Origin of the sequence: Micromonospora sp. NPDC048898, from assembly GCF_043198035.1 — a bacterium.
In the GTDB taxonomy this organism is placed as follows: domain Bacteria; phylum Actinomycetota; class Actinomycetes; order Mycobacteriales; family Micromonosporaceae; genus Micromonospora.
The window spans coordinates 439790-492910 of sequence record NZ_JBICUF010000004.1 but is presented as its reverse complement, the minus strand read 5'-3'; the positions used below and the strand labels follow the sequence as shown (position 1 = coordinate 492910).

At 69.6% G+C, this 53121-nt stretch carries 57 protein-coding genes, 1 tRNA gene and 1 riboswitch (2 of these 59 only partly in view); of the genes, 35 read left to right on the top strand and 23 right to left on the bottom strand.

Features of this window, described 5'->3' with window-relative positions; translation table 11 throughout:
* The 8 genes in view from ACGFIQ_RS15360 to ACGFIQ_RS15325 are tightly spaced (at most 30 nt apart) and all read left to right on the top strand, a layout consistent with a single transcriptional unit that may run on beyond the window.
* Window positions 1–784, top strand: the 3' portion of a protein-coding gene (locus ACGFIQ_RS15360; protein ID WP_007454122.1) for a DUF3662 and FHA domain-containing protein. 5 nt of this gene lie to the left of the window's left edge; only the last 784 of its 789 coding nucleotides appear in the window; its start codon lies beyond the left edge, outside the window; it ends in the stop codon at window positions 782–784.
* Between the two features lie 6 nt (window positions 785–790).
* Window positions 791–1276 (top strand): FHA domain-containing protein, encoded by a 486-nt coding sequence (locus ACGFIQ_RS15355; protein WP_357066314.1) that lies wholly within the window; start codon window positions 791–793, stop codon window positions 1274–1276.
* Window positions 1273–2760, top strand: coding sequence for a PP2C family protein-serine/threonine phosphatase (locus ACGFIQ_RS15350; protein WP_393243907.1), 1488 nt, complete (start codon window positions 1273–1275; stop codon window positions 2758–2760). Before ACGFIQ_RS15355 ends, ACGFIQ_RS15350 begins: the two co-directional genes overlap by 4 nt.
* Before the next feature lie 30 nt (window positions 2761–2790).
* The gene (locus ACGFIQ_RS15345; protein WP_393243905.1) at window positions 2791–4281 is read left to right on the top strand and encodes an FtsW/RodA/SpoVE family cell cycle protein; all 1491 of its coding nucleotides are present in this window, start codon (window positions 2791–2793) and stop codon (window positions 4279–4281) included.
* Window positions 4278–5783 (top strand): peptidoglycan D,D-transpeptidase FtsI family protein, encoded by a 1506-nt coding sequence (locus ACGFIQ_RS15340; RefSeq protein WP_393243903.1) that lies wholly within the window; start codon window positions 4278–4280, stop codon window positions 5781–5783. The genes ACGFIQ_RS15345 and ACGFIQ_RS15340 overlap by 4 nt, the downstream gene beginning before the upstream one ends.
* 1 nt (window position 5784) lies before the next feature.
* On the top strand, window positions 5785–7218 hold the full coding sequence (locus ACGFIQ_RS15335; RefSeq protein WP_393243901.1) for a protein kinase: 1434 nt from the start codon (window positions 5785–5787) through the stop codon (window positions 7216–7218).
* Complete coding sequence (pknB, locus tag ACGFIQ_RS15330) at window positions 7215–9035, top strand: Stk1 family PASTA domain-containing Ser/Thr kinase (protein ID WP_393243899.1); 1821 nt, start codon at window positions 7215–7217, stop codon at window positions 9033–9035. Before ACGFIQ_RS15335 ends, pknB begins: the two co-directional genes overlap by 4 nt.
* A gap of 18 nt (window positions 9036–9053) precedes the next feature.
* On the top strand, window positions 9054–9749 hold the full coding sequence (locus ACGFIQ_RS15325) for a vancomycin high temperature exclusion protein (protein WP_393243897.1): 696 nt from the start codon (window positions 9054–9056) through the stop codon (window positions 9747–9749).
* 27 nt (window positions 9750–9776) lie between these two features.
* On the opposite strand, the gene ACGFIQ_RS15320 is transcribed toward ACGFIQ_RS15325, so the two are convergent.
* The 4 genes from ACGFIQ_RS15320 to ACGFIQ_RS15305 are packed head-to-tail and all read right to left on the bottom strand — an operon-like array spanning window position 9777 to window position 13240.
* Entirely contained in the window at window positions 9777–10427 is a 651-nt protein-coding gene (locus tag ACGFIQ_RS15320; RefSeq protein WP_393243895.1) for an aminodeoxychorismate/anthranilate synthase component II, read from the bottom strand.
* A gap of 2 nt (window positions 10428–10429) precedes the next feature.
* Window positions 10430–10708, bottom strand: a complete 279-nt coding sequence (locus ACGFIQ_RS15315) for a hypothetical protein (RefSeq protein ID WP_357066338.1) — start codon at window positions 10706–10708, stop codon at window positions 10430–10432.
* A 4-nt stretch (window positions 10709–10712) separates the two neighbouring features.
* Complete coding sequence (locus tag ACGFIQ_RS15310; protein WP_393243893.1) at window positions 10713–12443, bottom strand: class E sortase; 1731 nt, start codon at window positions 12441–12443, stop codon at window positions 10713–10715.
* Entirely contained in the window at window positions 12440–13240 is an 801-nt protein-coding gene (locus tag ACGFIQ_RS15305; protein ID WP_357555082.1) for a DUF881 domain-containing protein, read from the bottom strand. The genes ACGFIQ_RS15310 and ACGFIQ_RS15305 overlap by 4 nt, the downstream gene beginning before the upstream one ends.
* Window positions 13241–13460: 220 nt before the next feature.
* Between ACGFIQ_RS15305 and ACGFIQ_RS15300 the strand changes: the two genes are divergently transcribed.
* From ACGFIQ_RS15300 to ACGFIQ_RS15280, 5 genes are all read left to right on the top strand, one after another.
* Complete coding sequence (locus ACGFIQ_RS15300; protein WP_393243891.1) at window positions 13461–13724, top strand: cell division protein CrgA; 264 nt, start codon at window positions 13461–13463, stop codon at window positions 13722–13724.
* Window positions 13725–13932: 208 nt separating this feature from the next.
* The gene (locus ACGFIQ_RS15295) at window positions 13933–16131 is read left to right on the top strand and encodes a (Fe-S)-binding protein (RefSeq protein ID WP_393244043.1); all 2199 of its coding nucleotides are present in this window, start codon (window positions 13933–13935) and stop codon (window positions 16129–16131) included.
* 110 nt (window positions 16132–16241) lie between these two features.
* A complete protein-coding gene (locus ACGFIQ_RS15290) occupies window positions 16242–17564 on the top strand; it encodes a hemolysin family protein (protein WP_393243889.1) in 1323 nt (440 codons plus the stop codon).
* Window positions 17557–18558 carry a hemolysin family protein gene (locus ACGFIQ_RS15285; RefSeq protein ID WP_357066354.1) on the top strand — a complete coding sequence of 334 codons (1002 nt, stop codon included), beginning with the start codon at window positions 17557–17559 and terminating at the stop codon, window positions 18556–18558. Before ACGFIQ_RS15290 ends, ACGFIQ_RS15285 begins: the two co-directional genes overlap by 8 nt.
* Window positions 18559–18725: 167 nt before the next feature.
* A complete protein-coding gene (locus ACGFIQ_RS15280; RefSeq protein WP_393243887.1) occupies window positions 18726–19739 on the top strand; it encodes an NlpC/P60 family protein in 1014 nt (337 codons plus the stop codon).
* A gap of 58 nt (window positions 19740–19797) precedes the next feature.
* On the opposite strand, the gene ACGFIQ_RS15275 is transcribed toward ACGFIQ_RS15280, so the two are convergent.
* Window positions 19798–21804 (bottom strand): N-acetylmuramoyl-L-alanine amidase, encoded by a 2007-nt coding sequence (locus ACGFIQ_RS15275; RefSeq protein ID WP_393243885.1) that lies wholly within the window; start codon window positions 21802–21804, stop codon window positions 19798–19800.
* Window positions 21805–22038: 234 nt separating this feature from the next.
* Window positions 22039–22174, top strand: a riboswitch (cyclic di-AMP (ydaO/yuaA leader).
* Between the two features lie 66 nt (window positions 22175–22240).
* Between ACGFIQ_RS15275 and ACGFIQ_RS15270 the strand changes: the two genes are divergently transcribed.
* Entirely contained in the window at window positions 22241–23227 is a 987-nt protein-coding gene (locus ACGFIQ_RS15270) for an NlpC/P60 family protein (RefSeq protein ID WP_393243883.1), read from the top strand.
* Window positions 23228–23287: 60 nt separating this feature from the next.
* On the opposite strand, the gene dcd is transcribed toward ACGFIQ_RS15270, so the two are convergent.
* Complete coding sequence (dcd, locus tag ACGFIQ_RS15265; RefSeq protein WP_357066363.1) at window positions 23288–23866, bottom strand: dCTP deaminase; 579 nt, start codon at window positions 23864–23866, stop codon at window positions 23288–23290.
* Between the two features lie 99 nt (window positions 23867–23965).
* Between dcd and ACGFIQ_RS15260 the strand changes: the two genes are divergently transcribed.
* The 5 genes from ACGFIQ_RS15260 to ACGFIQ_RS15240 all read left to right on the top strand — a co-directional run bounded on the left by ACGFIQ_RS15260 (window position 23966) and on the right by ACGFIQ_RS15240 (window position 28215).
* The gene (locus tag ACGFIQ_RS15260; protein ID WP_393243881.1) at window positions 23966–24523 is read left to right on the top strand and encodes a pyridoxamine 5'-phosphate oxidase family protein; all 558 of its coding nucleotides are present in this window, start codon (window positions 23966–23968) and stop codon (window positions 24521–24523) included.
* A gap of 489 nt (window positions 24524–25012) precedes the next feature.
* Window positions 25013–25086 (top strand) — tRNA-Gly (locus ACGFIQ_RS15255).
* A 362-nt stretch (window positions 25087–25448) separates the two neighbouring features.
* Window positions 25449–26639, top strand: a complete 1191-nt coding sequence (locus ACGFIQ_RS15250) for an AAA family ATPase (protein WP_393243879.1) — start codon at window positions 25449–25451, stop codon at window positions 26637–26639.
* Window positions 26617–27603, top strand: coding sequence for a hypothetical protein (locus tag ACGFIQ_RS15245; protein ID WP_393243877.1), 987 nt, complete (start codon window positions 26617–26619; stop codon window positions 27601–27603). Before ACGFIQ_RS15250 ends, ACGFIQ_RS15245 begins: the two co-directional genes overlap by 23 nt.
* A 408-nt stretch (window positions 27604–28011) precedes the next feature.
* Window positions 28012–28215 (top strand): hypothetical protein, encoded by a 204-nt coding sequence (locus ACGFIQ_RS15240; RefSeq protein WP_393243875.1) that lies wholly within the window; start codon window positions 28012–28014, stop codon window positions 28213–28215.
* A gap of 187 nt (window positions 28216–28402) precedes the next feature.
* Here the strand turns inward: ACGFIQ_RS15240 and ACGFIQ_RS15235 are convergent, their stop codons facing one another.
* The 3 genes from ACGFIQ_RS15235 to ACGFIQ_RS15225 form a co-directional block, all read right to left on the bottom strand.
* Window positions 28403–28540, bottom strand: a complete 138-nt coding sequence (locus ACGFIQ_RS15235) for a hypothetical protein (protein ID WP_393243873.1) — start codon at window positions 28538–28540, stop codon at window positions 28403–28405.
* Window positions 28541–28732: 192 nt separating this feature from the next.
* A complete protein-coding gene (locus ACGFIQ_RS15230) occupies window positions 28733–28897 on the bottom strand; it encodes a hypothetical protein (RefSeq protein ID WP_393243872.1) in 165 nt (54 codons plus the stop codon).
* A gap of 82 nt (window positions 28898–28979) precedes the next feature.
* Entirely contained in the window at window positions 28980–29882 is a 903-nt protein-coding gene (locus tag ACGFIQ_RS15225; protein WP_393243870.1) for a hypothetical protein, read from the bottom strand.
* A 620-nt stretch (window positions 29883–30502) separates the two neighbouring features.
* Here ACGFIQ_RS15225 and ACGFIQ_RS15220 point away from each other — a divergent pair.
* On the top strand, window positions 30503–31117 hold the full coding sequence (locus ACGFIQ_RS15220) for a DUF3592 domain-containing protein (RefSeq protein ID WP_393243868.1): 615 nt from the start codon (window positions 30503–30505) through the stop codon (window positions 31115–31117).
* Window positions 31118–31165: 48 nt separating this feature from the next.
* On the opposite strand, the gene ACGFIQ_RS15215 is transcribed toward ACGFIQ_RS15220, so the two are convergent.
* The 3 genes from ACGFIQ_RS15215 to ACGFIQ_RS15205 are packed head-to-tail and all read right to left on the bottom strand — an operon-like array spanning window position 31166 to window position 33298.
* On the bottom strand, window positions 31166–32215 hold the full coding sequence (locus ACGFIQ_RS15215) for an LD-carboxypeptidase (RefSeq protein WP_393243866.1): 1050 nt from the start codon (window positions 32213–32215) through the stop codon (window positions 31166–31168).
* Between the two features lie 37 nt (window positions 32216–32252).
* Window positions 32253–32675, bottom strand: a complete 423-nt coding sequence (locus ACGFIQ_RS15210) for a nitroreductase family deazaflavin-dependent oxidoreductase (protein WP_393243864.1) — start codon at window positions 32673–32675, stop codon at window positions 32253–32255.
* Entirely contained in the window at window positions 32675–33298 is a 624-nt protein-coding gene (locus ACGFIQ_RS15205) for an NAD(P)-dependent oxidoreductase (protein WP_393243863.1), read from the bottom strand. Before ACGFIQ_RS15205 ends, ACGFIQ_RS15210 begins: the two co-directional genes overlap by 1 nt.
* A 102-nt stretch (window positions 33299–33400) precedes the next feature.
* Here ACGFIQ_RS15205 and ACGFIQ_RS15200 point away from each other — a divergent pair, with 102 nt between their 5' ends.
* The 3 genes from ACGFIQ_RS15200 to ACGFIQ_RS15190 all read left to right on the top strand — a co-directional run bounded on the left by ACGFIQ_RS15200 (window position 33401) and on the right by ACGFIQ_RS15190 (window position 35251).
* Window positions 33401–33787, top strand: a complete 387-nt coding sequence (locus ACGFIQ_RS15200; protein ID WP_393243861.1) for a winged helix-turn-helix transcriptional regulator — start codon at window positions 33401–33403, stop codon at window positions 33785–33787.
* Window positions 33788–33857: 70 nt separating this feature from the next.
* Window positions 33858–34445, top strand: a complete 588-nt coding sequence (locus ACGFIQ_RS15195) for an RNA polymerase sigma factor (protein WP_393243860.1) — start codon at window positions 33858–33860, stop codon at window positions 34443–34445.
* Entirely contained in the window at window positions 34442–35251 is an 810-nt protein-coding gene (locus ACGFIQ_RS15190) for a hypothetical protein (RefSeq protein WP_393243858.1), read from the top strand. Before ACGFIQ_RS15195 ends, ACGFIQ_RS15190 begins: the two co-directional genes overlap by 4 nt.
* Window positions 35252–35310: 59 nt before the next feature.
* On the opposite strand, the gene ACGFIQ_RS15185 is transcribed toward ACGFIQ_RS15190, so the two are convergent.
* Both ACGFIQ_RS15185 and ACGFIQ_RS15180 read right to left on the bottom strand, forming a co-directional pair.
* Complete coding sequence (locus ACGFIQ_RS15185; RefSeq protein ID WP_357066410.1) at window positions 35311–35658, bottom strand: transcriptional regulator; 348 nt, start codon at window positions 35656–35658, stop codon at window positions 35311–35313.
* The gene (locus ACGFIQ_RS15180) at window positions 35655–36443 is read right to left on the bottom strand and encodes a hypothetical protein (RefSeq protein WP_393243856.1); all 789 of its coding nucleotides are present in this window, start codon (window positions 36441–36443) and stop codon (window positions 35655–35657) included. The genes ACGFIQ_RS15185 and ACGFIQ_RS15180 overlap by 4 nt, the downstream gene beginning before the upstream one ends.
* A 151-nt stretch (window positions 36444–36594) precedes the next feature.
* Here ACGFIQ_RS15180 and ACGFIQ_RS15175 point away from each other — a divergent pair, with 151 nt between their 5' ends.
* Window positions 36595–36939 carry a VOC family protein gene (locus ACGFIQ_RS15175; RefSeq protein WP_393243854.1) on the top strand — a complete coding sequence of 115 codons (345 nt, stop codon included), beginning with the start codon at window positions 36595–36597 and terminating at the stop codon, window positions 36937–36939.
* 56 nt (window positions 36940–36995) lie between these two features.
* On the opposite strand, the gene ACGFIQ_RS15170 is transcribed toward ACGFIQ_RS15175, so the two are convergent.
* Window positions 36996–37640: a dihydrofolate reductase family protein gene (locus tag ACGFIQ_RS15170; protein WP_393243852.1), complete on the bottom strand. Its 645-nt coding sequence runs from the start codon at window positions 37638–37640 to the stop codon at window positions 36996–36998.
* Window positions 37641–37675: 35 nt separating this feature from the next.
* Window positions 37676–38380 (bottom strand): dihydrofolate reductase family protein, encoded by a 705-nt coding sequence (locus ACGFIQ_RS15165; protein WP_393243850.1) that lies wholly within the window; start codon window positions 38378–38380, stop codon window positions 37676–37678.
* Window positions 38381–38574: 194 nt separating this feature from the next.
* On the opposite strand from ACGFIQ_RS15165, the gene ACGFIQ_RS15160 reads away from it, so the two are divergent.
* Window positions 38575–39456 carry an LLM class flavin-dependent oxidoreductase gene (locus tag ACGFIQ_RS15160; RefSeq protein ID WP_393243848.1) on the top strand — a complete coding sequence of 294 codons (882 nt, stop codon included), beginning with the start codon at window positions 38575–38577 and terminating at the stop codon, window positions 39454–39456.
* Window positions 39457–39468: 12 nt separating this feature from the next.
* Here ACGFIQ_RS15160 and ACGFIQ_RS15155 read toward each other — a convergent pair whose 3' ends face one another.
* Window positions 39469–39900, bottom strand: a complete 432-nt coding sequence (locus ACGFIQ_RS15155; protein WP_393243846.1) for an ASCH domain-containing protein — start codon at window positions 39898–39900, stop codon at window positions 39469–39471.
* Window positions 39901–39949: 49 nt separating this feature from the next.
* On the bottom strand, window positions 39950–40501 hold the full coding sequence (locus ACGFIQ_RS15150; RefSeq protein WP_393243844.1) for a phosphoribosyltransferase family protein: 552 nt from the start codon (window positions 40499–40501) through the stop codon (window positions 39950–39952).
* A 187-nt stretch (window positions 40502–40688) separates the two neighbouring features.
* Here ACGFIQ_RS15150 and ACGFIQ_RS15145 point away from each other — a divergent pair, with 187 nt between their 5' ends.
* From ACGFIQ_RS15145 to ACGFIQ_RS15130, 4 genes are all read left to right on the top strand, one after another.
* Window positions 40689–41321, top strand: coding sequence for a septal ring lytic transglycosylase RlpA family protein (locus ACGFIQ_RS15145; RefSeq protein WP_393243842.1), 633 nt, complete (start codon window positions 40689–40691; stop codon window positions 41319–41321).
* A 104-nt stretch (window positions 41322–41425) separates the two neighbouring features.
* Window positions 41426–42550, top strand: a complete 1125-nt coding sequence (locus tag ACGFIQ_RS15140; protein ID WP_393244041.1) for a PP2C family protein-serine/threonine phosphatase — start codon at window positions 41426–41428, stop codon at window positions 42548–42550.
* A 128-nt stretch (window positions 42551–42678) separates the two neighbouring features.
* Complete coding sequence (locus ACGFIQ_RS15135; protein ID WP_393244039.1) at window positions 42679–44535, top strand: acyl-CoA dehydrogenase; 1857 nt, start codon at window positions 42679–42681, stop codon at window positions 44533–44535.
* A 243-nt stretch (window positions 44536–44778) separates the two neighbouring features.
* Entirely contained in the window at window positions 44779–45048 is a 270-nt protein-coding gene (locus tag ACGFIQ_RS15130; protein WP_030487564.1) for a DUF6458 family protein, read from the top strand.
* Window positions 45049–45091: 43 nt separating this feature from the next.
* On the opposite strand, the gene ACGFIQ_RS15125 is transcribed toward ACGFIQ_RS15130, so the two are convergent.
* The gene (locus ACGFIQ_RS15125; protein ID WP_393243840.1) at window positions 45092–45631 is read right to left on the bottom strand and encodes a SixA phosphatase family protein; all 540 of its coding nucleotides are present in this window, start codon (window positions 45629–45631) and stop codon (window positions 45092–45094) included.
* A gap of 112 nt (window positions 45632–45743) precedes the next feature.
* Here ACGFIQ_RS15125 and ACGFIQ_RS15120 point away from each other — a divergent pair, with 112 nt between their 5' ends.
* On the top strand, window positions 45744–46031 hold the full coding sequence (locus ACGFIQ_RS15120; RefSeq protein ID WP_393243838.1) for a DUF6458 family protein: 288 nt from the start codon (window positions 45744–45746) through the stop codon (window positions 46029–46031).
* A gap of 80 nt (window positions 46032–46111) precedes the next feature.
* Here ACGFIQ_RS15120 and ACGFIQ_RS15115 read toward each other — a convergent pair whose 3' ends face one another.
* The gene (locus ACGFIQ_RS15115) at window positions 46112–46789 is read right to left on the bottom strand and encodes a hemolysin III family protein (RefSeq protein WP_393243836.1); all 678 of its coding nucleotides are present in this window, start codon (window positions 46787–46789) and stop codon (window positions 46112–46114) included.
* Window positions 46790–46896: 107 nt separating this feature from the next.
* Between ACGFIQ_RS15115 and ACGFIQ_RS15110 the strand changes: the two genes are divergently transcribed.
* Genes ACGFIQ_RS15110 through ACGFIQ_RS15100 form a run of 3 tightly spaced genes read left to right on the top strand, consistent with a single transcriptional unit; the run spans window position 46897 to window position 49323 of the window.
* Window positions 46897–47730, top strand: coding sequence for an allophanate hydrolase subunit 1 (locus tag ACGFIQ_RS15110; RefSeq protein ID WP_393243834.1), 834 nt, complete (start codon window positions 46897–46899; stop codon window positions 47728–47730).
* A complete protein-coding gene (locus ACGFIQ_RS15105) occupies window positions 47727–48590 on the top strand; it encodes a biotin-dependent carboxyltransferase family protein (protein WP_393243833.1) in 864 nt (287 codons plus the stop codon). Before ACGFIQ_RS15110 ends, ACGFIQ_RS15105 begins: the two co-directional genes overlap by 4 nt.
* Window positions 48574–49323, top strand: coding sequence for a LamB/YcsF family protein (locus ACGFIQ_RS15100; protein WP_393243831.1), 750 nt, complete (start codon window positions 48574–48576; stop codon window positions 49321–49323). The genes ACGFIQ_RS15105 and ACGFIQ_RS15100 overlap by 17 nt, the downstream gene beginning before the upstream one ends.
* A 35-nt stretch (window positions 49324–49358) precedes the next feature.
* Here the strand turns inward: ACGFIQ_RS15100 and ACGFIQ_RS15095 are convergent, their stop codons facing one another.
* From ACGFIQ_RS15095 to ACGFIQ_RS15085, 3 genes are all read right to left on the bottom strand, one after another.
* Window positions 49359–51197, bottom strand: coding sequence for an NHL domain-containing thioredoxin family protein (locus ACGFIQ_RS15095; protein ID WP_393243829.1), 1839 nt, complete (start codon window positions 51195–51197; stop codon window positions 49359–49361).
* 121 nt (window positions 51198–51318) lie between these two features.
* Window positions 51319–51564 carry a flavin reductase gene (locus tag ACGFIQ_RS15090; protein ID WP_393243827.1) on the bottom strand — a complete coding sequence of 82 codons (246 nt, stop codon included), beginning with the start codon at window positions 51562–51564 and terminating at the stop codon, window positions 51319–51321.
* Entirely contained in the window at window positions 51564–51836 is a 273-nt protein-coding gene (locus ACGFIQ_RS15085; protein WP_393243825.1) for a hypothetical protein, read from the bottom strand. Before ACGFIQ_RS15085 ends, ACGFIQ_RS15090 begins: the two co-directional genes overlap by 1 nt.
* A 377-nt stretch (window positions 51837–52213) precedes the next feature.
* Here ACGFIQ_RS15085 and ACGFIQ_RS15080 point away from each other — a divergent pair, with 377 nt between their 5' ends.
* Together ACGFIQ_RS15080 and ACGFIQ_RS15075 are read left to right on the top strand one after the other, a co-directional pair.
* Complete coding sequence (locus ACGFIQ_RS15080) at window positions 52214–52960, top strand: DUF5753 domain-containing protein (RefSeq protein ID WP_393243823.1); 747 nt, start codon at window positions 52214–52216, stop codon at window positions 52958–52960.
* Window positions 52948–53121, top strand: the 5' portion of a protein-coding gene (locus ACGFIQ_RS15075) for a DUF397 domain-containing protein (protein WP_393243821.1). 33 nt of this gene lie beyond the right edge of the window; only the first 174 of its 207 coding nucleotides appear in the window; its start codon is at window positions 52948–52950; the stop codon falls past the right edge of the window. The genes ACGFIQ_RS15080 and ACGFIQ_RS15075 overlap by 13 nt, the downstream gene beginning before the upstream one ends.

Sequence of the window (53121 nt, the reverse complement as noted above, 5' to 3'; positions counted from 1 at the left end):
CTCGGGACCCGAGGAGGAGCCGGTGAGCGTGCTGCAACGCTTCGAGAAGCGTCTGGAAGGCCTGGTAGAAGGGGCCTTCGCCAAGGTCTTCAAAGGGGTGGTCCACCCCGTGGAGATCCTCAACGCCATGCAGCGGGAGGCCGAGGCGCACAAGGCGATCCTGGCCGGTGGGCGCACGTTGGTGCCCAACCGCTACGTGATCGATCTCTCGCCGTTCGACCACAGTCGGCTGGCGCCGTACGCCGCTGCGCTGGCCCAGGAGTTGGCCCAGTCGCAGGCGGAGTTCATCGGCGAGCAGGCCTGGACGGTCTATGGCGACGTGATCGTCGAGATCGAGCGAGGCGAGGGTCTGGACACGGGCATGTTCCGTGTCACAGCCGAGGTCTACACCGGCGGCGAGGTCGCCCCGGTGTCGGCACCCGGCTACGACGCCGGGCCGCCCGCCTACCCCGCGTACGACCAGGGTGGTGGCTACGGCCCTCCGCCCGGGCACGGTGGCGGTCGCAACGTGCGGCTGGTCTCCGGCGACGGTCGCACCTACCCCCTTCAGATGGGGTCGACGGTGATCGGTCGCGGCGACCAGGCCAACCTGCGTCTGCCCGACGTCGGCATCTCCCGGCGACACGCCCGGTTGGATTTCGACGGGGGCCAGGTCGTGCTGACCGATCTGGGGTCGACCAACGGCACCATGGTCAACGGGCAGCGGGTCTCCGCTGTCGCACTCAACCCCGGTGACATGGTCCAGCTCGGCACGACGACGCTGACCTTCCGCGTGGACGGCTGACCCGCCTTGCCGGAACTGGTCATCACAGTTGCCCGGTTCGGGTTCCTGATCCTGCTGTGGATCTTCGTGTTCACGGTGGTCGGCGTGATCCGCCGGGATCTCTTCGCGGGCGCCCGCTCCGGGCGTCTGGTCGCCGCGCCGCGCGCGGTGGGCGCCTCGACGGGGCAGGCGACGAAACCCGCGAAGGTCAAACGGGGTAGGGCGGCACACCAGCTCGTGGTGACAGCCGGTCAACTGGCCGGCACTCGGATCACTCTCGGTGAAGCGCAGATCACCATTGGTCGAGCTGAGGACTCCACCCTGGTCATCACCGACGACTACGCCTCCGCGCGACACGCCCGGCTCGTGCCGCGCGAGGGGCAGTGGTACGTCGAGGACCTCGGCTCGACTAACGGCACGTACCTCGATCGCGCTAAGGTCACCGGACCAACCCCCGTCCCCCTCGGCGTGCCGATCCGGATCGGCCGCACTTCCCTCGAATTACGGCCATGACTCTGACCCTGCGCTATGCGGCCCACAGCGACCGCGGTCTGATCCGAGACGGCAATCAAGACTCCGTCTACGCCGGGCCGCGGCTACTCGCCGTTGCCGACGGCATGGGCGGCATGGCCGCCGGTGACGTCGCCAGCAACATCGTCATCGGTGCCATGGCGCCGCTCGACGAGGACGTCCCCGGGGATGCTCTCGTCGACGCGTTGCGTTCGGCCGTGGGCACCGCCAACCAACAACTCCGCGACACGGTGGACGCCAACCCGCAGTTGGAGGGGATGGGCACCACGCTGACGGCGACCCTCTTCACCGGCAGCAAGCTGGGGATGGTCCACATCGGCGACTCGCGGGCCTACCTGCTGCGCAACGGTGATTTCGCGCAGATCACCAAGGACGACACCTACGTCCAGATGCTCGTCGACGAAGGCCGGATCAGCGCCGAGGAGGCGAGCAGTCACCCGCAGCGGTCGCTGCTCACCCGGGCTCTCGACGGCCGGGACATCGACCCGGAATACTCGGTGCGGCAGGTGCTGCCCGGCGACAGGTACCTGATCTGCAGCGACGGCCTGTCGGGTGTGGTCAGCGCCGAGACCATCGGCGACACTCTCCGGGAATACACCGACCCGCAGCAGTGCGTCGAGCGGCTGGTGCAGCTCGCGCTGCGCGGCGGTGGCCCGGACAACATCACGGTGATCATCGCCGACGCCACGGATCAGGACATCGTCGAGGCGAGCCCGATCGTCGGTGGTGCCGCCGCTCGGGACCGGGGTATGGCGACCTCCGCGGACGACTCGACTCCGGCCGCCCGGGCCTCGGCGCTCGCCGCGCCGCGTCCGGCCGTGCCCGAGGAGCCAGCGGCTTCGGACGACGAACCGGACCGTCCGAAGCGCCGCCCGGTGCGCACCGCCGCCATGGCGCTGGCCCTGCTGGTGATCGTGGGCGGAGGGGCCTTCGGAGGCTGGACGTACACCCAGCGGCAGTACTACGTGGGAGCCACCGAGGAGGGCCAGGTCGCCGTCTTCCGTGGCGTCCAGGGTCAGATCGCCGGGATGGACCTCTCCACCGTCCACCGCCGCAGCGGCACCCGACTGGACGACCTCACGGTCGCCGCGCAGGACACCGTCCGGGTGGGCATCCGGGCCAAGAGCGAGCCGGACGCCGAGCGTCAGCTCGCGGAGCTGACCAGCGACACCCCGAGCAACCCCAACCTGAAGCCGCTCTGCCCGCTCGATCCGTCCGCCGCGGCGGGTGGCACGCCGACGCCGGCCGGTCCGGCGTCGAGCCCGAGCGGCAGCCCGAGCCCGAATGGCAGCCCGAGCCCGAACGGCAGCCCGAGCACCATCGCGTCCCCGACATCCAACGGGGTTGTCAGCGCGAGCCCGACCGTCGGCGCCACCGCCATCGGCTCGTCCACCACACCCGACCTCACGCCCTCCGACTCGGCCACGCCGGCGCTCGACCCGGCCGCCTGCCGATCTCCTGAGTGAGCGTCGGCTGAGATCCCGAGGATTCCACCTGTGACCGTAGCGGCCACACCGGCAACCTCGCCCGCCACCGCGGGCGAGCAGTCCGGCGTACGCCTGGCGCGGTCGCGCCGCAACGCCGAGCTGTCCCTCCTGCTGCTCGCCATGGCGTTGGTGGCCGCGTACGGGGCGACGGTCGAGGCGAACCTGCTGGACACCGTCACCCCGGACTTCTGGATGCCCGCCGCCGCGCTCGGCGCGGTCTTCCTCGGTCTGCACCTGGTCATCCGATTCCTCGCCCCGTTCGCCGACCCGGCGCTGTTGCCGGCGGTGGCTCTACTCAACGGGCTCGGGGTGGGCTTCCTCCGCCGGATCGACCTGGGCGACGCGCCCGTGGCCGACCGGGAGAGCCTGGCCATCTTCGCCGGCATCGGCGGGCGGCAGTTGGCCTGGACGCTCGCCGCGGTGATCCTTGCCGCCGCCCTGCTCGCCATCATGCGCGACCACCGTTCGGTCTCCCGGTACGCGTACACCCTGGGGTTGGCCGGCATCGTGCTGGTGATGCTCCCGGCGGTGTTGCCCCGGAGCATCTCCGAGATCAACGGTGCGAAGCTGTGGATCCGGGTGGGTGGTTTCTCCATCCAGCCGGGTGAGTTCGCCAAGCTGGCGCTGCTCGTCTTCTTCGCCTACTACCTGGTCCGTAAGCGCGAGGTGCTCTCGCTGGCGAGTCGACGGTTCCTCGGCATCGACTTCCCGCGCGGGCGCGACCTCGGCCCGGTGGTCGGTGTCTGGCTGGTCAGCCTCATGGTCCTCGTCTTCGAGAAGGACCTGGGCACGTCGCTGCTCTACTTCGGCATGTTCGTGGTGACTCTCTACATCGCCACCGAACGGGTCAGTTGGCTGCTGATCGGTCTCGTCCTCTTCTTCGGCGGGGCCTACCTCGCCTACGTCCTCGGCTCGACGGTCGGCGGTCCGTTCGCCAACTTCTACGTCCGGGCGGAGATCTGGCTGGACCCGTTCGCCGACCCGACCGACAAGGGCTACCAACTCGTGCAGGGGTTGCTCGCCCTGGGCACGGGTGGGCTCTTCGGCGCCGGGCCGGGTGGCGGCCAACCGGACAGCCTGCCCGAGGTGCAGAACGACTTCATCTTTGCCGGCCTCGGTGAGGAGCTCGGCCTCTTCGGTCTCTCCGCCCTGCTCGTCGTCTACCTGTTGATCGTGGAGCGTGGGCTGCGGGCCGCGCTCGCGGTCCGGGACTCGTTCGGCAAGCTCCTCGCCGGCGGTCTCGCGTTCACCCTCGGCCTCCAGGTCTTCGTGATCGTCGGCGGGATCAGCAAGCTCATTCCGCTGACCGGTCAGACCACCCCGTTCCTGTCCGCCGGTGGCTCGTCGTTGATGGCCAACTGGTTGCTCGTCGCGGTGCTGCTGCGGGTCTCCGACGGAGCCCGTCGGCCGGTCGGCGGGAGCGCCAGCAAGGCCGCCCGACCCACCGGTGGCGCACCGGAGCAGCTGCACGGTGCTCCCACGGAGGTGATCAAGCCGTGAACGCACCACTGCGCCGCGTCGGCGTCGTCGTCATGGTCCTGTTCGGCCTGCTCTTCGCCAACCTCAACTGGGTGCAGTTCCAGAAGGCCGACGAGTACCGCACCAGCGACTACAACGGTCGGGTCCAGGTCGCCGACTACAAGCGCAAGCGCGGCAACATCGAGGCCGGCGGCACGGCGGTGGCGACCAGCAAGGAGACCACCGGCAGGCTGAAGTTCCAGCGCACCTACCCGGGCGGCGCGGAGTACGCTCACGTGCTCGGTTACAAGCCGGTCAGTCTCGCCGACACGGGCATCGAGCGGGCGGAGAACGACTTCCTCGCCGGCACCAGCGACCAGCTGATCGGCGACCGGATCAAGGACATGTTCACCGGCGACGAGAGCGGTGGCGGCAACGTGCTGCTCAGCCTCTCCAAGCAGGCCCAGGACGTGGCGTACAACCAGCTGCGCAACAACCAGGTGGGGGCGAAGCGGGGCGCGGCCATCGCCATCGACCCGCGTACCGGGGCGGTGCAGGCGCTTGTCTCCATGCCCAGCTTCGACCCGAACCCGCTGGCCAGCCACACCGACAAGGATGCGGCCGCGGCGTACAACAAGCTGGAACAGGACCCGACGGGCCCCCTGAAGAACCGGGCGCTCGCCGAGACACTGCCGCCGGGTTCGACCTTCAAGATCGTGGTCGCCGCGGCGGCACTGGAGAACGGCGTCAGCAAGACCACCCAGATCCCGGCCGGCCCCAGCTACACACCGCCCACCTCCGGCACCGCGATCCGCAACGCCGTCCCGTCGATCTGCCCGGAGCGGCAGGTGACCCTGATGGAGGCGGTCACCGAGTCGTGCAACACCGGCTTCGCGCAACTCGGCGTGCGGCTGGGCGCCGACACTCTCAAGGAGAAGGCCCGGCAGTTCGGCTTCGAGCAGGAGGACCTGACCGTCGGTCACCTCGGCGAGGACGGTCTGCCCACGGCGGCCAGCCGGACCGGGGACATGCTGAACCCGGACGGCAGCACCGACCAGGCCGCACTGGCCCAGTCCTCGATCGGCCAGAACAACGTCCGGATGACCCCGCTCGAAGGTGCCATGATCGCCGGTGCGATCGCCAACAACGGCAGCCAGATGCGGCCCTACCTGGTCCAGCAGTTACTCGCCCCGGACCGGACCACCAGCTACTTCACCGCCAAGCCACGGGAGCTGCGTCAGCCGGTCGAGCCGCAGGTCGCCGCCGACCTGCGCGAGATGATGGTCAGCGTCGTCCAGAACGGCACCGGCCGCAAGGCCGCGGTCAGCGGCTACACGGTCGGCGGCAAGACGGGCACCGCCCAGTCCGCACCGGACCGGCCCGACCACGGCTGGTTCATCGGCTTCGCACTGGACAAGAACGGCACCCCGATCTCCGCGGTCTGCGTGATGCTCGAACAGGCCGGACCCGACGGCAGCGGCGAGGCAGCCCGGATCGCCGGCCAGATCATGCGCGCCGCCATCCGCGACCCCGGGGGGCGCTGACATGCTCGGCCCCGGCGTCCAGCTCGGCAACCGCTACCGTCTCGACGAGCGGATCGCCAGCGGCGGCATGGGCGACGTCTGGCGCGGTACCGACCAGGTGCTCGGCCGGACGGTCGCGGTCAAGAGCCTGCTTCCCGCGCTGCTCGACGACCCGGACTTCGCCGAGCGGTTCCGCGGTGAGGCCCGCACCATGGCCACCATCAACCACCCCGGCGTGGTGGACGTCTACGACTTCGGCAACGACCAACAGATCGCGTTCCTGGTCATGGAGTACGTCGAGGGCGACGCCCTGTCGTCCACGCTGGGTCGGGTCGGCCGGCTCACCCCGGCCCGGACGATGGCGCTCGTCGCGCAGGCCGCCGACGCGTTGCACGCCGCGCACGAGAAGGGCATCGTGCACCGCGACGTGAAGCCGGGCAACCTGCTGGTCCGGCCGAACGGCACGCTGGTGCTCACCGACTTCGGCATCGCCCGCTCCGACCTGGTCGGCCAGCTCACCGCCGCCGGTTCGGTGCTCGGCACCGCCTCGTACATCTCCCCGGAGCAGGCCACCGGTGGTGTGGCCACCCCGGCGTCCGACGTGTACGCGCTCGGCGTGGTCGCCTACCAGTGCCTGGCCGGGCGGCGTCCGTTCGAGGGTGACAACCCGCTCGACATCGCGATGCGGCACGTCCGGGAGACGCCTCGGCCACTGCCGTCCGACATTCCCCCGCAGGTGCGCGCGGTGGTCGAACGGGCGTTGGCGAAGGATCCGGCCGCCCGCTGGCCGAGCGCCGCCGCCCTCGCCGGGGTCGCCCGTCAACTCAAGGCCGCGCTCTCCCAGCAGGCCAGGGCCGGCGGCAACTCCGGGCCGGTCTCCGCGGCACCGTCCTCACCGGCCGCGCCCGGTCGGGCCCAGGTGCCGCAGGCGCACCAGATGCGGCCACCGGGTGCCCGCCCGCCGGCCGCCGCCGGGCCGAGGCCGACAGCCGTCGCGCCGGCCCAGCAGCCACGGCCGACAGCCGTCGCGCCGGCCCAGCAGCCGCGCCCCACCGCTGTCGCGCCGGTCGCCCGGCCGCCGGCCGCACCGAACGGCTACCCGCGCGGTGCCGCGGCGGTGCCGACCGCACCCCGGCAGCAACAACAGCCGGCGTACGCCCGGCAGCCTGGCCCATCGACGCCGTCACCCGAGCCTCGGCGGTCCCGGCCGGGGATGGTGCTTCTCGCCATCTTGCTGGCCGTGCTGGTCCTGCTCTGCTCCGGCGTGATTTCCTACTACCTGAAGAAGCAGTCGCAGGCCGGCGAACCCGTCGGATCGAGTGTGCGCATCGCGACGTCCGGCGTGCTGAGACTCGACGGACGCGACGATGTGACCCAGACGTCGTACCGTCGGGTGATACGGCTCCAGCCGGGCGACGGCGGGACGACGACGAGCGAAGGACGACAGACGCGATGACAGCGCAGGCCCGCCTGCTCGGTGGCAGGTACCAGGTCGGCGAGCTGCTCGGCTACGGCGGCATGGCCGAGGTGCACCGCGGTCGCGATCTCCGGCTCGGTCGGGACGTCGCGATCAAGATGCTCCGCACCGACCTGGCCCGGGACGCGACGTTCCAGATGCGGTTCCGTCGGGAGGCGCAGAACGCCGCCTCGCTCAACCACCCGGCGATCGTGGCGGTCTACGACACCGGTGAGGAGACCGCGCCGACCGGCGAGACACTGCCGTTCATCGTGATGGAGTTCGTCAACGGACGGACCTTGAAGGAGGTCCTCGGCGCCGAGGGTCGGCTACAGCCGCGCCGGGCGTTGGAGATCTGCGCCGACATGTGCGCCGCGCTGGAGTTCAGCCACCGGCACGGCATCATCCACCGGGACATCAAGCCCGGCAACGTGATGCTCACCCAGACCGGCCAGGTCAAGGTGATGGACTTCGGCATCGCCCGTGCGCTGGCCAGCGGCGCGACCACCATGACGCAGACCAGCGCGGTGATCGGCACAGCGCAATACCTGTCCCCGGAGCAGGCGCGCGGCGAGGCCGTCGACGCCCGCTCCGACGTGTACGCGGCCGGCTGTGTGCTCTTCGAGCTGGTCTGCGGGCACCCGCCGTTCGTCGGGGACAGCCCGGTCAGCGTTGCCTACCAGCACGTCCGGGAGACGCCGCCGACGCCGAGTGACATCAACCCGGATGTCACCCCGGCCGTCGACGCGATCGTGTTGAAGGCGCTGTCGAAGAACCCGCTCAACCGCTACCAGAGCGCCGGCGAGATGCGCGCCGACCTGCTCCGTGCCGCCGCCGGCCGGCCCGTGCTGGCTACCCCGGTGTTGCGTGAGGCGGAGACGGTGGCGATGGCGCCGGCCGGCGGCCGGGGCGGCTACCCGGTTGCCGCCGGTGGGCCCCAGACCGGGCAGATCCCGGCCCGGGTGGGTGATCCGCGCCAGCGCAAGGCGTCCTCCTGGGTGATCGCGACGTTCAGTGCGGTCGGCGTGCTGGCGGTGATCGCCCTGGTCGCCGCCCTGCTCTGGAACATGCAACAGGACAAGGCCAACAAGCTGGTGCCCAACCTCAGCGGCAAGAGCCAGACCGTCGCCTTCACCGAGATCCAGGGCGCCAACCTCCAGCCGAAGCTGGGTGACCCGGTCCTGGACAACGACTGCACGAAGGGCACCGTCGCCAAGCAGGATCCGCCGCCGAACACGCGGCTGGAGCAGGGCAGCGCGGTGACCATTCAGCTCTGCGACGGCAAGCCGGCCGTGAAGATCCCCCCCGGCCTGATCAACTCGCAGTACGAGAACATCAAGCCCCAACTCGAGAACCTGGGGTTGAAGGTCGAGGACAAGCAGGTGGACAACCCCGCGGCGAAGGGCACCGTGCTCAAGGTGAATCCGCCGTCGGGGACCACCGTCGCGCAGGACAGCACGGTGATCGTCGAGGTCTCCAAGGGCAACGTCGGCAAGGTGCCCAACGTGATCAACTCGACCCGCGACGAGGCTGCCCAGGAGCTGCGCGAGGCGGGTTACAAGGTCGAGTTCCGCGACGGTGACGAGGTGCCGGCGGACCAGGCCGGTCGGGTCCAGAGGCAGAGTCCGAACGCGGGCACCGCACTGGCCAAGGACCGGACCGTGACCATCGAGATCGGCATTCCGTTGAAGGTGGTCGACCCGCCGCCCAGCGGCACGCCCAGCGGCACGCCGACGGCCACGCCGACCACGCCCGGCACCGGGGGCGGCGTCGGTCTGCCGTTCCCGCCCCCGCCGAGCCGGCTTCCCGAGGACTGAGCCGACCGGGGCATCGGTATGAGTGACGCCGACGCGTCAGGTGTCGGCGCGGTACGCCGACGTCCTCGACGCCTCCGACGCGTGGTCGTCCTGGCGACCGCCGTGCTGCTGCTCGCCAGTCTTCCGTGGCTGTGGACGACGGTTGCCGCCCGCGGCCACCGGTACGCCGAGGCCGACGCCCCGGCCGCCGAGGTGGTGATCGTCCTCGGTACCGCCGTGGCGACTGATCGGCAGCGGCCGGGCGACCGGCTCGCCGGCCGGCTGGAGACCGCCGCCGAGTTGGTGACCAGCGGGCGGGCCAAGGTCGTGCTCGTGTCCGGCGACGGGGGCGGCGCGTCGGGTGACGAGCCCGCGGTGATGACGTCGTACCTCACCGAACTCGGCGTCGACGCGCGGCGCGTGGTGGCCGACCCGTTCGGCCTGGACACCTACGACAGCTGTGCCCGGGCGCGTGACGTGTACGGCGTCCAGCGGGCCCTGGTCGTGACCCAGTCCTACCACCTGTCCCGGGCGGTGACGCTGTGCCGGCATCTCGGCCTGGACGTCGACGGGGTCACCGCACGGTGCGACGGCTGCGGTCCGGTGCTGCTCGCCGAGAAGTCGATCCGGGACTACTTCGCCAGCGGCAAGGCGGCGTGGGACGCGGTCCGGGATCGTGCCCCGGCGGTCCGCTCAACCGCGGATCCGACGGTTCAGGACGCGCTGCGCGGCTGACCCGGTCGGCGCGCCGGTCGAGCCGCCTCAGGTGGTGGCGAAGGCCGCCCGGCGGCGGGCGTCGACCTCGGCGGCCAGCGCGGGGGCGCGCTCCAACGCCTCCCGGTGACCGCAACCGGCCAGCCAGTTGGCCAGCATCAGGTGGCCGCCCTCGGTGAGCACCGACTCCGGGTGGAACTGGACGCCCTCGATGGGAAGCGTCCGGTGCCGCATCGCCATCACCACACCGGAGCCGGTCCAGCCGGTGACCTCCAGCTCCTCGGGGAGCGTGTCGGGCAGCACGGCGAGTGAGTGGTAGCGGGTGGCGGTGAACGGGTCGGGCAGACCGGCGAGTACGCCGACCGAGTCGTGGCGTACCTCGGAGGTCTTGCCGTGCAGCAGCTCGGGTGCGCGCGTCACTGTCGCACCGAACGCCTCGCCGATCGCCTGGTGGCCGAGGCAGACACCGAAGATCGGCAACTCGCCCGCGTACCGTCGGATGACATCCAGGCAGATGCCGGCGCGGTCGGGGCTGCCCGGCCCCGGGGAGAGCAGGATGCCGGCCGCGCCCACCCTGCCCACCGCCTCGACGTCGATCTCGTCGTTGCGGCGGACCTCGCAGTCCACGCCGAGCTGGCCGAGATATTGCACGAGGTTGAAGACGAACGAGTCGTAGTTGTCAATCACCAGGATGCGCATGGTCACCTGCTCGGGGAGGGCGGCGCGGGGTTGTTCTGGTTGGTGTCGTACGGCAGGTCGTGCTCGTCGCCGGCCGGGGTGTCGCCGGTCACCGGGCCGCCGTCGCCCGATTCGGCGGGAACACCCGACTCGACCTGCACGTCGTCGAAGGGCAGCAGGGGCTCGGCCCACGGGAAGGCGACATACCAGAGTAGGGCCACCGTGGCGGCCACCAGCAGCACGGAGCCGACCAGCTTTCCGGCCACCCCGAACGGCAGCTTGCGCCAGATGAACGCGTACATCGGGTCAGTCTCCCAGCTCAGCGGGGCGGCCCGCCGACTTGGGTTGGGTGCGGTCCAGCTCGGCGTGGATGATCAGCCGCTGGTAGTTGTCCCATTTCGGGTTGCAGGTGGTCAGGGTGAGCATCCGCTTGGTCGGCTTCTTGTTCGGCTCGCCGGGCACCGGCGCCACCACCTCGACCTGGGTGGGTCGGACGATCCGCGACTGCGACACCCGGTAGACGTACCAGTCGGTCTTGCTCTCGACCACGACGGCGTCGCCCTCGACCAGCTCGTCCAGCCGCCAGAAGGTGGCCCGGTTGCGGTGCCCGGCGACGGAGAAGTTGCCCACCTGGCCGGGCATCGCGCTGGTCGGGTAGTGGCCCGGGGCGTAGCGGATGTCCTCCTGGGTGACGCCCTCGACCACCACCAGATTCTTGTCGATCTTCGGAATGTAGAGGCCGGCGAGCGGCTTGCCGCGTACCGGCGGCGACGGTTTGACGCTCGGGCCGGCCGACGGGACGACCGTCGGGTCGTCGGCCGGGCCACCCCACTGCTGCTCCAGCTCGGTGGTGAGGTCGTTCTGGTGTGCGTCGACGATCGCCGACTTGCCCCACACCTCGTAGCCGGCGAAGAGCAGCACCACCAACCCGAAGGTGATCAGGATTTCGCCGGTGACGCGGACACCGGTGCGGATTCGTGAGCCGAGCGACGGGCGGGTGAGCTCGGAGTAGACGCTCTTGTAGCCCTCGTCGGTCTGGTGCGGCCGGAGTTGGACCACCCGCTCGCCGCGCCGGGGTCGGGGCGGCTCGGCGGGGTTGTCGCCGCCGGTCGGCTCCTGCGGGCCTGACGTACGCGGGACGGCACCCATCAGCGTGGTCGAGTCCATGGTTGGCGGCCGGGTGGTGGGTGTGGCGGGCACGACGGGAATCAACGCGGTGGCGGCGGGATCGGCGACGCGGTCCGGCCCGGTGGGCGGGACCTGGCCCGGCCCGGCCGTGGAGAAGGCCTCCTGGCCGGCCGGGGAGCCGGTCGGTCGGGTCGGCCGGGCGGCGATCTGGGGGATGAACGCGGTCGGCGCGTCGGCAACCGGTGGCGTCGGGGCGCCGGACGGGGCAGGTTGACTCGGCGTGCCGGAGGTCGTCGACCGGGTCGGCGTCCCACCGGGCATGCCCGGGAGGGCCGGCGTGGCACCCGGCGCGCCCGGGAGGGCCGGCGTGGCACCCGGCGTGCCAGCGGTGGCCGGCGGTCGGGCGGGTGCTGCCGGTCGGGCGGGTGTAGCCGGTTGGGCGGGTGCTGCCGGTCGGGCGGGTGTAGCCGGTTGGGCGGGTGCTGCCGGTCGGGTGGGTGCGGCCCCGGGTGCCGCCGCGCTGGACGGGCCGGTGGGCGCGGAGGGTCGGGTCGGGGCGTCGCTCGGGACAGCGGGTCGCGTCGGGCCCGGGTTGGTCGCGGCCGGGTGGCCGGGAGCGGGCGGAACGTCGTCCCCGGGCTGCCGGGTCACGGTGCCCGGCCACGGCGGGGGTGCGTCGACACTCGGTCGGCCGGTGCCGGGGGTCGGGGCGGCCGGGCGGGGAGGCTCAGGCGGGGTCGACGGGCGCGCCGCACCGGGACGGGCGGGCAACACCGGCTCGGGCCAGTTGCCGGTCGGGGCCGGTCGGCCAGGCGCCGGCTCGGGCCGGTCGACCTTGGGCAGGAAGGCGGTCGGATCGTCGGTCTGGTCCCGGTGTCGCCCGTCGCGATGCTCGTCCGGCCCGCTCATTTAGGCACCGTAGCCGAGCGCAGGGAGGTCGAGTCCTCGAATGCGGGGACCCGCACCGTGGAGACCGTCTCCTTGTAGCCGAGTTGGTAGTCGTCGACCGCGTCCTTGAACCACTGGACTCCCTGGGAGCTGGCGAGGGCCTGCTGGAGGGCAGCGGGGTCGCCGATCGCTACGATCTTGAACGGTGGGGAGTACACCCGGCCGTGCAGCAGCAGAGTGTTACCGACGCAGCGTACCGCGCTGGTCGCGAGCACGCGGACGTTCATGATTGACATGGCCTCCGCCCCGCCGGCCCAGAGCGCGTTGACCACCGCCTGCACGTCCGCCTGGTGCACCACCAGGTCGTCGTTGCTGGCGTCCGACTTGGTCTGGTCGAGCTGCGGTGCGTCGTTCAGCTCGACCGTGACCCCGGGCCCGCCGAGGGCGGTGAACCCGGCGGCCTGCAGGCTGCCCTGGGCGCGATTCTGCTGCTCCTTGATCGGGGCGTCCGAGCCGGCCAGGGTGTTGGTCCGTTGCTCGACCTCGCCGCGCAGCGTGGCGGCCCGGCGTTCGCTCGCCGCCACCTGCTCGCGCCGGTCCTCGATGAACTGGTTGAGTTGGGGTCGCCGGTCCTCCCGCAGCGCGGTGCCGCCGGCGGTGGTCGCGGTGGTGGTGAAGAGCAGGCCTGCCGCGGCGGCGATCAGGGGCACCCCGATCGACCAGCCCGGACGCCGTTGACGCGGGCGCCGGGGCAGCAGCCCGGCCGCGGCCCGTCGGAGGACCTTCTGCCAGGAGGTTGCGCCGGACGTGTACTCCACCGAGCGTTCCTTCCGCGTGTCGGGGATCGGTCCGCCCCGGCTGGCCGGTGATGCGAACAGGTCCGCCTTTTTCGGTCACTCCGTGCACCGGCCTGACCCCATTCATGGTCCGGACGGGCAATCGGGACTACGCTAGCTGTCGAACATTATTGGCCATGGACCGTCGCCCCCGCGCCCGGTTGTCAGGCCGGACGAGGTCGTCACCCCTCTGGAGAGCGTCGTGCCCAAGTCTCAGGTCCGCAAGAAGAAGGTGTACACCCCGCCGACGGACGTCCGTCCGACGACGGCGGCGTCGACGCGCAAGCCTAGCCCGGTGTGGTTGCCGGCCACCGCGGTCGGCCTGATCGTCGTGGGCATCGGCTGGCTGGTGCTCTATTACCTGTCCGAGCAGGAGTACCCGGTCGCCGCGTGGGGTTACTGGAACCTCGCGGTCGGTTTCGGCGCGATGGTCGCCTCGCTGGGGCTGCTCTCCCGCTGGCGCTGAGCCGGCTCGGGGCCGTCGCGTCGGCGGTCCCACGTCAGCCCAGCGTGCCCCTGCCCGGCAGGATCGGGTGGGGCCCCCTATGGTGTCCGCAGGCAGCGTGGCCTACTGCGAGATGACTCACGTTACCGCTGGGTAACCTTCGCGTAGGCTGCACTGCATGACCGAGCGGAGCGAGGTCATCAGGCAGCAGACCGGGGAGGCCAACTCGATGGGCAGCGTCCAGATCGTCACCACGGTCCTCGCGGCCGCCATCACCGCCGTGGCGGTGTGGCTTGCGGTGCGTGCGGTCCTGAAGATGGTGGCAGTCATCCGGCTCGGGCAGCCGGCACCGGAACGGTTCACCGACAAGGTCACCCGCGCCCGGACCATGCTTGTCGAGACGGCCGGCCACACCCGGATGCTCAAGTGGGGCGTGGTGGGTGCCGCGCACTGGTTCGTGATGGTCGGCTTCGTCGTGCTGTCGCTGCTGGTGCTCGAGGCGTACTTCGAGGTGGTCACCACCGACGGTGGCCTGCCGATCATCGGGCACTGGACGATCTTCGGCCTGGTCACCGAGATCATCGGGGTGCTGGGCCTGGTCGGCATCCTGGTGCTGATGGCGATCCGGCTCCGCAACCGGCCGACCCGGCCGGGTGGGCGGTCCCGGTTCACCGGCTCGACCATGTGGCAGGGCTACTTCGTCGAGTGGATCGTGCTGCTGGTGCTGATCTTCGGGTTCGTGATCCGGGGCTTCAAGGTCGCCACCGACCACTTCGAGTTCCCGGTCTGGGCCACCCCGGTCAGCCACGCGGTCGGCGCGGTGCTGCCGGCCTGGGCGGACGGGGTCAGCGTCGCCGCTGCCATCAAGATCATCATCTCGATGACCTGGCTGATCGTCATCTCCCTGAACGTCACCATGGGTGTCGCCTGGCACCGCTTCCTGGCGTTCCCCAACATCTTCTTCAAGCGTGAGCCGGCCCGGCCGGCCGGCTCCGGCCTCGGCGCGTTGCGCCCGATGACCAGCCAGGGCAAGCCGCTCGACTTCGAGGAGGCGGACCCGGAGAAGGACCAGTTCGGCGTCGCCCACGTCGAGCAGTTCACCTGGAAGGGCCTGCTGGACTTCAGCACCTGCACCGAGTGCGGTCGCTGCCAGTCGCAGTGCCCGGCCTGGAACACCGGCAAGCCGCTGTCGCCCAAGCTGCTCGTGCTGAGCCTGCGTGACCACGCGTACGCCAAGGCGCCCTACCTGCTGGCCGGCGGCGGCAAGGATCTGACCGGCGAGGAGAAGGCCACCCAGGCGCAGCTCGCCCACCTGGACGTGCTGGCCCTCGCCGAGGCCGACAAGCCGCTGATCGGCACCGCCGAGGAGGGCGGCGTCATCGACCCGGACGTGCTCTGGTCCTGCACCACCTGCGGCGCCTGCGTCGAGCAGTGCCCGGTCGACATCGAGCACGTGGACCACATCGTCGACATGCGCCGCTACCAGGTGCTGATCGAGTCGAGCTTCCCCTCCGAGGCCGGCGTGATGCTGCGCAACCTGGAGAACAAGGGCAACCCGTGGGGTGCGCCGCAGAACACCCGCGAGGACTGGACCAAGGGCCTGGACTTCGAGGTGCCCCGGGTCGGCGAGGTGGACGACTTCGAGTACCTGTTCTGGGTCGGCTGTGCGGGTGCCTTCGAGGACCGGGCCAAGAAGACCACCCGCGCGGTGGCCACGCTGCTCAACGAGGCCGGCGTGTCGTTCGCGATCCTGGGCGAGGGCGAGACCTGCTCGGGCGACCCGGCCCGGCGGATCGGCAACGAGTTCGTCTTCCAGATGCTCGCCCAGCAGAACGTGGAGACGCTGAACGAGGCGTTCGAGGGCCGGGACAGGGCCAAACGCAAGATCGTCGCGACCTGCCCGCACTGCTTCAACACCCTGGGCAACGAGTACGGCCAACTCGGCGGCGAGTTCGAGGTGGTCCACCACACCCAACTGCTGGCCCACCTGGTCGCCACCGGCAAGCTCACGCCGGTGCAGCCGGTCGACGGCGGCGTCACCTACCACGACCCCTGCTACCTGGGCCGACACAACCGGGTCTTCGCGGCACCCCGTGAGGTCCTCGGCGACGCCATCGCCGGTGAGCTGGTCGAGATGCCGCGCAACAGCGAACGCTCCTTCTGCTGTGGTGCCGGCGGCGCCCGGATGTGGATGGAAGAGAAGATCGGCAAGCGGATCAACGTGGACCGGGTCGAGGAGGCCATGGCCACCGGGGCCAGGACTGTCGCCGTCGGCTGCCCGTTCTGCTCGACGATGCTCAACGACGGGGTCAACGGCAAGGGCGCCGGCGAGCAGGTCGAGGTGATCGACGTGGCGAGCGTGCTGCTCCGTTCGGTCAAGCCGCAGCAGCCGCAGGGCGGCAAGGAGACGACGCCGGTCGGCGGCTGAGGCGCGTACACCTGGGATCTGTTCATCGGCGGCGACGGCGGCCCCATGCGGGCCGCCGTCGCCGTGCAAGAATCTCGCCGAGGTGAGGCGACATCGACGGCCTGCTCTTGATGACGCTGTTGCCCCTGGTCGGCTTCGTTGCGCTGACCGCGGGCAACGCGTTCTTCGTCGCGGCCGAGTTCGCCCTGGTCACGGTCGACCGCGCGGAGATCGACAGGCGGGCCGCCGCGGGCGACCAGGCCGCCCTGACGGTACGCACCGCGTTGCGCGAACTCTCCTTCCAGCTCTCCGGCGCACAGCTCGGCATCACCATCACCGCGCTGCTCACCGGCTACCTGGCCGAGCCGGCCCTGGCCCGGCTGTTCACCCCGCTGCTGCGCCCGCTGGCCGGGGAGAGCACCGGGCGCTACACCCCGTTCCTGGCGTTGGCCCTGGCCACGCTGCTCTCCATGCTCTTCGGTGAGCTGGTGCCGAAGAACGCGGCGCTGGCCCGGCCCATGCCGGCGGCGCTGGCCACGGCCGGTCCGATGCACACCTTCTCCCGGACGTTCGGCTGGCTGATCCGGGGCTTGAACGGCTCGGCGAACCGGCTGGTCCGGGCGCTGGGTGTCGAACCGCAGGAGGAGTTGGCCAGTGCCCGCTCACCGGAGGAGTTGGGCCTGCTGGCGGCCATCTCGGCCCGGGCCGGCGCGCTGCCGACGGACACCGCGATGCTGCTGCGTCGCACCATCCGGTTCGGCGACAAGCGGGCCGCCGAGGCGATGACCCCCCGGGTGGACGTGGTCGCGCTGCGCGCCACGGCCACCGTGGCCGAGTTGCTCGAACAGTCCCGGCAGACCGGGCGGACCCGCTTCCCCGTGTACGAGGAGACCCTGGACCTGGTGACCGGAGTGGCCGGGGTGCCCGACGCGCTCGGTGTGCCCCTGGCCGACCGGGCCTCGACAAGTGTCGGGTCGGTGGCCCGTGAGCCCGTCTACGTGCCGGAGAGCCTCAACCTGGACGGCGTGCTGGCGGCCCTGAAGGCGGCCGGGGCCGACCTGGCCATCGTGGTCGACGAGTACGGCGGCACGGACGGCGTGGTGACGATCGAGGATCTCGTCGAGGAGTTGGTCGGGGAGATCGCCGACGAGTTCGACCCGGCGAGTGTGGACGACGCCGACCCGGTCGAGTTGAGAGTGCCCGGCGGTGAGCGCACCGTGCTCGTCGACGGGGTGCTCCGCTCCGACGAGTTGGCCGAGCAGACCGGCTTCCGGCTGCCCGAGGGGCCCTACGAGACGTTGGCCGGGTTCCTGATGGCCCAGCTCGGGCACATCCCGCTGGCCGGCGAGACGGTCGAGGCGGGCGGCTGGGAGTTCACCGTGGTGGAGGTGGAACGGCACCGGATCGAGCAGGTCCGGGTGTTGCGCCCGGCGGAGCCGGACGACGATGACTGAGCTGCTGGTGACCGTGCTGCTGCTGCTCGGCAACGGGTTCTTCGTGGGCAGCGAGTTCGCGCTCATCGCGTCCCGCCGGACGGTGATCGAGCCGCTGGCCGCCGGGTCGAAGCGTGCCCGGTGGGCGCTGTCGGCGATGAACCAGATCCCGCTGATGATCGCCGGCGCGCAGCTCGGCATCACGGTCTGCTCACTGGGCCTGGGGGCGATCGCCGAGCCGGCGTTGGCGCACCTGCTGGAGCCGCCGTTCCACGAGGCCGGCCTGCCCGAGCGGGCGGTGCACCCGGTGGCCTTCGTGCTGGCCCTGGGCGTGGTGGTCTTCCTGCACACGGTCGTCGGTGAGATGGTGCCGAAGAACATCACGCTGGCCGGTCCGGAGGTGTCCGCACTCTGGCTCGGCCCGGCGATGCTGGCGTTCTGCGTGGCCACCAAGCCGCTGCTGCTCGCGATGAAGTGGGCGGCCCGCCGGGTGCTCGCGATCTGGCGGATCGAGGCGTCCGAGGCGGTGAAGACGGTGTTCACCGCCGAGGAGTTGGCCGGGCTCGTCTCGCAGGCACGGACCGAGGGGTTGCTCGACGCGGAGCAGCACGCCCGGATCACCGGCGCGCTGGCCCTGCACAGCCGCACGGCGGCGGACGCCCTGCAGCCGTGGTCGACGGTGGTGACGGTGGCCGAGGACGTCTCGCCGGCGTCGCTGGAGGTGTTGGCGACCCGGACCGGCCGGTCCCGGTTCCCGGTGGTGCAGCGCTCGACCCGTCGGGTGCTCGGCTTCGTGCACGTCAAGGACGTGCTCGGGTACGCGGGACAGGGCCGCCGGTCGCCGGTGCCGGCCCAGGTCTATCGGCCGCTGGCGGTGGTGCCGCCGGAGCGTACGCTGGCGGACCTGCTGCTGGCCATGCGCCGCGAACGGCGGCACATGGTGCTGGTCAGCGACGGCCGGCGCCCTCTCGGTGTGGTCACACTCGATGATGTATTGACGGCAATAGTTGGATGATTCGTCAGTACCCTTGGTGTGCATGTGGTTGCCCGACAGTGACGGTTGTCCCGCTCGCCTTGATTACCGCCCCGCGCTTCCCTAATGTGGGGCACCGACCGCTGTGGGTCGTCTGCCTCGGCCCTTCCCTCACGCGAGGCGCCCGGCGGTCGGTTGCAAAGGAGTCGGTGCCGGTGGCAACCATGCCCCCTCATCGTCACGACCTGTTTGCGTCTGCTCGGCCGGGTGTTCTGCGCCGTGCCACTCGCCGCCTGCTCGTCCTGGTGGCCGCCGCGGTGGTCGGCGCGGGTCTGCTCGCCGCGCCGGTGCACGCCGCGCCGACGGTCGACGAGATCGAAGCGCAGATCGACAAGAAGTGGGAGGAGTTGGAGCCCACCATCGAGCGGTACAACAAGGTCAGGGCGGACCTGAAGGTCAACCGGCAGAAGTCGGTCGACCTGCAGAAGAAGATCGAGCCGCTGGCGTTGCAGAGCGAGCTGGCGCTCAACCGGGTCGGCGACCTCGCCTCCCGCTACTACATCTCGGGCCCGTCGCACGACATCGGCACGCTGCTGGTCAGCGCCAAGCCGGACACGCTCACCGAGCAGCTCACCATCCTCGATCGGCTTGCCGCGCAGGAGCGCAAGCAGGTCGAGGGCGTCCTCGCCGTGCGGGCCAAGTACGACGGCGAGAAGCAGAAGCTGGACGCGCTGATCGCGACCCAGACCAAGCAGCAGAACGAGTTGGCGGCCAAGAAGAAGCAGATCGACGCCGAGATCAAGCAGCTCGAGGCGTCGATGCCGAAGACCACGGTCAAGACCGTCGGCTGCCCGACCATCAACGGTGTGGTTTCCGTGGCCGCCCAGAAGGCGATCAAGACCGCCTGCCAGCAGGTCGGCGATCCGTACGTCTGGGGCGCCGTCGGCCCGAACTCGTTCGACTGCTCGGGGCTGACCCAGTACGCCTACAAGTCGGCCGGGATCTACCTCACCCACCACACCGGAGACCAGTGGAACGAGGGCAAGGCCGTCTCGCGATCCGAGGCTCGTGCCGGTGACCTGGTCTTCTTCTACTCCGGCCTGAGTCATGTCGGGCTGTATCTGGGTAACAACCAGATGGTGCACGCGCCACGAGCCGGTAAACCGGTGTCGGTGTCCAGCATCAACACCATGCCCGTCGCCGGGTTCCGCAGACCTGGCTGATCCACCTCGCGCGACACGACGGCCCCCGGTCACCGCGACCGGGGGCCGTCGTGGTTCTTCAACGGGGCGCACCCACCGAAGACGGCAGGAGCTGCACGTCGGCCAGGTCGACGTACATGATGCGGTGGCCGAACTGGATCTGCGCGTACCGGTTCTTGCCGCGGATCACCGTCCAGTCGCCGGGCGAGGAGCCGTCGAACGTGCTGGCCCGGTAGTACTCGCCCGGCAGCACTTCGCCGACGGCGTACCGCTGCCCGGCGGGCAGGGTGTACTGCAGCGGCGAGATCGCCTGGTAGGGCACCCCTGCCGGGTAGGCGGCCTGCTCCGGGTAGGCGCGTCCGTAGACCGGGACGGTGGCCCGACCGGGCTTCGGGGTGGCCACCACGCCGACGGTCCAGCTGGCGGTGGGCGCGGACGCCGGGTTGTGGAACCACGCCCGCTGTCCGAGGTACCAGATCGCCGTCCAGTCGCCCTGCCGGCCGGCAAGCGCGTACGTCTGACCGGCGGAGGCACGGGCACCGTGGTCCGACACCTCCATCGTGTTGGGGGTGCCGTCGGGGCGGAGTGCGATGTCGTTGACGAGCGGCGCGTCCGCGGCCGGCGCGGAGCGCAGCACCACCGCCGAGGAGCCGCGTGGCGCGCACGGCACACCGGCGGTGACGCAGCCGACGAACGCCGGCTGGTTGGTGGCGAAGTCCGGGTCGATCCGGACCAGACCGGTGGCCGGGGTGCCGGTGTCCAGCCGGGGCGCGTGCAGCAGCGTGAAGTAGTGCGTCCAGTCCCAGTACGGGCCGGTGTCCCAGTGCATCCCCCGGACGTTCGCGGCGACGGTGCCGGGCACGTTGTCGTGACCGATGATGTGCTGGCGGTCCAGTGGGACGCCGAGCCGCAGCGCGAGGTGCCGGACCAGCTTCGCCGAGGCCCGGTACATGGCCTCGGTGTACCAGGTGCCCTGCGCCGCGAAGCCCTCGTGCTCCAGCCCGACCGCCTTGGCGTTGACGTACCAGTTGCCGGCGTGCCAGGCGACATCCTTGGTCTGCACGTGCTGGGCGACGTGCCCGTCCACCGAGCGCAGCGTGTAGTGCCAGCTCAGGTAGGTCGGGTCCTGGACGAGTCGCAGGGTCGTCGCCCAACTCCCCTCGGTGTCGTGGATGACGATGTACTCGACCTTCTGCCGGGCGGGCCGGTCGGACAGGTCGTGGTTGCCGTAGTCCCCGTCGCCGAACGCCTCGTAGGGCGCCGGGATCCACTCGCAGGAGATGGTGCGGGGGCACTCCAGCCCGTCCGGGCGGGCGAGCCGGCGTAGACCCAGCCGGTCCAGCCAGGAACGCTCCGGGCGGATCGTCCGGGCCGGCAGCGTGATCCGGGCTCCGTCGTCGGTCGTCCGCGACTCGCCGGTGCCGATGGTGGTGAAGACCTCGTCGGCGAAGGCCGCCGCGGCGTCGGCGGTGTCCGCGCCGGCGTAGCGGGCCACCGCGCCGTACCAGGTGGCCGGGTCGGTGCCGGCACCGACCGGCGCGCCCAACTCCCGCTGGTACGAGGCCAACAGCGCCGCGCCGCCCCGGATGTTGACGCCGACGTCGGTCCGCAGCGAGTCGGGGGCCGCGCCGGTCAGCGCGGCGGCGGCGTCCACGGTCTGCAACGCGGCTGCCGATGGTGCCGGGTCCGCCGGACGAGGCGCGGGTGCCAGCGCGGTACGGGAGTCGTCGCCGCGCGGATCCTCGGTGCCGGTGCCGGTGCCGGTGCCGGTGTCGGTGTCGGTGTCGTGGTGGCCGGCTACGGGCAGGGCGGCCACGTGTCGGGCGTCGGTCAGGTGCATCGGGCCGTAACCGCCGCTGGTGCTGGGTGTGCCGGCGTTGCTGTCCCAGCGGGACTCCAGGTAGGAGACGCCGAGCAGCACGTCGGTCGGTACGCCGAACTCGGCCGCCGCGGCGGCGTACTGCTGCTGACGGTCGCCGGTGGGTACGGCGGTGGCGTTGGCGGGTAGCGGTACCGCGGTCGCGGCGGCGACCACGGCGGCGGCGAGCAGTGCGCGCCGGCCGGGGGACAGGGTTGGATGGTGCATCGAACCCCCTAGATTCCACGGGTGCAGGTCAGGTCACCTTCGCGCCGTCCGGGAGCCCGCGTCAATACCTTTCTATGTGTCGACCCACTTGGAAAGAAATCTTCACGTCCGGTCGGTGCGCCTCTCGGATCGGTACGGAGTGTCACGGCCGCGCGGGTTGCGGAGTGGTAACGAGCGTCTCTACTCTGGTCTTTCGTCGGCCCGATAGCAGCTCCGCCCAGCCCGGGCGGTAACGGACCGACACCGCCGAGTCGTTTCCGAACGAACCGGGGACCCAAGTCCCCCGGGGTGAATCCGCAGCCATTGCGGTAGGGCGCCGACTTCCCGCCCGAACCCGTCAGCTAACCCGGTAGGCGGTCAGGAAGAAGGAGTACGGAACCCGGTGGCACTCCATGCCCCGCGGCCGTCGTCCGAGCGGTCGGCAGCAGCCGGCCCCATGTCGATCGCGCCGCGCCCACGCTGGTCCCGCTTCACCACCGCGCTCGCTGCCCTGGCCGGCGTCGCCGTCGTCCTGACCGGCAGCGCCACGGCGGCCCACGCCGACCCGTCCGTCGCCGAGATCGAGCGCCAGATCGACGCCGACTGGAACAAACTCGAACCGATCATCGAACAGCACAACGCCACCCGGATCGACCTCGCCGCCAAGCGCAGGCAGGCCGGCGCGCTGGCCGCCCGGATCGCCCCGCTGGAGCGCCAGGTCGACGCCGCGATGGACAAGGTCAGTGCCCTGGCGGTGCGCGCGTACAAGGGCGAGAACGTGCTGACCGTCAACGCCGTGCTGGGCAGCCGGTCGCCCAGCGAGGTGGTCGGGCAGCTCGAGATGCTCGACCGCTTCGCGCACAACCAGCAGCAGGACGTCCGCGAGGTGGCCGACCTGCGCGACCAGTTGGCCGGGCAGAAGGCGCCGCTCGATGCGATGGTGGCCCAACTGACCCGCACCGAGGCTCAGCTGGCGGCGAAGAAGAAGCAGATCAACGAGGAGATCGACAAGCTGCAGAAGCTGCGCCTCAAGGTGTACGGCAGCGGTGGCGGCGGTCCGCTGCGCCCGGCGCCCTGCCCTGCCAGCTATCCCGGTGGCGCCGCCGGCACGGCGGTCAAGTTCGCCTGCGCGCAGATCGGCAAGCCCTACGTCTGGGGTGCCGAGGGCCCGAACTCGTACGACTGCTCGGGGCTGATGCTGGCCGCCTGGGCGAAGGCCGGTGTGTCACTGCCGCACAACGCCGCCGCCCAGAGCCGCGCCACCAAGGACGTCAGCAAGCCCGACCTGCGCCCCGGTGACCTGGTCTTCTACTACAGCGACATCCACCACGTCGGCATGTACGTCGGTGGCGGCTGGGTGGTGCACGCCTCGCAGGCCGGCGAGCCGGTCAAGATGAAGAGGGCCGACGACGGTCAGGTCCACAGCTACGGCCGTCCCGGCTGATCAGTGCGCTGACCGGGGGCCCGTCGCGATTCGTCGCGGCGGGCCCCCGTCGTCCGGGGTTCAGCGGGTGGGCCAGGTGCGCCAGTGCTGCCAGGCGCGACTCGGCGTCGGCCCCCGCTGCCCCTGGTAGCGCGAGCCGTAGACCGCCGAGCCGTAGGGGTGCTCGGCCGGCGAGGAGAGCCGGAAGATGCAGAGCTGCCCGATCTTCATGCCCGGCCAGAGGGTGATCGGCAGGTTCGCCACGTTCGACAGCTCCAGCGTGACGTGACCGGAGAAGCCGGGGTCGATGAAACCGGCGGTGGAGTGCGTGAGCAGCCCCAGCCGGCCCAGCGAACTCTTGCCCTCCAGCCGACCGGCGAGCTGGTCACCCAGCGAGATGACCTCCAACGTCGAGGCGAGCACGAACTCCCCGGGGTGCAGCACGAACGGCTCCCCGTCGGGCACCTCGATCGCCGACGTCAGGTCGTCCTGCTGCATCGCCGGGTCGATGTGGGTGTAGAGATGGTTGTTGAACACCCGGAACAGCCGGTCCAGTCGTACGTCGATGCTGGAAGGTTGGACCAGGGTGGGCTCGAACGGCTCCAGGCCCAGCGTGCCGGCCTTGATCTCGGAGACCAGGTCGCGGTCGGAGAGCAGCATCGGACCACCATAGCGGCGGCCCGAAAACCCACCGGATTCGGTGCCGATGACCAGCGCGTCGAGGTCGCTGCTCGTACATTTGTTCGATAGGATGCTCGCATGGCTTCCTGGTCCGAATTCGCCGCCGACGAGCCCCGCCTCGCCGACGGGATCCGCGTTCTCCTCCAGCAGTACGGGCCGGGCTTCGGCTACCTGGCCACGGTCCGTGCCGACGGCGGGCCCCGGGTCCATCCGGTCTCCCCGGTCATCACCGACGAGGGTCTGTTCTGCTTCGTCATCGACTCTCCGAAGCGCCGTGACCTCGAACGCGACGGCCGCTACGCGCTGCACTCGTTCCCCTCGGAGGAGAGCGACGACGAGGCGTACGTGGCGGGGCGTGCCCGTCCGGTGACCGATCCGGTCCGGCTGGCGCAACTGGCGCAGAGCGCCCGCGCCGAGCCGCAGGTCGACTGGAGGCTCTTCGAGTTCACCGTCGACGTGGCGATGCTCACCCGCCGCGAGCAGCACCTCGCGGGCGTTCCCGGCCTCACGCCGGGCCGTCCGGCCGTCCGGGTCTGGCTCGACCCGCACGCCCCGACGGCGGCTGCCGCGCCACTCACCGTGCCGCAGACGCGCCCGGCCCGCCGCAGCCGTGACGTCCAGTGCACAGCCGCCTGACCACCACGGCCCAGAGACAGTCGGTGCCGGCTCCGTGCTGACGGAGCCGGCATTCGGCTGTACGCCCGGCACCGCCCCTGCGCTGCCCCGCGCCGCGCTGCCCCGCGCCGCGCTGCCCCGCGCCGCGCTGCCCCGCGCCGCGCTGCCCCGCGCCGCGCTGCCCCGCGCCGCGCTGCCCCGCGCCGCGTCGCCCCCGCGCTGCCTTGCCCGGCACCGCACCACCCCTCGCTCTCCCGCCCCGTCCGGCTCTGCCCTGCCCGGCACCGGCCTGCGGGCGCCGCCCCGCATGATCGACTCGGTTTTCATGAACTCGCGGTATCCCGGCCGCTCGGACACCCCGACTTTCAGAAACCCGAGTGGATCAAGTCGGGCCGAACCCTGGCCGAACCAGGCGAAACGGGCAGAGCGGGCAGAGCGGCACGCGGGCAAGTCGGGGGTCGGGGTGCCTGGGTGCACGGGCTCGGCGACTCGGGTACAGTGGTGCCGCTTGCGGGTGTAGTTCAATGGCAGAACATCAGCTTCCCAAGCTGACAGTGCGGGTTCGATTCCCGTCACCCGCTCCACACGGAGAAGCCCTGATCGGGAGACATAGCCCCGACCAGGGCTTCTCCGTGTCCAAGCCAACCAGTGCGGTACGGGCCATTAGTGGGCCATTGGGCGCGCCCCATAGCGCTGCCCCTCTGCGAGCCAGCAGGGGCCAAGCCCTGCGCGGACATCTCGATACGGGCATCGGGCCGCCGCACACGCCCTAGTCAACGCGACCGCAGCGTCACCGTGCGGGTCGAGCGTGCAGGACCAGGTCTCCCCAGGCCCGAAAGAGGGACGCACGCCAGCCCTATCCGTCTACCGTTTCTTAGTCGGTCGCATCTTGCGCCCAACCGGTTACACAGTGTCTGCTAGGAGCTGGAACCAGTTCCTAGTGAACATGTTGACCATCACCAACGAACAAGGGATTTTCCGATTGACCCGCGTCGACAGCCTCCATGTTACGGGACTTGCCGGCAGATCCGTTGACATCGACATCGATTTCGACCCCAAGTTGAACGTGATCTTCGGCCTTAATGGCTTGGGAAAAACTTCTCTTCTAAAAATTATTCACGCTGCGCTTTCGAATGACCATCGAGCCGTAACGCGAATCCCAGTCGAGCGGGCATCCGTTACCTTTTCTACGAACTCAGGCGAAAAGCAGTACACGCGCTCCATCATTCGACAAACAGAAGAAGACACTGACGAAGGATTCTATGCTGTTGAAACCGAAGATGGAGAGATAATTGAGATCAGTAGTAGGGCTGCCGCTGAAGGTCCGACGCAGTGGTTAACCAAGCCGCGATCGGTCGCCAGATTCCCCCACAGTTTTCTCAATACCTCTCGGTTAATGCCTACTAGAATTGAGAGAGGGCCGGTTCCAAGGAGACAGTCTCAGCGTTACGAGGAAGCTATCGATGAAGCCTTCGAGAGGGAGCTTCAACAGCTGTGGCAGCAGTACGCCAATAGCATCCTCTCCCAAGTTCGAGAACTCCAAGATGACGGAATTGCGGGCATCCTCGAAAGTATCTTCTTCGTGAAGACAACGCAAACGCCCAACTCGACACCTACGCAGGAAGCCTACAAGTATGTAGTCGATTTCCTTAAGCGGCAGGGAAGTTCTACGTACGGGCGAAAGAATAGTCGTAGCTTCGACCGATTCAAAGAGCGTTACGAAGACGATGCGCCACTTCAGCGGGTGGTAAGCGACATTGAGAAGCTCGAACAGGGTCTAAGGCGGCTAGAAGAACCGCGAAATCGACTTCAGGAGTTGGTGAACGAATTCTTCTTCGGTTTTAAAGAGATTAGCTTCGCCGATCGTGGAATTCAGGCCCGCGTCAACGACAAAGATTTAGAGATCTCTAACTTCTCGTCGGGTGAGAAGCAGATCCTGAGGATTCTTGTCGAGACCATCAGGTGCGGGCCGAACACGATTATTATCGATGAGCCGGAGCTTTCCATGCACATCGACTGGCAGCGCAGACTTCTTGCGACTATGCGCACCGTAAACCCAGAAGCTCAGATCATCGTAGCTACCCACTCGCCTGAGATTATGGCTGAAGTCGCCGATGACAACATCTTCGGAATCTGAAGTGAAGCGCCTTAGGCATTCGGCCGGCGCATTTGCCCGATCTTCGCAGATGAGAAGGGCACGTCTGCAAATCTATACCGAAGGTAAATTTCCAGACGTCTATGTGTACGAAAAGATTGCACGATCGGTCTGTCGGTCGAGTTGGGACTACGTGCTCATAACTCCGCAGGAGTTGCCGCCGGAGTATGCAGGCGACGGTAAAAGCGCTCTCCGTAAATGGTACGAAAGCATGCGGCGGCGCGCCCTACTCAGGATCAATTTCAAGGGCAGGCATGCGGTGTCAGTCTTCATCTTCGATAAGGACATCGATGACGTGAGGCGCACCAAGTGCCGTTCGCCCCACGTGATCTACACGGAGTGCTATGACATCGAGGGACATGTATTCTCGGGCGGCAATCTAGTCGACTCCGTGTCAGCACTGTTGGACGTGTCATCGGCGAAAGTCGCGTCCGCTATACCCGATCAGGCTGCCTGGCTAAACAGCGTCACTGAACGTTGGAGAGAATGGGTAAGGATCTCGGTTGCGGCAGCGATATTACGTGCGCACAAGTATTCGGGATATCGGGTACCTTCTCGCGTGCACACAAACCACTCTGGTCTGGCAGACCAGGCCTTGCTCGCGCAAGAGATGGACCTCCTGCGGAAGGCTCTGCCGCCGCCCGATTCGGCGCATGATGACCTACTGAAACGTGTCGAACGACTAGTCGACCGACGCTATAGATCTGGGATCGCGTTCACTCTTTTCAAGGGAAAGTGGTTCGCGACAGTTTTGGAAAGTGATTTGCGAGAGGCTGGCCTTCTTAGCGGGAAGGTCAAGGGTTCATTCGGAAGGAACATAGTTACCAATATGATGATCCCGCTTGAACCTTCCGGGCAGTGGGCCAACTTTGCAAGGGTGCCGATTCTGAACCTTCTCTCGCTGATTCCGAATTCCTCGATATCTTCCGTCAACGCTAGAAACTAGCCGGATAATCTGCTCAGCTGCCATCCGGTGTTTGAGGTGATGACTCGCAACGAAGGCGGGGACACGACAGGATGTGGCTAGCCCGTCGTGTCCTCGCCTTCACTGGCGATGCTGAACCAGGAGTGCGCTAGTCGCCGTCTGGTTGTCGGGCGTTCCACCTGGCGCTGGCACTGGCTAATGCGCGGACGGGAAGCCGCTTAGAGGTTCGGCGGGAAATAGAGTACGCGCGGCGAGTAGCCGAACAGCTTGGTGCCGATCGAAATGATTTGAACCTCGAATTCGGGCGGGCTAACGTCTACATTCAGGCGGTTCGATTGCAGTCAAACTTGGCGATACAGGAAAGCCATCGACATCGGAGAACGTATCAACGCTGAACAGTTGTCGACGGAACGTCGTGCGCGACTAGCCATGGATCTCGGCCGTGCCTACGCGCAGCGTAGGCACGGCGGCGAGGCGTTAGCGCATTTGCTCGAAACCGAGAAGATGGCACCGGAACTCATCGACACGCACGTTGCTGCTCGGAACGCAATTCGCGAACTGATCCTGATCTCCGGGCGAGCGGCATCGCCGGAGTTGAAGGCGTTTGCGGAGCGAGCGGACGCGCAGCCCTGACCTGATGTCCCTCCTGTCCCCCGTGTCCCCGGCGTCCACCGAGCGCGGATGAGCTGCTAGAACTGCGGCGACACCTGGCCTGGAGGTGTCCCCGACGCGCGCCAATTATCCGACCTGCACCGACTTCAACAGCCGAGAAAGTAGCGGGACGGAGTGTCCCGCACGGAGGCATGTTGCGGCGGGCCTCCTACTGCCGCATAAGGTGGGCCACCACAAACATGGTCAGCGCAGCCACGACGCAGACCGCGCACATGCCGTAGATGGTGATCCGCTCGCCCAGGCCGAACTCACCGGCCAGAGCCAGAACGGTGGCTATCGAAGACACGAATCCCCCTCCAGCTATCAGGCTCGCTCGGGCAACGGCGGACCTGTTGTTGCTCTGGTGGCCATTTCGGTCGGGCCTAGGTACTGTGGTCATGTCGACCTCCTCGTGGGTGCAGGATCTACATCGAGTTCGGCGTGGCGGCTCGGGAGGATCATTCCTGAGCCGCCAATTTCGTAAGACGGCAATGCTCGCTCAGGCATATCGGTCGAGGCCAAACGGACTCTTGAAGAGCCCAACGCGGCCGGCAATAATCGCAGCCGCATACTGAATTTCATGATCCTGCTGGGCCGCCTCCAGCGCGGCCTGCGGGACGAAGCCGCCGTCATTGCAGACCAAGATGCCAATTATGTAAAGCATCTGCGCACCTGTAGAAAGCTCCCGAAATTTCTGGTCGTTGTCTTCGCTCGCTAGGAACCTACGCATGTATCGGACGGAGCTATCAATCTTCGCTTGTGTCGGTTTCAATGCCCCTATCCTCGTCAGGAGAAATCGCCATTAATAGTCGCTCGCCTGGCTGTGCGCCACGACGGCCGATAGTTCCTTGAGAGAGGTAGCCTCTCTTGCGGCAAGCGTGGATCCAGTCCCGAATTGTTTCATTCGGCCGATCGAACCGCGCGGCAAGCCGTGCAGTCAGCCCGCGCCCTCGCTTGGCCTCCTCCAAGTAGGCAAGGGCAACGTCCTCCAGTAGTTCGTCAGACAGTGGGGGCCGACCTTTCTTGCGAGTTGAGGCTGCGGCGGAGCGCTCCAGGGCTGCGCGAGTATCGGGGGCCAGTTCCGTTGGCGGCACGAGTCGTACACCTGCTTGGCTCAGGGTTGGCAACCCTTTCTCTCGCCATTCATTGTTCGCCATTGCGTCGTGTGCCCATGCGAGGATCCTGCCTACCGGTATCGCTCTTAATAGCGCTCCCGTTATTCCTTGGAAGGGTGGCCCCTGGATCGACGAATCGGGGAGCGCCGACACATCCCAATATTCATCTTCTTTACCGCGCCATTCACCGTCAGGACCAACGTAGTCGCCGTAGTCATCAAAATACCCCCATTGAACTCGGAATATTTCAAGCTCCCCTATAGCAAGCCCAGAGGGTGTCTGTAGAAGTACTCCACATGCGGTGATTGGAAGTTTTCTGTCCGAATAGACGAAGTCGGCCACATAGTTCTTGCCTCGCGGCTTTTCCTTTACGTATAGCTCCAGTCTCGCGCCGGCAAACTCGGGGTCGTCCGGCTCATCGGTCTCCGTAACTATCGATCCCATCGCAAGTTCTGTGATTTGTTGCCACCGACTCTTGTATCCATCAACTCTTTCATGTTCGCGTGGCAACGCGGGTTCATCGCTCGCACTCACACAATCGAGTTTGAGGTCGTGCTACGGGTTTAGCAACAGTTGGCAAGGCGTGCCGGATTACTCGTACAGTTGACCCCCGGCAGGCTGCCGTCACGTGCTCCGCCGCAGCGGCCTGGTTCACATCAGGCCGGCACGGCTGCGCGAGGGGCCGTGGAGACGGCTGAGCGCCTTGGGCGCACGTCCGCGCACCGCTCATGCGGGATCAGCGCAGGCCATTGGCGGGCCATTAGGGCGGGCCGCCGAAGGTCACTCTAGGCCGGTCGGGTACCACCCTCACCAGTAGCCGGCAGTGTCCGATCGAGCGGCTTGTACGGTTCCCAAGCTGACAGTGCGGGTTCGATTCCCGTCACCCGCTCCACGATCGAGGCCCTGACCAGGACGCAAGTCCGAGTCAGGGCCTTCGATGTTCCCCAGCCAAGGACCAGGCTGCGCTCCGCCGCGCTCCGCCGCGCTCCGCCGCGCTCCGCCGCGCTCCGCACCCGGTCTCCGGCATGGGTTCCGAATCAGGCCGCCGTCATCAGTACCGCACCCAGCGGCCGATACGCCTTGGCCGCGACGAGGAGATCCGCGGCAGCCAGCCCGTAGACCAGGCGAAGGCTTTGCGTCGCCACCTACCGTGGGTGCGGACAACCGAACAAGAGCGACGTCTACGGGGAGGCGGCGTGGTCAAGCGGTACCGCCGACGCGCACGGCGGACGCGACCGTGGACGCCCGAACAGCCGGTTGCCCCGATCCAGCAGGAGCCTCGCAGCCGATGGCGTCCCGGCTACTGGCTCCGACACCCGGCCATTGGCGTTGCCTTCGGTGGACTGCTGGTCATGGCCACCCTGTACTGCGGCCTCGGGGACCTGTACCACCGGAACGACATGGTGGAACGGGGCGAGCGGACGGTCGGGACGGTGCGTGAGGTGCACGGCCGAAAGTGGTGGGTGTCGGTCAGCTTCACCACTCGAAGCGGGGAGAAGGCCACCACCTGGATCAACTATTCTCCGTGGAACGAGCCGAGCGTCGGTGAAGAGGTCGACGTGATCTACGACCGGGTCGACCCGATCGGCAGCGCCTACCTGTCCGGCGACGAACCGGGCCTGCTCCCCGGAATCCTTCTCCTCGCCGGAGGCGTCGGGCTCCTGCTGGTCTACGCGTGGTGGCTGCGGCGGCACTGGAATCGGCTGCGAAGTGAGGCGGAGGCGTGGCGCAGCCGCTACCCCGTGCCTCGACTCGGCGCACGTCGGTAGCGGGGCCGGAGGGCGAACGACTGCGCCGGTGTGTCGAGTGAGCGGGCTCTACCGGTAGTCGGCGAACACCCGGCGTTCCGCGCCGTCAACGGTGACCGGGCCGCCGTGGGGAAGGATCCACTGCGGCCGGGTGTGGCCGAAGGGGATGCCGACGCAGACGACTGCCTCGGGGTTGTAGCGGGTCACCACGTCGACGACCGTGTCGCGCTGCTGCTCGCGTAGCCGTGCCCGATCCTCGGCGGGGGGCCGGCGCGTCTGGTTGGAGACCGGCGGACGGGCGACCAGCACCGCGTCGACGGCGCTGAGGAGACCGCGTTCACCGAGCGATCGGACGATCCAGCCGACCTCGCGGGCCGGGAGAAGCTCCTCCGACGTCTCGATGACCAGCACCCCGCCCTGCAGAGCCTCCGGAGTGGACGGGAAGCGCCCCGCCGTCAGGATCCACTGGATGACTTCCAGGCAGCCACCCCAGGTGGGGCCGGTAACCGCGCGACGCGGCCCGTGCCAGCTCCATGGTTCCGTCGGTTCGCGTTCTCCGAAGGACGTCAACGCCTGCGGATCGGCCCAGTCGATCCCGATGTCCTCGGACTCGCCCGGGTCGGTGATCTCCAACCGCTCGCCGGTGAGTAACGCCGCTCGCAGCGACCGGGCGTGGATGTCGTCCACGGCCGGCCCGGGGCCGAGGTGCACCTGGGAGGACCCACCGTAGAAGCTGGCGATGCCGAGACCCCAGAGCCACTGGTGCAGGTTGGTGTTGTCGCTGGTGCCGAGGAACGGCTTCGGATCGGCTCGGGCGAGGTCGGCGTCCAGATGCGGGATGACGGTGATCTGGTCGTCGCCTCCGACGACGGCGAGAAGGCCGCGTACCTGGGGGTCTGCGAAGGCGGCGTTGATGTCCGCCGCCCGCGCCGCCGCGGACGCGCCCACTGTGCGGGTGGTCGGGTATTCGACCGGCACGAGGCCGGTCAGGTCGGCGAGCCGTCGCATGGCCTGTTCGTGAATCTCGGGAAAGGCGCCGGCCGCGGCGAAGGACGGCGAGAGAACCGCGATCTTGTCCCCGGGTCGGGCCTTCCGAGGGCGAACAAGCTTCTGCGTCATGACGAGATCCAACAGGGTACGCCAGTCCGTCCGCATCTCATTTCGTTAGAGGTTCCAGGAGAACCACGGGGATCTCCCGCGTGATGCGTTGTTGGTAGGCGGCGTACTCCGACCTGGCCGAAACCATCAAGCGCCACAGATGCGGACGCTCCCCGGCCGTGGCGGGGCGCGCGTACGCGTCGAAGGTCTCCGTACCGACCTGCACCGTGACGTGCGGGTCGGCGAGCAGGTTGAGGTACCACGCGGGGTGGCGGTCTGCACCGCGGTTGGAGGCGGCCAGCACGTAGTGGTCGCCGTCGCGTTCGTAGACGAGCGCGGTGCGGCGCAGTTTGCCGGTCTTTCGGCCCCGGGTCGTCAGGAGCAGGTCGTTCACGCCGGGCCGGGGCCGGCCGCCGGTCTCCTCGAACCGGCGGATGTGCTCCGCGACCCAGGCGTTCGGGCTGTCGTGGACCTCGGGCATCAGACCTCCCGGACACTCGCGGCGGCGCGGTGGTGGCGGGGGGCCTCGATCTCGTCGACAAGTGCGATCGCGAAGTCCGCATAGCTGATCCGACTGGCTGGGTCGCCATGCTCGGCGATCCGGTAGTGGCCGGTGCGGGTGCCGCCATGGTCGAAGTCACCGGCGGGGGCCAGGTAGGCCCAGTCGAGGTCGGAGGTCCGAATCTCGTCGAGGCCCGCTGCGTGACCGAGGTAGAAGGGCCGGTACTCGTTTGGGTACCCGGGCTCGTCCATCAGGGCGGCACCGGACGCCCCGGGCATGATCGAGGCGAGACCGACCACCACCAGGCGACGTACACCTGCCTTGGCCAGACCGGCGGCCAGGGCGCGCGACGATGCGGTGAAGAAGTCGTGCGGCGGTACGGACAGGTCGACGGCGGCGCTGATGGCGGCGTCGTGCCCGGCTGCTGCCTGCGCGATGCTCGCGGCGTCGACGACGTCGCCTGCCACCACCCGTACGTCGGCCAGGTCGCTGTGGTCAGCGGGGTTGCGCACCACGGCGGTGACCTGGTGGCCGCGTCGTCGCGCCTCGGCGACGGCCTGCCGTCCGGCCCGGCCGCCCGCGCCGAAGACCACGATCCTCATGAGTCACGCCTCTCACCAGAGACCGGAGCCCGTGCGTCCGGCCGATTTGCCGACGCTATCGAGGGTCGTGGTTACCACCGGGATACCAGTTATCGTTTGGCGATGAGGCAACCCCTGCCCGCCGACATGTTCGACGAGCTGTGCCCGTCCTCGCTCAACCCGATCCGATTCGGCGACAAGTGGGCGGCGCTCATCATCCGCTGTCTGGAGCAGGGGCCTCGCCGGTTCTCGGAGCTGCGCGTGCCGCTACGCCGCGTCACCCCCAAGGTGCTCACCCAGTCGCTGCGCTCCCTCGAACGGGACGGGCTGATCACGCGCAGCGTCGTCGCCGGGGTCGCCCGGCACGTGGAGTACGAGCTGACGCCGGTGGGTCGCAGCATGCTCGAACCGATCGCGGTTGCCTGCGCCTGGACCAACCAGCATTGGGACCAGTTGCTCGACGCCCGCGAGTCGTACGACAACGCCACCCGTCGCAACCGCGCTGGGTGACTCGGCGTGGTCCCGCCCCCGACTTCGAGCGGGACTGCAACGGATTCGTCCCGACCGGCAATAGTCAGGTGTGACGAGCCAGATTCAACCGTCTGACCAAGATCTGTGGTCGACCATCGCAGCCGGTGACGAGGTCGCGTTCGGCCGGCTCTTCGACAGGTATGCCCGGGCGGTCTACAACCACGTGTTTCGGCTCACCGGGTCGTGGACGCTCGCCGAGGACGTGACGCAGTCGACCTTCCTGGTCGCGTGGCGTAGACGCGGCGAAGCGACGGTCCTGGTGGACGGGTCGGCGTTGCCGTGGCTGCTGGTGGTCGCCACCAATACGACCCGTACCGAGTGGCGGTCGGCCCGCCGGTGGTTGACAGCCCTGCGGAGATTGCCACCGGAGCGGGAGGCGGACGCGGACCCGGCCGGCGACATAGTCGCGCGGCTCGACGACGAACGGCAGATGACCAGGATTTTGGCGGTGGTCCGCCGATTACCTCGCGCGGAGCGGGAGGCGGTGGCCCTGTGTCTGTGGTCGGGCGTGCCGTACGGCGAGGCGGCGACGGTCCTCGGCATCAGCGAAGGCGCGCTCCGTTCGCGCGTGAGTCGCGCACGGGCTCGGCTGGCACGGATGGTTACCGACGGCAACAAGCAGGAGGATGAGCGATGAGGGACATTCTCGACACGCCTGCCGAGCGTGATCTGCCGCCCGGCGAGGCGGCGCGAATGCGAGCGGATCTGATGACGTCGATCCGCCGGCCTCGGCCCCGGCGCCGCACGGCCGTACGACTCGGGATCGCCACCGTGGCGACGGCCGCGGCGGTGGTGGCCGGCGTGGCGATGGTGCCGAACGACGAGCAGGTGCGGCACCTGGCGATGGGTTCGGGTGAACTGTCACCGACGCTGCACCAGTCGATGGAGCAGTGCCTGAAGTGGAACGCACAGCACGAACGGCTTCCGGTGTCGATCGACGATTTGGCGGTGGCCGCCGAGCAGGACCACCGTGCCGTGGCGCTGTTCATGACGAAAACTGGGTACTTCACCTGTAACGTCACAAGACCGCCACACGAGGAGGCCACCGGGGGCACCAGCGGTGAACGTGTCTGGCCGCAACGGGACTGGTTGCCTGGCTCGATCCAGCGGCTCCTGCTCATGTCGAGCGAAGTCGACGGGGGCGACGTCGCGGTGACCGGCCGGGTCAGCGCTCGGGTGCACCGGCTGGTGCTGGAACACGGCGACGGTCGCACCACCACGGCGCGGTTGGTAAACGGGGTGTTCGGCCTGCTCACCGAGGGTGCCAACGTCACCAGGGACGCCGAGTTGGTCAGCTATGACACCACCGGAGCCGAGATCGACCGCCGCCTGCTGTTTCGTTCGTCGCACGAGTTCGATCACTGCTACGTGGACTCCTCCGGCACCGTCGTCTACGGCGAGCCGGGAGCTGACTGCCGACCCGCCGAGCCCTGGGGGCGATAGACAAGCCGGGTGAACGCCCGCGTCCCTGTCGGGCGTTCACCGGGATCAGCAGGTCGATCTCATCGCGCCGGCGGAGCGCCGCCCAACTCCTGGTGACGGCGGAGCAGTTCCCGCAGCGCGTTGATCTCGGCAGCCAGCGCGGCCTGCCCCTGCTCGGTGATCCTGATCCAGGTCTTGGGTCGGCGGCCGTGGTAGCCCCGGTCGATCTGGATCAGCTCGGCCTCCTCCAGCACGGCGAGGTGTCGGGAGAGGTTGCCGGCGGTGAGTTCGAGTGCGTCGCGCAGGTAGGCGACCTCCACCCGCTCGGCCTCGGCGGCGATGGTGAGGATGCCGAGCCGGTTGCGCTGGTGGACGGTGTCGCTGAGACCGTTCGTCGGGTGCCCGCCGGGGCCGGTGCCGGTGCTCATGTCGACCTCTTACCGGTGGTGAAAAGAGCGATGATGCCACCGACGAGCAGGATCGGCGCCGGCAGTAGGGCCGCCAGCAGGAGGCTGTGTCGGCTCAGGTCGCCCGGCTCGAAGTTCGCGGTCTGGAAGTAGACGTTCACGAGGACGACCGCGGCGGCGTAGCCCACGGCGACAGCCGTCAGGCTGCGGCTGCGTTCCAGTCGGGCCAGGACCAGTAGACCCACCGCGATGACCAGGTGCGGAAACATGCCGCGGTCGGAGACGCCCAACAGTGGTGTGGTCAGCCAGCTTGTCGCGCTGGACACCGCCGTCGCCGAGTTGAGCAGGAGGAGCCGCAGCACGATCGGCAGGACGAGGCCGACCAGCGTGCCAGCGAGGCCGGCGATGACGTACGTCCGGGTCGGTGTCTGCACGCCCACCCGCGCGCCACGCCACCGGTACCAGCCGAGGGTCAGCAGGTAGCCGCCGATGAGCGCCACCAGCCAGTACCACCCGAGGGCCGCTGAGCGTTCGAGGAAGTCCCCGCCGAGGCCGGTCAGCGCGGGATTGTCCTGCGGACCGCGCATGACGAGGGGGTCGGCCGACTCCACGTACAGGGGTGCTGCCGCCACCACCAGGAGACCGAACAGCAGGAGTGGCAACCAGTAGGCGTGCCGGGCGACCCGGGTACGCCGCCGAAGCGCGGCCACCGACGCGAGGAGTTCTCCGGGCGTGTCTCTGTCGTCCGGCGCGGTGCTCCGTTGTTCCGACATGGTGGCCTCCAGGCTGCTCGGGATCTCCTGCACTGCCAATAGGTTTGCATTGCAAATCATTCTGCGCAAGAGGATCCACGAACGACGCGGCTCGCCGGTATCGACAGTGGTAGTTCCGCCGGAGCCGTGGCACGGCTAGGGTCCGGCGTGGAGGTGGTCCGTGTTCACCGAAGCCTTTCCGATCGTGACGACACCTGACCTGCCAAGACTGATCGGGTTCTACCGGAACGTGGTCGGCTTCGAGCTGACCTACCAGTTCCCGCAGGAGGGTGAGCCGGAGTTCGTCGCACTCCGGTTGGGCAACAGCGAACTCGGGCTGGCCGCCAACCCGGAAGCCGGCGAGCCGACCGCCGAGCACCGCTGGGAGCTGTGCGTCTACGCCGACGACTGCGACGCCGCCGTGCACGCTCTGCGCTCGGCCGGTGCGACTGTCACCGAGGAGCCGGTCGACCAACCGTGGGGCGAACGGTCCGCCCGGGTCACCGACCCCGACGGCAACCGCATGCTGGTGCTGTCCCGCCTGGCCTAGGGTCGGCGTCCCCGGGGAACCGGCCGACCAGCCATGGGGTGAGCGGCCGGCTGCCGTCAGCGTCGCCAGAACAGCAGGTGGGTGACCCCGCTGGGGCTGGGCACCGCCTCACTGTGGAAACGGTCGAGCAGTTCGTCCGGGCTGTCCCACAACCGCTCGCCCCGCTCAAGGTCGACGGGCGCGACGGCGATGTGCATCGTGTCGACCAGGTCGGCCTCGATGAACTCGCGGATGGTGGCGACCCCACCACCGAGGCGTACGTCCCGACCGTCGGCCGCCTGCTTCGCCTCCGCCAGTGCCTCGGCCGGGCCGACGTCGCGGAAGTGGAACGTGGTGTCGGACAGGCTGAACGACGGGCGCAGGTGGTGGGTGAGCACGAAGACCGGCGTGTGGAACGGCGGGTTGTCCCCCCACCAACCCTGCCAGTCGTGGTTCTCCCAGGGGCCACGCTGGGGGCCGAACTTGTTGCGACCCATGATCTCCGCGCCGATGTTGCACTCGGCGTCGCGGGTCAGGTAGTCGTCCAGGCCGCGAGTGCCGCCCGGCTCGGTGCGATACACGAAACTGGCGGTGGCGGCCCGCCAGGAGAACAGCGGGGTGGGGTCCGCGTGGCCGAAGGGCCGTTCCAGGCTCTGCCCCACGCCGGTGCCGAACCCGTCCCGCGACACGTTGAAGCACTGCACCCGCAGTAGTTGTGGCATGGCTGTCTCTTCTCAGGTTGCCGGATCAGGGTGGTTCAGTTCGTGGTCACCGTCGGGCCACCGCCGCTGCCCCGGTCGTCGAGCACGAGCGGGGCGCGACCGCTCACCGCGTACCGGATGTGGGTGACCTGCGGTGTGTGGATGACCCGGGTCGGCGTCAGCTCGATCGCCTCCTTCTCGCCGAGGTCGAGGTCCGCGTCGAACAGCCGGAGACCGGTGCCGAGCACGACGGGTACGACGTGCAGCTCCAACTCGTCGAGCAGGCCGGCCCTGAGCACCTGCCGCACCAGGCTGCCTCCCCCGGCGACAGCGACGTCCTTGCCGCCGGCCGCGGCGCGCGCCTGCTCGACGGCGCTGGTCACGCCATCGGTGACGAAGGTGAAGCTGGTGCCTCCTCCCCGCAGCAACGGCTGGCGGGGGCGATGGGTGACGACGAAGACCGGCGCGCGAAACGGCGGCTCGTCGCCCCACGGCACCTCACCGCCGTCGGCCATCCGGCGTCCCATCACGTACGCGCCAGCGGCCCCGAACGACTCGGCGACCACGTCGGAGTTGGTGTCCTGCTCGCCACCGGCGAAGCCCTGCCGCTCGCGCCACGCCGACGCCTCGGTCACCCAGCGGGTGACCCGGAAGAACCCGGCGCTCTCCGCCGAGTCCATCCAGTTGCCGTCGCCCTCGAACCGTGGGCCGGCGTAGAAGCCGTCCACCGACACCGACAGCTGTGCGGTCACCTTCGTCATCGCGCCTGGTCCTCTCCTCGGCGGACACCTCACCGTGGGTGCCGCTCGCCGAGGGGTCGGAGCCGAATGCCAGTCCCCTACCGGACCAGCATGTGACGCGCGTCACCATATGTGTCGGAGTCTGGATCCAGCCCCGGGGCTGCCCGTTCTGGCGAGGTGCCGAGGGCCACTCCGACACGACTAAGCTGGCGATCATGCGGATTGGCATCGTGATCTTGCCGGACCAGCGTTGGGCGGAGTCGCAGCAGCGCTGGCGGCAGGTCGACGAGTGGGGCTTCGACCATGCCTGGACGTACGACCACCTGGGCTGGCGGGACCTCGTCGACGGCCCGTGGTTCGACTCGATGGGCACGCTGACCGCCGCCGCCTCGGTGACCTCCCGCGTCCGGCTGGGCACCCTCGTCGCGTCGCCGAACTTCCGGCACCCGGCCGCGTTCACCCGGCAGATCACCACGGTGGACGACGTCTCCGCCGGTCGGCTGCTGCTCGGCCTGGGCGCGGGCGGCATCGGTTTCGACTCGGCGGTGCTGGGCGGCGAGACGCTGCCGCCGCGCCAGCGGGTGGACCGGTTCGCCGAGTTCGTCGAGCTGCTGGATCTGATCCTGCGCGAGGACGGCACCACCTGGCGTGGTGACTGGTTCGCCGCGGTGGACGCCCGCAACAACCCCGGCTGCGTGCAGCAACCCCGGGTGCCGTTCGTGGTGGCCGCCAACGGGCCACGGTCGATGCGGCTGGTGGCCCGCTTCGGTCAGGGCTGGGTGACCACCGGCACCGGTGACGACAACGACCTGGCCGGCTGGTGGGACAGCGTGACGGCGCTGTCCGCGCGGATGGACCGGACGTTGGACGAGGCCGGCCGTGATCCGGCCACTCTGGACCGCTATCTCTCCCTGGACGCCGCACCTGTCTTCTCGCTCAGCAGCGCGCAGTTCTTCGCCGACCAGGTCGGCCGGGCCGCCGACCTGGGCTTCACCGACGTGGTGACGCACTGGCCGCGGGCCAGCAGCTGGTACGCCGGCGACGAGGCCGTCCTGGTGGACGTGGCGACCCGCCTGCTCCCGGAGCTGCGCGGCTGAGGTGGCACGGCGTCAGGTGCCCAGGTCGCCGCTGGCCACGCCGCCCTCGCCGCCGGAGACCAGCCGTAGGCGGAGGCAGACGATCGGGGTGTCGTCGTCGACCGGGGTGCCGAGCCGCGCCCAGTAGGCCGAGTGCCCGGCCCGCCACTCCTCGATCGAGCGGTCCCCCTCGCCCTCGGCGCGGGCGAAGTCCCACGGCACGTCCGCGAAGCGGACCACCTCGACGCCGGTGATCTCCACGACACCGGCCAGCGCGTCGTCGTCGTCGACCAGCGCCAGCCGTTCCCCGACCTGCTCCAACTCCTCGCCCTCCTCCGCGTAGTAGGCGAGCCGCCCGGCCGTCGCGGTCTTCACTCCGGCGAGTACGAGGGTGTTGAGGGTCGCCCGCAGCTCACCCGGGGTGCCGAGGGCGAGGGTGCGCAGTTCACCGATCCGAGGCCACATCCTGCCGAGGCTAGGCCAGCGCGACCCATACCGCCGCCGCAATACGCCGTCACGCTGGCAGATCCGCCGCGTGGATCAGGCCGGTGATCCGCAGGTCGGCCGCGACCTCGGGTGGGCAGTCGACGGCCACCACGGCGGTGCCCAGCACCTTGGCGCCGCGCGCCGCGCAGATGTCGTACAGCGCGTGGAGCTGAGCGCCGGTACGCACCCAGTCGTCCACCACCAGGACCCGGTCGCCGGGGCCGAGATGCCGGTCGCGTACGGCCAGGTCGACCCGCCGCCCCCGATAGTCCGGTGGACTCTGCGCCCAGGTGAGCGGGCCGGCCGGCAACCGCCCGTCGCCGGGTTTGTGGGCGGCCACGAAGCCGACCCCGAGGGCGGTCGCGGCCAACGGCCCGAGCAGCAGCCCGGTGACCGCCGGGGCGAGCACCACCGTCGGCCGGGCGGCCCGGTACGGCGCGACCAGGGCCGGTCCCAGCTCGGCCAGCACCACCGGGTCCCGCCACCAGCCGGAGATGTCGCTGACCAGGTGACTGGTGTCCGGTCCAGGATCGATCCACCGAAACAGGGTGGCCAGGCGTTCGGTCAGCTCAGCGGGCATCCGCTCATCCTGCGGCACCCGTGGTCGGCGTGTCGGCACCCGGGCCGGCCGGCCCACCCCGGGTCGGATGATCGGCTACACGTACCAGTGCAAATACGGGCATACCACAATGATCACGTTGACGTCGGAAGTGCTTCTCTCGTTACGGTCCGACCCGGTTTGTTCAGACGACGAAAGGACCGGGCCGGTGGCAGCCAAGCACTCCCGTACCCGCATCTTCTCCTCTCCGGCGGGCATCGTGGCCACCGCGGCGGTCGGCGTCGCGCTCGCGGTCGGGGGCACGTTCGGTGCCGTTCAGCTGACCTCCGGCTCCGCCCAGTCGGGGCAGGCGACCCTCGACCTCACCCCGACCACCGCCGCGAGCAGCCTCACCCCCAGCTCGCCGTCCGTCTCCCCGTCCGCCAGCGCCTCGCCGAGCGTGTCCGCCAGTCCGTCGGCCATCCGGTCGCAGCAGGCGGCCTCCCGGGGCAGGACCCGTACCGCGCCGCCGAAGCCGAAGCCGACCGCGAAGAAGACCACGGCCGCTCCGAAGGTGCTGGAGAGCGGCTCGTGTGGCGCCTCGTTCTACTCCGACGGGCAGCTCACCGCCAACGGTGAGTCGTTCAACCCGGGCGCGCTGACCGCCGCGCACAAGACGCTGCCGTTCAACACCAAGGTCCGGGTGACCAACCCGGCCAACGGCAAGTCGGTCGTGGTGCGGATCAACGACCGCGGCCCGTTCATCGACGGCCGCTGCCTCGACCTCTCCCGGGCCGCGTTCGCCAGCATCGCCTCGGTCGACGTGGGCGCGCTCACCGTCCGCTACGAGGTGCTCGGCTGACCGGGTCGGGTCGCGCCGATTCGGACGCTCGACCGGGCCGGCCGGACAGAACCTTCCAGGACGACGGGTCAGGTTCATTCACTGGTTCACTTCGATCAGGCAAACTGTCAGTCGTACCCACGCGACTCCTCCAGCCGGGCCGTCGCCCGCTGAGCCCCGGATCCCGCGCCGGCCTCGGCGCGGCCCTTGTCCTGCTCGCGATCGTGTCGGCGGCGGAGGCGGCGGACGGCCGTTTTGCGCACTACGTCGCGCTGTTGTCGGCCGTACCGTTGCTGGCCGCAGCCCTGGCGTCCTGGCCGGTGGTGCTGGGGGTGGGGGTCGTGGCGACCCTGACCGGGGCCGGCTTCGCCCTGGCCGAGCCGGAGGCGTCACTGATCACCCCGGTAAACGTTGTCACGGTCGCGGTCGCCACCGGACTGGCGGTGGCGATGGCGTCGATCCGGCAACGGCAGACGGAGCAGATCGTCGAGCTGACCAAGCTCGCCTCGGTGGCCCAGCAGGCGGTGCTGCGTCCGCTCGGGCCACAGGTCGGGACGCTCTCGGTCGCGGGCCGCTACATCTCCTCCACCGCCACGGCCGAGATCGGTGGCGACCTGTACGAGGCGATCGACACGCCCTACGGCGTACGCATGATCATCGGTGACGTACGCGGCAAGGGCCTGGACGCCGTGCGGCTGGCCAGCATCGTTCTCGGCTCCTACCGACACGTGGCGTACGAGCGGGCCGACCTGCGTGCCGTCGTCGCCGACCTGGACCGCGCGGTGGCCCGCAACGTCGGCGACGAGGACTTCGTGACCGCGGCGCTGGTCGAGGAGCGCGGCGGCACGCTCACCATCGTCAACTGCGGCCACCCGTCGCCGCTGCTGCTGCGCCGGGGCGCGGTGATCCCGCTGGAGCCGCCGGCACCGGCGCCGCCGCTCGGCTTCATGCCGGTGGTCCGCCCCCGGGTCGAGCGCCTGGAGCCGGGCGACCGGCTGCTGCTGTTCACCGACGGCCTCGGCGAGGCGCGGCGCGACGGCGAGTTCTTCCCCACCGCCGACCGCGCCTGGCGACTGCTCGGCCACGGCACGGTCGCCGACGGACTCGCCTCGCTGGAGACCGCCCTGATCGAGTGGGTCCACGGCCGGCTCGACGACGACATCGCCCTGGTCCTGATGGAGTACGTCGGTGCCCGTACCGGCGCGGCGGCGGCCGTCCCGAGCTGGGAGGTCGGTGCCGCCGAGGGCTGACCGGGCTCTGTTACGGGCTTGTGTGTAATCGCCGTCACTTGGGTGATCCGCTTGTCGCTGCCTACCCGCGAGTAATACAGTCAGGGTTACTGATCGGTAACACCTGTCCGGAAGCGGGGCCAGTGAGCATGACCCACTACAAGAGCAACCTGCGGGACCTCGAGTTCAACCTGTTCGAGGTCTTCGGTGCCGACCGGTCGTTCGGCCAGGAGCCATACTCGGACCTCGACGCCGACACCGCCCGCAGCTTCCTCGCCGAGCTGGACCGCCTCGCGCGCGAGGATCTGGCCGCCAGCTACACCGACAGTGACCGCAACCCGCCGGTGTTCGACCCGGCCACGCACACCGCGCCGCTGCCGGCGTCGTTCAAGAAGTCCTACCAGGCATTCATGGACTCCGAGTTCTGGCGGCTCGACCTCCCGCCGGCGTTGGGCGGCACCAACGCGCCGCGTGCCCTCTGGTGGGCCCTTGCCGAGTTGGTGCTCGGTTCGAACGCCCCCGTCTGGATGTACGCCTCTGGCCCGTCCTTCGCGCACGTGCTGCACGTCGAGGGCACCGAGCGGCAGAAGACGTGGGCCAAGCTCTTCATCGACAAGCAGTGGGGCTCCACCATGGTGCTCACCGAGCCGGATGCCGGCTCGGATGTCGGTGCCGGCCGCGCCCGTGCGACCCAGCAGCCGGACGGCTCGTGGCACATCGAGGGCGTGAAGCGCTTCATCACCTCGGGTGAGCACGATCTGAGCGACAACATCGTGCACTACGTGCTGGCCCGCCCGGTGGGCGTGGAGGGCGTCGGCGGCCCGGGCACCAAGGGCCTGTCGCTCTTCGTGGTGCCGAAGTTCCACTTCGACGAGACCACCGGCGAGCTGGGCGAGCGCAACGGCGTCTACACCACGAACGTCGAGCACAAGATGGGCCTGAAGGTCTCCAACACCTGCGAGCTGACCTTCGGCGAGCACGGCGTACCGGCCAAGGGTTGGCTGCTCGGCGACAAGCACGACGGCATCCGGCAGATGTTCATGATCATCGAGTACGCCCGGATGCTGGTCGGCACCAAGGCCATCGCCACCCTCTCCACCGGCTACCTCAACGCCCTGGAGTACGCGAAGAGCCGGGTGCAGGGCGCCGACCTGATCCAGCAGGCGGACAAGACCGCCCCACGGGTCACCATCACCCACCACCCGGACGTGCGCCGTTCGCTGCTGCTGCAGAAGTCGTACGCCGAGGGTCTTCGTGCCCTTGTTCTCTACACCGCCACCTGGCAGGACAAGGTCGCGATCGCCGAGGCCGCCGGCGACGAGAAGGCCACCAAGCTGGCCAAGCGGGTCAACGACCTGCTGTTGCCTCTGGTCAAGGGCGTCGGTTCGGAGCGGGCGTACGAGATGCTCGGCCACGAGGCCCTGCAGACCTTCGGCGGCTCCGGGTTCCTGCAGGACTACCCGCTGGAGCAGTACGTTCGCGACGCGAAGATCGACACCCTGTACGAGGGCACCACCGCCATCCAGAGCCTGGACCTGATCTTCCGCAAGATCGTCCGGGACAACGGCAAGGCGCTGATGGCGGTCGCCGGTGAGATCCAGGAGTTCATCTCCTCCGAGGTCGGCAACGGTCAGCTCAAGGAGGAGCGGCAGGCGCTCGGCAAGGCGCTGGCCGAGATCCAGAACATCCTCGGCGTGCTGACCGGCTGGCTGGGCGAGGCGCAGGGCGGTGACACCCGGGCGCTCTACAAGGTCGGGCTGAGCAGCCGTCGGTTCCTGCTGGCCACCGGTGACCTGATCGTCGGCTGGCTGCTCCAGAAGCAGGCCGACGTGGCGTTGAAGGCGCTGGCCGGTGAGGTCACCGCCAGCGACAAGGCGTTCTACACCGGCAAGGTGGCCGCCGCCCGCTTCTTCGCCCGCGAGGTGCTGCCCCGCATCGGGGCCGACCGGCGGATCATCGAGGGTGCCGACCTCGACATCATGGACCTCCCGGAGGAGGCCTTCTAACTCGGCACGCCTGACGATCCCGGGTCGCATCGCGGCACGCGGCACCGACATCGACGGCCGGTGGGGCACCCGCCCCGCCGGCCGTCGCCGCGTCCGTGAGTGGGGGTGGGTCAGCCCCGCACGCGGCGAGGGCGGGCAGGTATTCGGCAAGGCTGGCCGGGTATGCCGGCGGCGTGGCGGGTAACCGTCGCGTGACCTCGAAAGGGAACGCCCAGAGCCACCGCACGGGGGAGTGCAGCGCACATGGGTGTAGGAAGCGGCATTTTTCTCATCGCGATCGGCGCGATCCTGACCTTCGCACTGAGGGCCAACGTCTGGTGGATCGACGTGCGGGCGGTCGGCTGGGTGTTCATCCTGGCCGGGCTGGCCGTACTGCTGACCACTGTCTGGTTCTGGCAGGACCGCCGCAAGCGGGCCCGGACCCTCATCGTGGAGGAGAACCGGCTCTCCCATCCGACGGCGATGATGCCGCCGCCGCCGGACCCACCGCCACCGACCGCGCCGCCGTCCTGAGCCGGCACGTGCTCCTGAGCCACCCGTCGTGATCGAGGGTGGCTCAGTCGCGTGCGGTGTGCCGTGCCGTGATCGGCGCTCCCGCCCGAGCCAACTCCGCCCAGGCGAACCGGCCACGGTGCACCGCCACTTCGGCGGTCCGCAGACCGTCATCTGGCGCACCCTCCGGATCGAGGAGAGCCGAGAGCAGCGAGATGCCCGGATTGTGGGCAATCAGCAGCGCCGTGCGGGCCGCCGGGTCGACCGTGCGGACCAGCGCCAACAACTCCTCGGGATGCGCGTCGTACGCGCCGGGCTCATAACGGACGGTCGGGCGAGGACCGGTCGGGCCGCCCTCCGGCGGCGTACCGGTCATCCCCATCGCCACCCCGTGCCAGGTCTGCCGGGTGCGTCTGGCCGTCGAGCAGATCACCACGTCGGGCAGCAACCCGTGGTGCGCCAGCCAGAAGCCAGCCGCTGCCGAATCCGCGTCCCCGCGTGCGCTGAGCGGGCGCTGGGCGTCGTCTGCCGCGTCGTTGCCCTGCTCGGCCTTCGCGTGCCGCAGCAACACCAGTGTCCGGGTCTCGGGGTCGGTGTCCGTCATGCCCTCAGCTTGCCCGATTGGCGATCTCCGCGCCGGGGTAAGTCAATGGATGCCGCACCCCTACCGACGGCCGCGGCGCGTCGTACGCCAGGTTAGAGCCGAGGAGCGAGACATGGGCATTGGTGGCAGCATCTTCTTGATCGCGTTCGGCGCGATCCTCGCGTTCGCCGTGGAAGCCGACCTGGGCTGGCTGAACCTGTCCGTGGTCGGCTGGGTGCTGATGCTGGCCGGTGTGGCCGGCCTGATCACGACCCTCTACTTCTGGAACAGCCGCCGCCGCACCGTGGTCGCCGCGCCGGTCCGCGAGCAGCGCGTGGTGGCGGACCGGGTCGTGCCGGTCCAGAACGACCAGGTCGTGCAGGAGTACCGCGAGGTGCGTCGACCGGGCCGTCCGGTCTGACCCTCGCCCACACACTCCGGGGCCCCGCAGCGTCGCGGGGCCCCGGCTCGCGTGTTGGCCCGGCGGCGACCCCGCCAAGATCAGGTGAGCAGCGCGAAGTAGATCGCGATGTGGTGGCAGAGCGCCGCCAGCAGAGTGCAGGCGTGGAAGAACTCGTGGTGACCGAAGACGGTCGGCCACGGATTGGGCCGGCGCAACGCGTAGAAGACCGCTCCCGCGCTGTAGATGGCGCCACCGGCGATCAGCAGCACGAGTGCCGCGACACCGCCGCCGTGCAGGATCTCCGGCAGCATGGCCACCGCCACCCAGCCCAGCGCCAGGTAGAGCGGCGCGGACACCCAGCGCGGCACGTGCGGCCAGACCACCTTGAGGGCCACGCCGGCCAGTGCGCCACCCCAGACCAGGGCCAGCATCACGGTGGCCCGCCGGGGCGTGAGCAGCAGCAGGCAGAGCGGTGTGTACGTCCCGGCGATGAACACGAAGATCATCGAGTGGTCCATCCGGCGCATCACCTGGTAGCCGCGCTCTGACCACACACGACGGTGGTAGAGCGCGCTCGTGCCGAAGAGCCCGCACACCGTGAGGCTGTAGATCAGGCAGCCGACCAGGGGCGCCCACCCCGGACGGGTGGCGGCGATCGAGCAGAGCACGACACCGCAGACCAGGGCGACGAAGAAGGCGTACGTGTGGAGCCAGCCGCGCATTCGGGGCTTACCGATGTCGACCGGCTTCAGGCGAAGCGGGGCGGAGGTACTCACGCAGTCAGGTTACGGCACCGTAGGTTACTTAGAAGTAGTGGCGTTGGTGACACCTGGCACCGTCATCGTGAACTCCGTATCGGCACGACATCGGCGAGGATGAACGGATGCGGATCCGACCCGTCGGGGCGCACGCCCTGCTCCTCGACTGCACCGCCCCCGCCGACGTTCCCGAAGCCACGCTTGTCGAAGCCTGGCGGGCCGAGTTGTGGCGGCGTCGCGAGCAGGGCGAACTACTCGCCGTCGAGATCGTGCCAGCGGCCAGCACCGTCCTGCTCGACGGCCTGCCCGACCCGGCCGTCACGATCGAGCAGCTCACCCAATGGGCTGCCAACGTCCGCCACGCCACCCGTGCCAACGCCGCCGCCGAGCGCGCCGCCGCCGAGCGCGCCGCCGCCGAGCGCGCCGCCGCCGAGCGCGCCGCCGCCGAGCGCGCCGCCGCCGAGCGCGCCGCCGCCGAGCGCGGCGACGGCGAACGCGGCGACGGCGAACGCGGCGACGGCGAGCGCGGCGACGGCGAGCGCGGCGACGGCGAGCGCGGCGCCGAGGAGCGCGGCGGCGGGGCGGAGGTCGTCGTTCCGGTCGAGTTCGATGGGCCGGACCTGCCGGCGGTGGCCGAGCACTGGGGCCTACCCGTGCCAGCGGTGCTGCGTCGGTTGACAGGCACCCGGTTCCGGGTCGCGTTCTGCGGTTTCGCCCCCGGGTTTCCCTACCTGACCGGGCTGCCCGCCGAGTTGGCGCTGCCCCGGCTGGCCACTCCTCGCGCCCGGGTGCCGGCCGGGTCGGTCGCTCTGGCCGGGCCGTACGCAGGCATCTACCCGAGCGCGTCTCCCGGCGGCTGGTTGCTGGTCGGCCGGACCGAGTTGGTCCTGTTCGACGTGTCCGCCGATCCGCCGGCCCGGCTCGGCCCGGGCACCCTGGTCCGGATGGTGGCAGCGTGACCCGCTCGGCCGCTGTCGAGGTGCTCCGCGCCGGCGCGTTGACGACTGTGCAGGATCTGGGGCGGCCCGGCTGGGCGCATCTGGGCGTACCCCGGTCCGGTGCCCTCGACCCGGCGGCTCTGCGCTTGGCCAACCGGCTGGTCGGCAATCCGGAGCACGCCGCCGGCCTGGAGATCACCCTGTCCGGCTGCACACTGCGGCTGACCAGGGCCACCACGGTGGCGGTCACCGGTGCCGAGGTGACGGTCCAGGTGGGCGACCGGCCCGGTGACGTTGGGCGTCCACTCAGCGTGCCGGCGGGGACGGTGTTGCGGATCGGTTTCGCCCGACGGGGCGTACGGAGTTGGTTGGCGGTGGCGGGCGGTGTCGACGTGTCGCCGGTGCTCGGCAGTCGGGCCACCGACACCCTGTCCGGGCTCGGCCCGCCTGCGCTGCGCGACGGCGACCTGCTGCTACTCGGTGAGCCGTGCGGGGCACCCGCTCCGGTGGACCTGACCGTCTGCCCCTCGCCCCCGCCGGAGCTGCACCTGGTGCTGCGCCTCGGCCCTCGCGAGGACTGGTTCACGCCTACCGCGTTCGACAGGCTGTTCGGCACCGCGTACACCATCAGCCCGGTGAGCAACCGGGTCGGCGCGCGGCTCGCCGGCGCGCCGCTGCCCCGCGCGGTGGCCGGCGAACTGCCCAGCGAGGGCATCGTGCTCGGCGCGGTGCAGGTGCCGGCGGACGGACAACCCCTGATCTTCCTCGCCGATCATCCGACCACTGGCGGATACCCCGTCATCGGGGTGGTCACCGACGTGACCCCGCTCGCGCAGGCCCGGCCAGGGACTACCGTCAGATTCCATGGACCTCAACGCTGACCTGGGCGAGGGATTCGGCATCTGGCGACTCGGCGACGACGAGGCGCTGCTGAGCCTCGTCACCTCCGCCAACGTCGCCTGCGGTTTCCACGGCGGTGATCCGTCCACCATGCGGCGGGTCTGCGAGGGCGCCGCGCGGCGCGGGGTCGCCGTGGGCGCGCAGGTCGGTTACCGGGACCTGGCCGGCTTCGGCCGGCGGCACATCGCGTACGACTTCGCCGAGCTACGCGACGAGGTGACCTACCAGGTGGGGGCGCTTGACGCGTTCTGCCGGTTGTTCGGCACCCGGGTGCGCTACCTCAAACCGCACGGCGCGCTCTACCACGCGGCCAGCACCGACGAATCCCAGGCGGCGGCGGTGGTCGCCGCGGTCAGTGGCTACGACCCCGAGCTGCCCATCCTCTGCCTACCCGGCTCGACGCTCGCCCAACTCGCCGTCGGCGCGGGTCTGCCGGTCGTCGCGGAGGCCTTCGCCGACCGCGCCTACCTGCCCAACGGGGCACTGGTGCCACGCGGCACCCCCGGCGCGGTGATCACCGACCCGGAGCAGGTGGCCGAACGGGCGGCGCGGATGGCCACCGAACGCAGCGTGGTGGCTGTCGACGGCACAGTCATCCCCTGCTCGGTCGACTCGATCTGCGTACACGGCGACACCCCCGGTGCGGTCTCCGCCGCCGAGCTGGTCCGCGCCACCCTGATCGACGCCGACATCACCCTGGCCCCGTTCGCGTGAGATCGGAGGGGCCCACCCGGGCCCCTCCGATCACCTCAGGCGTCCAGGCCGCGCAGCACCAGCGGCAGTCGGGTCACGGCGCCGTCGACGACCCGCACCGGTACGCCCCAGTCCTGCCGGGTCAGGTGGCAGGCCGCGTGTTCGATGTCCGCGTCGCAGGTCGCCGCCTGGGCGGTCACCTGCAACACCCCGGCGGTGACCTCGGCGTTGAGCACCAGCCGACGGGACAGCTCGGTGCCCGTGCCGGCACCGTCGACCAGTAGTTCCGGCGGAGACGCGGACACCACCAGTCGGGTCGACGGCCCGAACGTCTCGTCCAGCTTCTGCCCCGGCGCCGGGGTGAAGACGATGTCCAGGGTGACCTCACCGGCCGCGACATCTGTCGGCTTGCGCTCGGTGCGGTGCCGGGGCCCGTCGACAGTGCTGGCACCCGCCGCCGACAGGGCACCCGGGGCGAGCCGGGTCAGCCGGTGCGCGGCGGACTCCACGACCAGCACCTCACCGGCCGGGGTGAGCACCAGGTCGCTCGGCTCCGCCAACCCGTCGGCGACCGTGGAGACCTGGTTGGTGGCCGGGTCGAAGCGGCGAACCGCACCGTTGTACGTGTCCGCGACCAGCACCGAACCGTCCGGCAGCGCGCACACACCCAACGGGTGTTGCAGGAGTGCCGACTCCGCCGGACCGTCCACGTGCCCGAAGTCGAACAGGCCCTGCCCGACGGCGGTGCCCAGCACACCGTTCTCGACGTACCGGAGGGAGCTGGTCTCGCTGTCGGCGATCCAGAGCCGGGCGCCGTCGGTGGAGACGGACAACCCCGACGGCTGCGCCATCCACGCCTCGGCCAACGGGCCGTCCCGCAGCGCCTCGACTGTGGTGCCGGCGTACATGCCGGCGGTCCGCTTGATCGGGTCGAACCACCAGAGCTGGTGGATACCGGCCATCGCGATGATCAGCTTGTCGTCGTACCAGGCCAGATCCCACGGGGAGGAGAGATCCACGGCGAGCGCGTCGTGGGCGTGGTCGTCGACCTCGGCGCGCCACTGCCGGCCGCTGCCGGCCACGGTGACCACCTCGCCGGACTCCAGCCGTACGCCGCGCAGCAGGTGGTTGACCGTGTCGGCCACCACCAGGTCGTACCCGGCCACCTCGGCGACGTGCGTGGGCAGCAGGCACACCCCCTGCGGCTCGGAGAACGTCGCCTCGGCACCCGACCCGTCGGCCCGGCCCCGCTCGCCCGAGCCGATCCGCCGAACCGGCGTCTCGCCGTCCGGGGCCACCTCGACCAGGGAGTGCCGGGCCGAGTCCGAGACCAGCAGGTTTCCGGTCGGCAGCAGCACCGCCTTACCGGGGAAGCGCAGCGCCGTCTCCGGGGCCGGCGGCGGAACGTACGGGCCGTCACCCCGGTGCAGGGTGCCCTTGGCCTCGTGGGTGGCGATCAGCTCGTCGATCAGGCGGGCCAGCCCCTCGGCATGACCCTCGCCCGCCATGGTGGCCACCACGTAACCCTCCGGGTCGATCACCGACAGGGTCGGCCAGGCGCGGGCCGCGTACTGCTGCCACATGTCCATCTCGGGATCGTCGAGTACGGGGTGGTGCACCCCGTACCTTTCGACGGCGGCGACGAGCGCGTCAGCGTCCTTCTCGTGCTCGAACTTCGGCGAGTGCACACCGATCACGACGAGCACGTCGCCGTACTTCTCCTCCAACGGGCGCAGCTCGTCGAGCACGTGCAGACAGTTGATACAGCAGAACGTCCAAAAGTCCGCGATTACGATCTTGCCGCGAAGGTCCTGCAAGGTCAGATTCCGTCCACCCGTGTTGAGCCACTGGCGGCCCCGCAGTTCGGGCGCACGTACGCGCGCTGTCGTTCCCATGCCTCTCAGCCTGCCACGCGTCACGGGCCCCGCCGCCGTGACCCGGACGACAGGCCGCCGAGACGCTTTCTGGACGGGTTGCGGGGAGCCGTCGCGTGCGAACCGCAGGCGGAGGGCGGGGCTAACGGGCCTCGGCCCACCCGACGAAGCGGGGCGTCAGGTCGGGAAGCACGGTGCCCGGGTTGAGTTTGGCCAGGTCGGCAACCGCCTCCTCCTGGACCTTCGTCAGGTGCGCCAACAGCCCCGGTCGATCGTTGCGGTACTCACCGAGGAGGCGCAGCTTCGCGGCCGAGCAGGGCCAGAGGATGCCGCAGGCAGGGCAGCGCCAGGAGGGCCTGATCGGGAGGTGGTCCTCAAGTCTCACCATCAGCCGACCCTCAGCGGGGCGCGTCGAATCGGACGACGGGGCTCGCTGGCGGTGCGTGCGGCCTGCGCCAGAACCTGCACCCCACCGCGCATCACGAACAGCTCCCGCCGAGCCACCGCGTCACCGGCGGCATTCAGCTCGTAGGCCTCGATCCAGACCCACCCTTCGTAGGTGTACCGCTCGGGGAACTCGCGAATCACCCGCACATTGATCGGGCGAAGAAACTGCGCGCTCGCCGCGGTGGTCAGGCGGACCAGGTCGCCGGCCCTCATCTCCCCCATCATCTCGACACCCACCGACTGGCCGGGACGCGGTTGCGCCGCTCCACCGGCGGGACCGGGAACGGCCCGACCGGGACGATGGTCCCGGGCGGCCAGGGGGTAGGTGGTGGTGTCAACCGCTCAGGCTGCGGATTGGGCTTCGGTTCGGGTGGCTTGTCCGGCACGCGCGCTCTCCCTGCTCGTAGCTGTGGGAAGGGGCCGCCCTCGTGAAGTGCCCACCAGAGGGCGGCCCCGTACAACGTGACCGGCGGCTCTGCGCTTCAGCCGGCCACGTCGTGTATGCCCACCCTTGCGGAGGGTTGCCTACCAAACACACCCCGTAGGACTATGGACATAGGACGTAACTGCCAAACCACTATGGGGGCGGTATGAATCGAGCGGTACTGGCGGCAATGGCTGCTACCGGCCACACGACCGACAGCCTCGCGGCGCAGACCGGGGCCGATCCAAAGACCGTCGCGCGGTGGGCAAACCCGGGACGGATTCCGCAGCATCGGTACCGAACCCGGGTCGCGGAACTGCTTCGGCGCGAGGTCGGCGAGTTGTGGCCGGACGTCATACGCCGTGAGCCGGACTGGTTCCGCCAGTGGGCCGACCATGAGCGCGAAGCCACCGCCTTGCGCTGGTACGAGTCGTCAGTGCTTCCCGGGCTGCTTCAGACCGCCGACTACGCCCGCGCGGTGCTCGGCAGCAGCCCGACAGCGGCCGGCGACGTTGCGGGCTCCGTCGAGACTCGGCTTCAACGGCAGGCCGCAGTCTTCGACCGCCCACAGCCGCCGCTGACCGTGTTCGTCATCGACGAGGCAGCGCTACGGCGCGGCGATCCCGACGTGATGGCCGGTCAACTCGACCACATGATCGCGCTCGCGGCGCGGCCGACGGTCATGATTCATGTGCTGCCGCTGCGGGCGGGTTTCCACCCCGGACAGGCGGGCCCGTTCATCATCGCGACGGACAAAGACGGGGAAGACGTCGGATATCTCGACGACCAGGCCGCAGGGCACATCACTAATGACGTTGCTCCGCTATGGGCAGTGTGGGATACCGTGAGGTCAGTTTCGCTCCCGCGAGACCAGACCATCGACCTGATGAGAGCGCGAGCATGGATGACCTGACCAGCGCCCCGCAGTGGCGCACGAGCACCCGCAGCAGCTCGAACGGTGGGGCGTGCGTGGAGGTCGCCGATAACCTCCCCGGCGTCGTGCTCGTTCGCGACACCAAAGACCGCGACGGCGGAACGTTGACCTTCGGCCCCGCTGCGTGGCAGGGCTTCGTC

What these genes read in the sequence shown, in the direction of transcription:
- ACGFIQ_RS15270 (WP_393243883.1), top strand. Translation starts at nt 22,241, where the DNA reads ATGTCGATCGCGCCGCGCCCACGCTGGTCCCGCTTCACCACCGCGCTC.
- pknB (WP_393243899.1), top strand. Translation starts at nt 7,215, where the DNA reads ATGACAGCGCAGGCCCGCCTGCTCGGTGGCAGGTACCAGGTCGGCGAG.
- ACGFIQ_RS15100 (WP_393243831.1), top strand. Translation starts at nt 48,574, where the DNA reads ATGGACCTCAACGCTGACCTGGGCGAGGGATTCGGCATCTGGCGACTC.
- ACGFIQ_RS15125 (WP_393243840.1), bottom strand. Translation starts at nt 45,631, where the DNA reads ATGACGGACACCGACCCCGAGACCCGGACACTGGTGTTGCTGCGGCAC.
- ACGFIQ_RS15275 (WP_393243885.1), bottom strand. Translation starts at nt 21,804, where the DNA reads ATGCACCATCCAACCCTGTCCCCCGGCCGGCGCGCACTGCTCGCCGCC.
- ACGFIQ_RS15165 (WP_393243850.1), bottom strand. Translation starts at nt 38,380, where the DNA reads ATGACGAAGGTGACCGCACAGCTGTCGGTGTCGGTGGACGGCTTCTAC.
- ACGFIQ_RS15085 (WP_393243825.1), bottom strand. Translation starts at nt 51,836, where the DNA reads ATGAGGGCCGGCGACCTGGTCCGCCTGACCACCGCGGCGAGCGCGCAG.
- ACGFIQ_RS15240 (WP_393243875.1), top strand. Translation starts at nt 28,012, where the DNA reads ATGGATCTCGGCCGTGCCTACGCGCAGCGTAGGCACGGCGGCGAGGCG.
- ACGFIQ_RS15285 (WP_357066354.1), top strand. Translation starts at nt 17,557, where the DNA reads ATGACTGAGCTGCTGGTGACCGTGCTGCTGCTGCTCGGCAACGGGTTC.
- ACGFIQ_RS15185 (WP_357066410.1), bottom strand. Translation starts at nt 35,658, where the DNA reads ATGAGCACCGGCACCGGCCCCGGCGGGCACCCGACGAACGGTCTCAGC.
- ACGFIQ_RS15210 (WP_393243864.1), bottom strand. Translation starts at nt 32,675, where the DNA reads ATGCCCGAGGTCCACGACAGCCCGAACGCCTGGGTCGCGGAGCACATC.
- ACGFIQ_RS15120 (WP_393243838.1), top strand. Translation starts at nt 45,744, where the DNA reads ATGGGCATTGGTGGCAGCATCTTCTTGATCGCGTTCGGCGCGATCCTC.
- ACGFIQ_RS15190 (WP_393243858.1), top strand. Translation starts at nt 34,442, where the DNA reads ATGAGGGACATTCTCGACACGCCTGCCGAGCGTGATCTGCCGCCCGGC.
- ACGFIQ_RS15335 (WP_393243901.1), top strand. Translation starts at nt 5,785, where the DNA reads ATGCTCGGCCCCGGCGTCCAGCTCGGCAACCGCTACCGTCTCGACGAG.
- ACGFIQ_RS15080 (WP_393243823.1), top strand. Translation starts at nt 52,214, where the DNA reads ATGAATCGAGCGGTACTGGCGGCAATGGCTGCTACCGGCCACACGACC.
- dcd (WP_357066363.1), bottom strand. Translation starts at nt 23,866, where the DNA reads ATGCTGCTCTCCGACCGCGACCTGGTCTCCGAGATCAAGGCCGGCACG.
- ACGFIQ_RS15310 (WP_393243893.1), bottom strand. Translation starts at nt 12,443, where the DNA reads ATGAGCGGGCCGGACGAGCATCGCGACGGGCGACACCGGGACCAGACC.
- ACGFIQ_RS15350 (WP_393243907.1), top strand. Translation starts at nt 1,273, where the DNA reads ATGACTCTGACCCTGCGCTATGCGGCCCACAGCGACCGCGGTCTGATC.
- ACGFIQ_RS15245 (WP_393243877.1), top strand. Translation starts at nt 26,617, where the DNA reads ATGACAACATCTTCGGAATCTGAAGTGAAGCGCCTTAGGCATTCGGCC.
- ACGFIQ_RS15315 (WP_357066338.1), bottom strand. Translation starts at nt 10,708, where the DNA reads ATGTACGCGTTCATCTGGCGCAAGCTGCCGTTCGGGGTGGCCGGAAAG.
- ACGFIQ_RS15150 (WP_393243844.1), bottom strand. Translation starts at nt 40,501, where the DNA reads ATGCCCGCTGAGCTGACCGAACGCCTGGCCACCCTGTTTCGGTGGATC.
- ACGFIQ_RS15290 (WP_393243889.1), top strand. Translation starts at nt 16,242, where the DNA reads ATGACGCTGTTGCCCCTGGTCGGCTTCGTTGCGCTGACCGCGGGCAAC.
- ACGFIQ_RS15325 (WP_393243897.1), top strand. Translation starts at nt 9,054, where the DNA reads ATGAGTGACGCCGACGCGTCAGGTGTCGGCGCGGTACGCCGACGTCCT.
- ACGFIQ_RS15320 (WP_393243895.1), bottom strand. Translation starts at nt 10,427, where the DNA reads ATGCGCATCCTGGTGATTGACAACTACGACTCGTTCGTCTTCAACCTC.
- ACGFIQ_RS15230 (WP_393243872.1), bottom strand. Translation starts at nt 28,897, where the DNA reads ATGCTTTACATAATTGGCATCTTGGTCTGCAATGACGGCGGCTTCGTC.
- ACGFIQ_RS15215 (WP_393243866.1), bottom strand. Translation starts at nt 32,215, where the DNA reads ATGACGCAGAAGCTTGTTCGCCCTCGGAAGGCCCGACCCGGGGACAAG.
- ACGFIQ_RS15160 (WP_393243848.1), top strand. Translation starts at nt 38,575, where the DNA reads ATGCGGATTGGCATCGTGATCTTGCCGGACCAGCGTTGGGCGGAGTCG.
- ACGFIQ_RS15250 (WP_393243879.1), top strand. Translation starts at nt 25,449, where the DNA reads ATGTTGACCATCACCAACGAACAAGGGATTTTCCGATTGACCCGCGTC.
- ACGFIQ_RS15295 (WP_393244043.1), top strand. Translation starts at nt 13,933, where the DNA reads ATGGGCAGCGTCCAGATCGTCACCACGGTCCTCGCGGCCGCCATCACC.
- ACGFIQ_RS15090 (WP_393243827.1), bottom strand. Translation starts at nt 51,564, where the DNA reads ATGGTGAGACTTGAGGACCACCTCCCGATCAGGCCCTCCTGGCGCTGC.
- ACGFIQ_RS15260 (WP_393243881.1), top strand. Translation starts at nt 23,966, where the DNA reads ATGGCTTCCTGGTCCGAATTCGCCGCCGACGAGCCCCGCCTCGCCGAC.
- ACGFIQ_RS15110 (WP_393243834.1), top strand. Translation starts at nt 46,897, where the DNA reads ATGCGGATCCGACCCGTCGGGGCGCACGCCCTGCTCCTCGACTGCACC.
- ACGFIQ_RS15205 (WP_393243863.1), bottom strand. Translation starts at nt 33,298, where the DNA reads ATGAGGATCGTGGTCTTCGGCGCGGGCGGCCGGGCCGGACGGCAGGCC.
- ACGFIQ_RS15200 (WP_393243861.1), top strand. Translation starts at nt 33,401, where the DNA reads ATGAGGCAACCCCTGCCCGCCGACATGTTCGACGAGCTGTGCCCGTCC.
- ACGFIQ_RS15155 (WP_393243846.1), bottom strand. Translation starts at nt 39,900, where the DNA reads ATGTGGCCTCGGATCGGTGAACTGCGCACCCTCGCCCTCGGCACCCCG.
- ACGFIQ_RS15170 (WP_393243852.1), bottom strand. Translation starts at nt 37,640, where the DNA reads ATGCCACAACTACTGCGGGTGCAGTGCTTCAACGTGTCGCGGGACGGG.
- ACGFIQ_RS15135 (WP_393244039.1), top strand. Translation starts at nt 42,679, where the DNA reads ATGACCCACTACAAGAGCAACCTGCGGGACCTCGAGTTCAACCTGTTC.
- ACGFIQ_RS15095 (WP_393243829.1), bottom strand. Translation starts at nt 51,197, where the DNA reads ATGGGAACGACAGCGCGCGTACGTGCGCCCGAACTGCGGGGCCGCCAG.
- ACGFIQ_RS15130 (WP_030487564.1), top strand. Translation starts at nt 44,779, where the DNA reads ATGGGTGTAGGAAGCGGCATTTTTCTCATCGCGATCGGCGCGATCCTG.